Below are 57,671 nucleotides of genomic sequence, written 5' to 3' on the forward strand. Positions count from 1 at the left end.
GTCATTTTGGTCTAAGGGATACTATGTAAGCACGGTGGGATTAAATCAAAAGACGATTGAAAAATATATTCGAGAACAAGAAGCAGAGGATCGCATAAGAGATAGTATAAGTAAAAGAGAGTACGTGAACCCATTCAAAAGTAGGAAATAAATAAAGAGGCGAGCGATGAGCGGTTGGCAATCTTTGAAAAAGTTCCTTTTAAGGGGCAGCGAATGGCGACCTCTTCTAGAGGTGATAAAAAGCCACCCGTTTTCACGGGTGGATAATTACTTGCTAAAACCTTGAATTTCAGTACACTAAAAGAGAAGTATTTAAATGAGGTGAAAAAATGGCGATGAATTTTTACGGAATCAGTTATCTGGAGAATCGAGGAACGATCCATGACATCATCAAATACGTGATCATTTTTGTAGTCTTGATCTTTTTCGTATTTGTCTTTGTCCGTTATTTGCGTTTTAGAATTCAGACAAAATACCGTGATTTGAGTTTGATTTTATTTCTAAGTTTACTATTTTTGATCGGGACGCAGGTGTCGGAGTACCAACAGGCGGAAGCCCAAGATGAGAGCTATTCCCAGATGGTCGGTTTTTTACATATGGTGGCTGACCAGCTCGATGTGGCAGTGGGTCAGGTTTACATCAACAATTTAAGCTTGACAGATGAGACGCTGTTCTTGATCGATGAGAAGTATTACGTGCTTCACCTGAGCAACGACCGCAATTCGTTTCGTTTGGAACCTACGTACTTAGTCAATACGAATGTAACGATCGTGGAATAGAGGAGGGAAGAGATGAATTTATACAATCCAATCATTATCAAATTAGCCTTAGGTATTCTATGTTTGATTGCTCAGATCAATATTATGGGAAAAGGCAATCTGGCCCCTTCTTCAGCGATGGATCAGGTGCAAAACTATGTTCTAGGGGGCATTATCGGTGGAGTTATCTACAATGAAGCAATTACTGTCTTACAGTTTGTCTTGGTGCTGATCGTTTGGACGACCTTGGTTTTGATCGTTAAATTTGCCAAAGAACACAATCGGATCATCAAAGGTATCATTGACGGCAAGCCCACGACCTTGATCCACAATGGCAAGATCGATATCGCTACTTGTATGAGACATGGGATCTCTGCCAACGATTTGATGTTCAAGCTGAGAAGCAACGGTGTCTATGAGGTTTCCAAGGTCAAGCGCGCCGTCCTCGAGCAGAACGGACAGCTGACGATCATTGAGCAAGGGGATGAAAACATTCGCTACCCGATCATCGTCGATGGACAGATCAATGAAGACTTGCTGGATATTATTAACAAAGACGAGTCTTGGTTGATCGAAAGAGTACAGGAGCAGTCAGACAAAGAAATCTCAGAGATTTATTTAGGAGAATATATTTCCGGTGATATTAAACTCTATGAGTATTGATTGTTTTTTTAATTTTGATTCTGTATAATTGAAATTGAATCAACAACAAGGAGGAGGGACAACTGCAATGGGACGTTTGACTAATATAACAACAACTAATGATTATCAAAGATATCATATCAGCTTTAGTCATGCGATTGGTTTTACGAAGACTGTTCAGGGGACAAGTGTATCTAAAAACAGTCAAATAAAAACAAAATCAATGACCATTCAGTATGTTTAGCCTGTTTATGTGAGTAATTCAGATAAATAAAATAACAAAAGGTCATGGATGTCCATGGCCTTTTTGAGTGGTCTTAAAGGAGCAGAAATATGTATATTCAAGCCAATAAGATCCATAAAAATTTTAGCGGGACTCCGCTTTTTGAAGCATTAGACTTTGTGATCGATCCACAGGAAAAAATCGGTTTGATCGGACAAAATGGTACTGGAAAAACCACACTTCTTCAAATTTTATTGAGAAAAGAAGGAATCGATCAAGGAACAGTCAGTTATAAAAAAGGGTTGAGGATCGGTTGGGTTCCCCAAAAATTGCTTTTTAGTGAATACACGTCGTTTGAATACATTTACCAAAGTTTTGAGGAACTAGAAAACATTCGTCAGCAGCTGCATAGATATGAACAAAAAATGGCAGATCTTGAGGAAGAATTGGAACGGAATCTTTTTCTGTACGGCAATTTGCAACAGCAATTTGAAGAAAAGGGCGGTTATCAATTGGAGGACCGGATTCGTACAGTGATGAAAGGATTAGGGCTTGGACAGCAAGAACAGACGAGTCTGTATGATCTGAGTGGTGGTGAACGCGTGAGAGTCGAGTTAGCGAGAGTCCTGGTTGAAGACAACGATGTTCTACTGTTGGACGAACCAACCAATCATCTGGATCTGAAAGGGATTCAGTGGTTGGAGAATTTTTTGAAGACGACCAAAAAAGCCTTTGTTGTGATCTCCCATGATCGGACATTTTTGGATCAGGTCACCCAGCGCACCGTTGAGATCGAAGATGGGAAAATCATCAATTATGCCGGAAATTATACGTATTATTTGAAACAGAAAAAAGTTCGGATCGCTGAATTGAGTAAAAATTATGAGCTGCAGCAAAAAGAGATTCATCGATTGCGAGCGATGATTCGCCGTTATCGTCAGTGGGGCAATGAAGGAGACAATGAGGCGTTCTTTAAAAAAGCGAAGGAAATCGAACGTCGGATTGAAAAGATGACAGTTATCAAAGCACCCATTGAACCGAAAAAAAGGCTGCAAAAAATTCAACAGGCGCAGCGATCAGGGAAAGAAGTGATCTTGGCTGATCAGATAGGTAAAATACAAGGAGATAAACTATTATTTACAGACAGTTCCTTTGCTATTTATCGAGGCGAACGAGTAGCGATATTAGGAGAAAATGGTTCAGGAAAATCAACATTGCTGAAACTGATTTTAGGAGAACTGTCTTTGGATGAAGGAAAGATACGACTAGGTGCCAGTATCAAGATGGGCTATCTCCCACAACAATTAGTTTTTGAACAACCAACACAACGTTTGATCGAATACACGAGAGAAATTTTACCGGAAGAGCAAAAGGCTCGTCAAACATTAGCCCAGTTTGGTTTTTACAGTGAGGATGTTGCCAAACGCATACAAGATCTGTCGGGAGGAGAGCAGGTCCGCTTGTATTTATTGAAACTTTTGCAAGAAAAGATCAACCTACTGATCTTGGATGAACCGACTAATCATGTGGACATTTATGTTCGAGAAGAAATCGAGGACTTACTTGAAAAGTTTACAGGAACACTACTTACTGTTACCCATGATCGCTATTTTTTAGAGAAGCACTTTCAACAACAGTTGGTCATTGAGCATCAGATGATTCACAAAAAATAAGAAAAAGGAAGGAACGTCGACCGTTCCTTCCTTTATTCGATAGACATCGTTTTGTGTGCTTTCTGTCCTTCATACCATTCTAATTCGATTTCGAAAGAATGTTTTTCGCCTTTTTTCTCGTATTTGTACTCAGCAACGATTTGTTCGGTCGGGGTGACAGCAATGGTCTCGGTCCCTTGAACGAAGTTGAAGTGTCCTTCGTCTTTTAGTTTTTTGGCTATTGTTTCCAAGGTAGTAGCAAATGTGACAAGTGTTTGTTTTTCTTCGTGGTCGATCAAGACTTCTGTTACGGGTTTGTTTGAATCACGCATAGGAAAAACCTCCTTGTTCATTTATTAACTTAATTATAACTGACAACGTGTGTCATTTAAAGTTTAGAAAAAAGTGCAACTTTTTTTAAGTAGAAACGTCAGATAAAGAAAAAGGGGGAAATCAATCATGAGAAAAATCGGGTGTTTGATCGGTCTACTGGGGATTTTTGTATTCAGTGCGTGCTCGTCGAATCAAGTGACCTCCGCTGCGATCCAACAAATACTGTCAGCGCCAGACAGTCATCAATTTACTTCTTTGTATATTCTGGAGGACGGCGAATGGTTTGTTGATAAGCGCTACCGTTATCTGATCAATTGGAACAGGGAGCCAAGTAAACTAGCGGAGAAGCAGTCAGAGCAAGAAACAGCCATTCTTCAAGAGCTACAGCAGGAATTTCCCGAAGAAGCATTGACCGTGGAAGGAACCAATCTAGGATTGGAAAAAACAGTTTCGAAGGGGAAAATCACGATCGATGAATCGAAAAAAGAAGTCCGTCTGCAGGGAAAAGATTTCGAAAAGACCTTTCGAATGGACGAGCAAAATAGCAAACGTTTGATTGATGAAAGTGGCAATGAGTACGAATTACGAGTCAGTATCGATGAATAAAAAGCAGCCTCGAATTTTTTTCGAGGCTGCTTTCTTTTGCTATTACTCGGCACGAAGCGCGATGGCGGCATCTTTTTTAGCTGCCATTCGAGCAGGAATGTGTCCGCCAATCATCGTCAAGACGGTGCTGATCAGGATCAGTATTAAACCGTGAAGAGGATCAAGGGTAGCGACATTTTCCAGATCGGTCAGGTTATACAATAGCGCATTGATTGGGAAGGTCGCCAGATAAGCGATCAAGACACCCAATGCACCGGAAGCTACACCTAAGATCGCGGTTTCGGCATCAAAGACACGGGTAATGTCTTTTTTACGTGCACCCAGAGCTTTCAGGACACCGATTTCTTTGGTGCGTTCGAGAACGGAAGTATAGGTGATGATTCCAATCATGATCATGCTCGTAACAAGAGAGATTCCTGCAAAAGCAATCAATACATAGGTGATTGCATCCATCAGACCGCCTGTCAATTGAGTCATTGTACCTGCAAGGTCACTGTAAATGATTCGATCTTCTTTATCTTTGCCTTCATTGTATTTATCTAAATAATCCAAAACCAGATCTTTTGCCTTAAAATCATTTGGATAGATCATAATGCTGTAAGGAATTGGGCTGCCTCCTAGATAGTCAAGGAAATTTTCTTTCTCAGAACTATCTAGGATTTCGTTCGTCATCACATTTACTTCACTGTCTTCCTGCGCCTGAACAATGTCAGATTCAGCATTGGCATCTATTACTTGTTGAACTAAAGTGTCACTGTATGCAAATCCAGGAGACAATAAATCCATTGTTGAAGAGTCTTTGATTCGCAACACACCAGAGATGATTAATTCTTCATTGTCCAAATTGTTGTAGACTTCTTCCAGATCCTGATTTGGAATGAAGTTTCCTGTAGGCAATTCGGTATAATAGGCATTGTTGTAGGTCAGCGTAATTTTTGTCCCGACGATTTCAGAGAAAGGAATAGTGTCGCCGTCACTCACATCGAAACCTAAGTTTGTCAAAGCATTGATATTTGTTGTGTTATTATTGTCAACGATTAGGACAACGTCATGAATATCTTCAGGATAACTTCCTTCAAGAACGGTATAATTATCTTTCAAAAAATTCCCTTTGTTTTCATCTAATTGTTGGGGAAAAGAAGAAACGCCTACACCAGTTTGAGCAGCCATCATACTCATCATTGAGCCTGCCTGACTGCCCTCAGCCGAATCATTTGAAAATTTAACAGGTTCGATCGCGCCATCGATTTCCCGCAGCAGATTCATATTCACCAGCCGAGTATAACCGATATTGTTGCTCCATTCGGGATCGATATTTTGTACGTACTCAACAAAATCTTCATCGATATTATTGATATGCTGTGCCCGATCAGTGTCGCTGATTTTTGCCGTGACTTCTTTCGTGTCCGGGAAAGTACCTTTTATTGAACGATTCTCAAAATTTTCTGGATCCTGATCAGTAGTTACTTGCGAAATCGTGATCGGAAATTGTGCTAGAGTTTCTGATTGCGTGTTATCAATTTGCTTTTGGAAACCAGTAGACAGTGATAAGACGATGGCTATTCCAATGATCCCAATACTGGAGGCAAAGGAAGTTAAGAAAGTACGTCCTTTCTTTGTCCGAATATTATTGAAAGATAGACGCAAGGCAGTCGTGAATTTCATCTTTGTATGCTTCAAATCGAATTGGTCTTTCTTTTTTCCTTCGATATGAGGATGAGAGTCAGTCTGAATACGTCCATCTGAAAATTCAATGATGCGATCTGCATATTGATGTGCTAATTCTGGGTTATGAGTAACCATGATGACTAGCTTTTCTTTGGATAACTCTTGGATCAGTTCCATGATTTGGACACTTGTTTCGGAGTCTAAAGCACCGGTTGGTTCGTCACAAAGTAAAATATCCGGGTCATTAGCTAAAGCGCGAGCAATCGCTACCCGCTGCATTTGCCCGCCAGACAACTGATTGGGACGCTTGTTCATATGATCTTTCAATCCAACACGAATCAATGCGTCTTCAGCTTTTTGACGCCTTTCAGCTTTAGAGACACCACTGAGCGTCATACCTAGTTCAACATTGTCAATGATACCCTGATGACTGATCAGGTTATAACTTTGAAAAACAAAACCGATCGAATTGTTTCGGTAGGCATCCCAGTCACCATCTTTAAATGTTTTGGTGGACTTGCCGTTGATCACCATGTCTCCAGAATCGTAATTGTCCAAACCGCCAATCACATTCAACATCGTGGTTTTCCCAGAACCGCTGGGGCCTAAGATGGCAACAAATTCTTGTTTCCGAAAAGCAACAGAAACACCATCAAGGGCTTTGGTCGTTGTATTGCCGACCAGATAGTATTTTTTTATGTCTTTTATTTCTAACATGGATACACTCTTCTCTATTTTAAATTTACCAAATAAACTGTGAGATCCCTAACTTTCAAAGTCATTTTCAAACTTATCATAACAGTTAACAAAAATCAACAATCAACATTTGATAGTTTTGTGAATTTATTTTAAACTATACTTGAAATGGGGGAGACAGATGGACAAACAATCATCCGCATTAGATATCTCTGTTTTTACAGAAATTTATGCTTTTATGAGGCAGCTTATTTTTCAAGATCTGGATACAAATTTGGAAGATTTAAAATTAACTAAAATGGATGTTTTGATCGTTTTGATCGTTGCTACTCATGAAGGGATCACTATGACAGAATTAGCTAACCAGGTAGGAACGTCCAAAGTACAAATCAGTCGCTGGATCGCAGATCTTGAAAAACGGTACATTGTGAAACGTCAGAATAATGCCGCCAATCGCCGGATCGTCAATGTATTCACTACTGCAGAAGGCAAGGCATTGTTCAAGCAAAAAGAAGAACAAGTTAAAGAGAAATTAAAAGGAACACTTTCTGTTTTATCAGAGCAAGATTATGAAACGATTCGTCACCATTTGGCAGATGCGCTTGCTGTTTTATATAAATATAAAAGTTTAAAAGACTGACCTTGTGAAAAACAAGTTCTTTAAATGAGAACTTGTTTTTTATTTTTTTGCAGCAATCGGTTGCATCATCTAAAGCACTTCCTCGTATCTTGCAAATGAGGTTTTTCTCCTTTTTTTCAATTATTTTCTCTTTTTCAGTTGGAAAATCAGGCTGATTATCAATATTTAGGTGGAAGATTAAAAAAAATATATTTTCTTCTTGACTATTTTAGCAAACGGTTGCATAATTAGTTTTGAAGAAAGGTTATGCTTTAGAAACTCTTACTAAGCGTCCTTTCGAGTACGGGAGGAATTTCATGGAGAAACAAGCAATCTATCATAAATCAAAAAGTAATTTTGCCTATGCCTTTGATAATGAAACTTTACATTTTCGTTTAAGAAGCAAACGAGACGACTTAACAACCGTTACCTTGCAGATCAATCACGAAGATGGCTGGATTCCTAATGATGAAGGTGTCTATCTATGGCAAAAGAAAAATATCCCAATGAAAAAAGAATTTTCAACCGAACTTTACGACTATTGGTTTGTAGAGGCTAAGCCGCATGATTCAAAAGCGCGGTATGGTTTTTTATTGGAAGACGATCAAACAAAATCAATCTATACTGAACGAGGTTTTTTCTCACCGGAAGATCCATTTATTGCCAATGATATCAACAGTTATTTTGCATTTCCCTATATTCATGAAACGGACATTTTTTTGGCACCGCAATGGGTTGAACAAACAGTCTGGTATCAAATTTTTCCGGAGCGATATGCTAATGGAGAGGCAAGGAATGATCCTGAGAAGGTTCATCCATGGTCAAGCGACAGCAATTCTACTCTAGGAGAGCATGAATTTTATGGAGGAGATCTAAGAGGAATCATTAATAAACTTCCATATTTAGCTGATTTGGGGATCTCGGGCATTTACATGACACCGATTTTTAAATCACCGACTTCGCACAAATATGATACTGAAGATTATTTTGAGATAGATCCTTGTTTCGGTACCAAAGAAGAACTGCGCGAACTGGTGGATAAGGCACATAAATTAGGTATCCGCATCATGCTTGATGCTGTCTTCAATCATATTGGTTGGACTTCCTATCAGTTCAAAGACGCTATGGCTAAAAAAGAAAAATCGAAATACTATGACTGGTTCTATTTTGAAGGGGATTCCTACTTGAATTTTTCCTATCATATGCCAAAACTGAATACAAACAACCCAGAAGTGAAGAAATATCTGTTGTCTATTGCAAGATACTGGATTATGGAAGCAGATATTGATGGCTGGCGATTGGATGTTGCCAATGAGATCGATCATCAATTCTGGCGTGAATTTAGAAAAACAGTGAAAGCAGCCAAAGTAGACGCGTATATTTGTGGTGAAATTTGGCATGACAGTAGCGCATGGCTGAATGGCGATCAATTTGACGGCATCATGAATTATCAGTTAGCAAAACCGATTCAAGAATGGATTGCGACAGACCGAATCAACGGAAAAGATTTTGTAGAGCAGTTTGTCAATGCTTATACTCGTTATACAAAAAAACAAAATGCCGGCATGATGACACTGTTGGATAGTCATGATACTCCGCGAATCACTACACAAGCAGGTGGCAACCATCGAAAAGTGGACATGTGCTTTGCTTTACTGGCTAGTACACCAGGTTCTGTTTGCTACTATTACGGTAGTGAAATTTATTTGGAAGGTCATGATGATCCGGATAACCGACGATGTATGACATGGGATAAGACCTTGCCTATAAGTAATATCAAAAAATTAATTGAATTGAGAAAAAGATATCCTGGATTCGGATATGCAGGAGCATATGAATTTTTGCTAACAGAAGAACATGCAGTCATTTTTAAGAAAACATCTAAAAATGAGGACATTTACTTTATCTTTAACACGCATGGCAATAACGAGATTGTTCTACCAAATGAGATGGAAGGAGGGCAATTTACTGACTTGATCAGCGGTAAAACAGTCTCATTAAGAAAAATTATTGAAATGAAAGAATTTAGCTATCTGATTTTGAAAGAAATTTAGGGGGAATTAGAATGAAATCGAATTGGAAAAAAGCAGGTTTTATAGGTTTATCAGCAGTATCATTAATGGCTTTGGCGGCTTGTGGCAACGGAGGAACAGATTCATCTGATGCTGCAGGTGGAGGAAGCGATACAACGGTTCTGGATATTTCTGTCGGGCCAGACTATATTAACTATATCAATGAGGTAAAAGGTGCTTTTGAAGAAGAGCATGGAGTAGAAGTAAAAGTTACTGAAAAAGATATGTTTGAGCAAATGGATGCGTTATCTCTGGATGGTCCCGCTGGCTTAGGACCAGATGTAACAATGTCTCCATTTGACAGAGTAGGACAAGGCGGTGCACAAGGATATTTAGCTGAAATCGAACTACCAGATGATGATCGTTACAGTGAGATCAATCAACGTCAAGTGGTCGTAGACGATAAAGTTTATGGACAAGCTGCAACAGTGGAGACTTTGGTTCTATTTTACAATCAGGATTTGATCTCTGAAGCACCTGAAACATTTGCTGATTTAGAAACATTATCGCAAGATGCAGCCTATGATGAAGGAGACTACAATCTTGGCTTTTTGGCAAAATGGACTGACTTGTATTTCACTTATGGCTTATTAGCAGGCTATGGCGGATATATCTTCGGCGAAGATGGTACAAATCCACAAGATGTGGGCTTGAATAACGCAGGGGCAGTAGAAGGTATTGCTTATGCTACTGAATGGTTCCAAAATGTTTGGCCAGCCGGAATGTTAGACGTGACTGCCAATAATGACTTGATCACAGATTACTTCACTTCAGGCAAGACAGCAGCAGTTATCAGTGGACCTTGGGATGCAAATGCATATCAAGAAGCAGGTGTCAACTTTGGTGTTGCTAAAATCCCAACATTGAAAAATGGCAATGAATATACTTCATTCGGTGGCGGTAAAGCCTGGGTCGTAAGCAATTTTGCAAAAGACAAAGAGCTAGCTCAGGAATTTATTACCTACTTAACATCTGAAGAAAATCAAGACAAATTGTATGAAATGCGTTCTGAAGTTCCAGCGAACAGCGCTTCACAGGATAAAATCTTAGCTTCTGATGATGAAGTTTCAAAAGCAGTCGTTGAACAATATTTAGTTTCTGAACCAATGCCTAATATTCCAGAAATGGCTGAAGTTTGGGCTGGCGGACAAAACATGCTGTTTGACGCTGGTTCTGGAAACATGACACCGCAAGAAGCAGCAGATAATGCAGTAGCTACTATCGAAGAATCGATCGAACAGAAATATTAATTTTTATACAGAGTGAGTTGGGAATAATTGCTTATTCCCAATTTCCTCTATATGAGAAACTTTAAGAGAAAAGCAAGGTGAAAAAATGAAAACAACAGAAAAAAATCCTAAAGTAGCTATGCTTCTGTCAATTATTCCAGGACTTGGCCAAATCTATAACCGTCAGATTTGGAAAGGAATCGTCTTTTTAGCGATCACAGCTGGTTTTATTATTGAACTTTTACAATTTGGAATCAGAGCTTTTCAAGATTTTATTACACTTGGAACAACTCCTATGGTTGATCATTCGCTATTCTTACTGATCAACGGGACGCTGCAAATCATCGTTACAGTCATCTTTTTACTGTTTTGGGGACTGAATATTCGAGATGCAAACAAAATAGCAAAGGCTTGGCAAGAAGGTCAGAAAGTTAACATAACTATTAAAGAAACCGTGTCTAATATTTATGAGAATGGCTTTGCTTATTTATTAACTATTCCAGCATATTTTGTTATGACCGTTTCTATTATTTTTCCAGTGTTAGTGACATTATTTATGGCATTTACAAACTATGATTTTCGACATATTCCACCAGCAAGTTTGATCGACTGGGTAGGCTTTGATAATTTTAAAAACATCTTTACTTTAGCTTCTTACCGAGCAACTTTTGGAAAAGTATTTTCATGGACGATCATTTGGACAGTGTTGTCTACTACTTTGCAAGTATCTTTAGGTGTGTTTTTAGCCGTAATCGCGAACCAAAAATTTATTAAGTTCCGACGTGTTTTTGGAACGATTTTCTTACTACCATGGGCGGTACCAGCGTTTATCACGATTATGAGTTTCTCAAATATTTTTAACGATACAGCTGGGGCTATCAACACTCAGGTTATTCCGTTTTTAAATCATTTACCATTTGTCGATATTCCTGCACTCGCTTGGAAAACAGATCCATTTTGGACGAAAACAGCGATTATTATGATTCAAGGATGGCTAGGATTTCCGTATATTTATGTAATGGTCACAAGTATTCTACAGTCAATTCCGGAAGATTTGTACGAAGCAGCTAAAATGGATGGGGCCAATGCGATCCAACGCTTTAGAAATATCACATTGCCTTCTATTTTCTTAGTAGCAGCACCAACATTCATTACGCAATATACTGGAAACTTTAATAATTTCTCAATGATTTACCTGTTCAATGAAGGAGGGCCGGGCAGTCTAGGAAATAACGCCGGAAACTCAGATATCCTTATTTCTTGGATTTATAAGTTGACTACAGGCGGTTCACCTCAGTATTCGGTTGCCGCAGCCGTAACATTGATGATTTCAGCAATCGTTATTGGTATTTCAATGTTTGTGTTTAAACGTACCAATGCATTCAATATGGAGGATTAGGCTTATGAAGACAAAATACTCATCAGAAAAAAGAAAAAAACTGCTCGGTCAGATTGGAACATATGGATTCTTGATTCTAATGTCCATCATTGTTATCTATCCTCTTTTGATTACAGTCACTTCAGCGTTTAAACCAGGAAATATGATGGCTTTTCGTCTAGATTTTAGCTCAGGATGGACACTGGAAAATTTCCGTCGCTTATTCCAGGATACGTTGTATCCGCAATGGTATAAAAATACACTGATTGTTGCAGTGAGCACCATGATTATTCAAGTTATTATCGTAACATTGGCAGGGTATACATTTAGTCGCTATCGTTTTGCAGGTAGAAAGCAAAGTTTGGTCATGTTTTTAATCATCCAAATGGTGCCGACAATGGCAGCTTTGACAGCCTTCTTTGTTATGGCATTGCTATCGGGCGGATTGGATCGTTTCTGGTTCTTGACGCTGATCTATATCGGTGGAGCGATCCCAATGAATACCTGGTTGATGAAGGGATACTTTGATACTGTCCCGATCGACTTGGATGAATCAGCTAAATTAGATGGTGCAGGACACTTTAGAATTTTTGCTCAAATCGTAACGCCGCTTGTTCGACCAATGATCGCTGTTCAAGCATTGTGGGCGTTTATGGGACCGTTTGGGGACTTTATGTTGGCTCGTTTCTTATTGAGATCACCAGAAAAAATCACTGTAGCAGTTGGCTTGCAAACATTCATTAGTGATGCGCGTAATCAGCGTGTAGCGCTGTTCGCTGCAGGTGCGATATTAATTTCTTTTCCGATCGTGATTCTGTTCTTCTTCTTGCAAAAGAACTTTGTTTCAGGGTTGACATCCGGAGGTACGAAAGGTTAGATAGACAATGGACAAACATTTTCCAATAAATTTTTTTCGTTCGATTTTTTCAGTAGAAAAAATTTTTTCGATCAGGAGTAAAATCAACTGGGTACAGTTAGTGCTGGTCTTTGTTTTTATTCAATCATTACTGCTGATTCCTTTGTCATTGGGGATTTCTCAGCGTGGCGTAGAGTTGGCAGATGATATTCTCCCGCAAGAATTCTCAGTGAGTGAACCAGTAGCATCAAAAATCAATCAGTTGAACTTTTTGGAGGGGCGTTTGGTAACTGATGAAACAACTATTCTAACAGAAAGTGCGACTTTCTTTATAGGAATAAATGTATCTGATGGAAGATCAGATAACAAAATGGGAATGAATTTTGAACAGGATTTTGTTGATTTGACGATTGAAGGAACAGAAGGGTTTCATGGGATTCGTTTGATTTATACTGACACGTTTATTGAGGATTTAAGAGAGGAGCCTGTATACGAGGCATTGCAAACAGCAATCTATCAGCAAAATGCTGCTTCGATCTTTTTGTCGCGAGTCGTTAATATTGGGATGATCCTTCTTTCAATGAATGGAATGTTGATCATCGGTGTGTCCGTTTTGTTTTATTTAACTAAACGAACTTCAGCAATCAAAACATTTAAAGAAAGCTTGACGCTAGCTCTAGCATTGATGAGTGGGGGTGTTCTTCTGGCAACCTTGATTGGCTTTTTGACAACGGATATATTTATTCTCTTTGGCGTCCAATCTTTATGGTTAGTAGTGATGACCATTCTCTTGTTTGTAAAAACACGCTTTAAACAAGTACGTAGTCAGGCTGAAGTTGAAGAAAGCTTGCATTAATCTATATTCAGTAGGGAAATTCGAATGAAGTTCATCCTATACAAAAAGCAGAAAAAATATCGGTAGTCGGTATTTTTCTGCTTTTTTGTTTTTAGTATACATTGTATGTGTAACGCTTAAATTGTAAGGAAGCTTCTTAGCCAAATTTCAGTTGAAATAGAGCACTATCAGAGAAAGATAAATAGACTCTATTTTATAACTTTCTTACAATATTAAAACAAGGAAGAACATAGTTATTGTCTAACCAAGTGTTTTCTTTCATTAAATTTTCGCTTAGAACCTTACTAAGTATTATTTTTGTTTATATAAAAACAGGTTGCTGCACACAGTATTATAGAAATCAGGAAAATATAGATGCTTTCAACTAAAGGTGTTGAATTATCCATGAATGATTGTGATTTTGTTATAATTGAGTATGAATCCAGATAGCTTAAGGAGATATATTTTAAATAGAGTATAACTAGTAAGTGGGGTATTTTGTATTGAAATAAATCCATAATAAATAATTATAGGCCTGCTTATAGCGTCTATATTTTTTAAAATCACACTTAAAAAAGTGAACAAAACTGTAAGAAATATGGAAGTAATAAGACTATACGCTAACACTGGCAAAAGAACTTTATAACATAGGTAATATAGAAAATCCCATTCTCATATTACCTACTGCTACGGGGGAGAGGAATGAGCCCAATTGTTGATTGATCCCTGTGAGATAAAATTAATGGAAGGAAGAAACAGAAAATATAAACATGTCCAAAGTAGCTATAATTGATTAAGAATATCAAGATTTTTAGTGAAAATACAGCACGTACCTGTCGGATCCAGTAGAGTCAACGACAATAGAGGTCCAAAGGCTGAGAGTTAGGATAAAAATTTGAAAAAACCAAAAAGCAATCGATTGCCTTTGTTTTTAGTTTAACCCGAATAATCTGTTTAATAACGTTAAAATAACTTATGCAACCGATTGCTGTATAGTTCTTGAAAGTCTAATTTTTTTATGGGATAATAGTGAAGAGATAAAACAACAAAGGAGAGAATCAAACGTATGAACACAGCTGCAATTTATCATCGTCCTGAAAGTGAATTTGCTTATTTATATGATGCAAAAACAATGCATATTCGTCTAAGAACTGCACGAGGAGATGCACGGGCAATAGCCTTGCTTCACGGAGATCCTTATTTATTAGGGAAAGAAAAATGGTATACTAAACCACTGCAAATGGTTCAAACTCTAACGACTGACTTGTATGATTACTGGTTTGTGGAAGTTACTGCACCATTCAAACGTCTATCCTATGCATTTCAATTGGAGGGACACGATGGAATTTCCGTTTTTTATGGTGATCATGGTGTTTATCCAGCAACAGAAGAATATTTGGAAATGCCTAATAACTATTTCAGAATGCCTTTCTTCCAAGAAATCGATCGTTTCAAATCACCAGAATGGGTCAAAGAAACAGTCTGGTATCAAATTTTTCCTGAACGTTTTGCAAACGGTGATTCATCGAATGATCCAGAAGGTACTTTACCGTGGGGATCCCAAGATCCTAGCTATAAAGATTTTTTTGGTGGTGATTTGCAAGGTGTGATCGATCATTTGGATTACATTGAAGATCTGGGGATCAACGGGTTATATTTCTGTCCGATTTTTGAAGCATATTCCAATCACAAATACGATACAATCGATTATTTAAAAATCGATCCAGCTTTTGGTGATGCTGAGACATTTAAAAAATTAGTCGATGAATGCCACAAACGGGGCATTAAAGTCATGCTGGATGCTGTATTCAATCATATGGGAGATACGTCACCGCAATGGAAAGATGTTTTAGAGAATGGTGAAGATTCAAAATATGCTGACTGGTTTCATGTCAATGAGTTTCCAGCCAGCTATAAAGAGGGTTCCTTCTTTGAAGAAGCAACAAACATCACTTATGATGTCTTTGCATTTACGCCGCATATGCCGAAATTGAACACAGCCAATCCAGAAGTACAGGAATATTTATTGAATATAGCACGCTACTGGATCGAAGAATTTGATATCGATGCATGGCGTTTAGATGTGGCAAATGAAGTGGATCATGCCTTCTGGAAAAAATTCCGTCAAGTCTGTGACGAGGCCAAAGAAGATTTCTATATTTTAGGTGAAATCTGGCACTCTTCCCAAAGCTGGTTGCAGGGAGATGAATTTCACGCTGTCATGAACTATGCTTTTACAGATGCAATCATGGGCTATTTTGTAAAAAAAGAAATTACTATGAGTAAAATGGTTTCAGAAATGAATAATCAACTGATGCTGTATCGTGATCAGACAAATCAAATGCAATTCAATGTTCTGGACTCTCATGATACCCCGCGTCTATTGACAGAAACCAAAGAAGATAAAGACTTGATGAGACAAGTCATGGCGTTCACTTATATTCAATCAGGTGTACCATGCTTGTACTATGGAGACGAAATCGGGATGACTGGTGGGATGGATCCAGACTGCCGTAAGTGTATGGTGTGGGAAAAAGAAAAACAAGATCTTCAGCTGCATCAGTTTGTTAAAGAACTGATCCATGTGCGAAGAGCGAATCAAAAGATTTTGTCTGAAGGGGCTGTTCACTGGAAACAAGTGACAGAAGAATCAGGTGTTATTATTATAGAACGCTATTTGGATGGCGTTCTGTTGAGAGCTGTGTTCAATACCGGGGGTGCAGCAATTTCTGCTGATAAAGTTGGTGAAGTCATCTTTGCTAATTTAGCAACAGAAACAGAAACTGTTGTCGATGTAGCGCCGAAAGGTTTTGTCTTAATGGTTGAAAAATAACAATAGTTAAAAAAAGATAAAGGAAGCAAGGGCGCAATGTCCTTGTTTCCTTTATCTTTCATCACTAATAGGAATAAGTTCCTATACACGTTGCGAAGAATCTTCCCCAAAATTCTTCTTAACTTAATTATAGACATGAAAAGGGATTTTCACAAATAAAAACCTTGGATTTTTAAACATATTTTTAATTATCGTCCAAATATATTTGTGGAATCTTCATTTTAACTAAAAAAGCGTTGTTATAAAACTAAAAAATGAAAAGACTCTCATAAACGGATAAATGTTTTCAGAAAAGACTATAAGCGATTTTTGACAGGAAAATATGAGAAATAACACAGTTTTTATTTGAAAAAAACCGACAATATTGGTGGGTCGAAAAAAGAAATTGAGGAAGAATGCTAGAAATTTGGGGAAAATATGATAGAATGATGAAAATGTTTGAAATTATTGAAGGAGTTGTTTAGATGGATTCAGGATATCGTATTGCAGTTGTAGGAGCTACAGGTGCAGTCGGCACAAAAATGATCGAAATGTTAGAGCAGACGACACTACCCATTAAAGAGGTAAAATTATTAGCATCTAAGCGCTCAGCTGGTAAAAAAGCGACTTTTAACGGAGAAGAGCTAGTGATCGAGGAATTGGTTCCCGAATCATTTGAAAATGTAGATATCGCTTTGTTCAGTGCAGGTGGAGGGATCTCCAAGCAATTTGCACCAGAAGCAGTGAAGCGTGGGGCAGTGGTTGTAGATAATACCAGTCATTTCCGCATGGACCCAGCAGTACCCTTAGTTGTACCAGAAGTGAACAAGGAAGCCTTGAAACAACATCAAGGTATTATTGCCAATCCGAACTGTTCAACGATCCAAATGATGGTGGCTTTGGAGCCGATTCGTCAAAAAGCAGGCTTGGATCGTGTGATCGTTTCAACCTATCAGGCAGTCTCAGGTGCGGGAGCGAGTGCGATCCGCGAATTGGAAGAGCAAGCGCAAGCCTATTTGAATGGCACGCCGGTGGAAGAATTGACTGCAGAGATCTTGCCATGTGGCGGAGATAAAAAGCATTATCCATTGGCTTTCAATGCCTTACCACAAATCGACGTGTTTGCGGAAGAAGGCTACACCTATGAAGAATGGAAAATGATTCGCGAAACTAAGAAAATCATGGAAGACGATGCGATCAAAGTTTCAGCGACTTGTGTCCGGATTCCTGTAGCGAGCGGACATTCCGAGTCTGTTTATATTGAAACAAAAGCCGCTTTGACAGTAGCGGATATTCGAGAATTGATGGAACAAGCACCGGGCGTGGTTTTGGAGGATGATCCAAGTCAACAAATCTATCCACAAGCCTTGAATAGCATTGGCAAAAAAGAGACATTTGTCGGACGAATCCGTAAAGATGTGGATGTCGACAATGGTTTCCACCTATGGGTCGTTTCAGACAACTTGTTAAAAGGAGCGGCTTGGAATTCTGTACAAATCGCAGAAACCTTACACGCAATGGATCTAGTTCGAGTATAATAAATAAACAGTGTCCGACGATTGTCAGACACTGTTTATTTGATTATAACGGTTGACGTCTCTTTGCTTTATTGGCTATAATAGAATTGTAAAGAGGAGTTGCGCTAACAACCCCTCTTAGCAAGCACCGTTTAAGACGGTGACCGAGGTTTAATTATTTACTAGAAATAATCGTCGCCCTGGGTAAAGAGGACGGTTATTTCTTTTTTTTGTCATTTTTTACTGTGGATAGGATACCAAAGATAATCGTTGCGGTAAAAGAACCGAACGCAATCATTAGTCCTATCGCTTCAGCGACTGACAAAAAGGCGTCTCCTTTCTAAAGATTTCAGTACTTATTTTCATAAGCACCACAACCTCGAATAAGATTAGCCACCGTCACAAACTTTACTGCTAGTTACAGTATACCATGATTATTAGTAGAGATTGTGAATAAATTTCATTTCATGAAAACTTATTCAGAGAATGTTTCAGTAGGAATCTAAAAAAGAGCGGTACCCAGCCAAAAACCAGAAGCTAGGTGCTACTCTAAGTTGAAATTTGATTGCTTTCGCGAGAGATTTTTTATTCAAGCAACCCTCGGACAGTCATTTCTTTTCGATAAAGCTGATAAAGATCCTCTAAATAAACAAGATACGATTTATAGAAAAAGCAACCCATGACATACCAAGCAAGAAACTTATTCTTCCGATTTATCTCCGTATTTTTGTAACGTCTGGTCAGTGTTTTTTCTGATAGCTTAGTCAGTTTTTTGCTTCTCGCACCAAAGAAGATTGGCACCTTTTGAGGGTCAGAAAACGAACCCCGATTACAAATAAAAATCATCGCCGCAATAATTCTCAGACCAAGCGACACCTCATGATTCATTTGACTTCCTCTTTTGTTGACAAGCCGTTCCTATTGATGGTAATCATTAGTATAATCGAACAGGAAAAGAGGGTAAATCTTAATGCTCATCGATCAACCATCTTTGCAGCTGATGCAGTACCTTTTGGACTTGTTCATGTTCAGGTTGCTTTAGAAAATCGTGTGCCAGATCGTAGACAGGAACAAACTTGCTGTTGGGGATCATCCGCTTCAAGGATTTGCTGTACTTGAAGGGAATCTCTGTATCGGTTGTGCTGGCCGTACTGAAGGTAGGAGGAAACTGCTTCAGTATCGTCGGATCGATCGCAAAGCGCTCAGAATTGTCCTTGTCGAGCTGATAGTAATCAGCCAATTTTTGTTGCTGGACACCGTAAAGATACAGCAAGGAACGTTGCAGCAAAGGATCGTCATAGACAGGCTGTGTTTGATCGATGGTTTGGATCATCTCCTCTGTGATCACCCGATTTGAAACATTTCGACGGGTAGAAAGAAATTTTAGGTCGTAGTAGCCGTAAAAGCTGATTAGCTTCTCGGGTAGGGGGCCTTTTTTTTCCAGAAGCTGTTGCGTCAAGGAAAGGATCGCAAAGCCACCGGCAGAGCGTCCGCAAAAACTAAAGGGGGTATCTTGAATAACGTTCTCGTACAATTCTTGGAAGGTACGAAGGTTGGTGTCCAAAATCTCCTGTAAGGAGTGGTTGGGTGCCAGTGGATAATCGACGGCTAGAATCGTATAGCCGACTTCCAAAAAGACCTGTGCCAACGCCTGTGGCAGATCATTTTTACTGCCGTAGACAAAACCTCCGCCATGAAAATAAAGCATGTATTTTTTTGCCTCGGTTTCTGCTTCCATGACCGAAACAGTGAGGCCGGTAGATAAGGTAAGTAATTTAGTCATTTGCTTCTCTCCTTCTAGCTTTGAGTAAATAAGTCGCAATCTCGAAATTGACTAATTGTAAGGGATTGGTCTGCTCGATCATCAGCAATTGCTGGATCTTATTCAGTCGATAACGAATCGTTTTAGGATGCAGAAAAAGGGCTTCTGCTGTTTTTTTATAATTTCTGTTGTTTTGGAAGAAAGCGTACAGTGTTTGGAATAGCTCCGATTCGTCTTGCTGCAGTCTTTTTAAAGGCTCATGAATCAGTAGCTCTAGCTGTTCTGATTGATCTTCCTGCATAAAATATCGAAAAAGACCCAGCTCGTCGACAGAAAGAACGGTTCCCATCTGTAGTTGTTGGTTGAAACGAATCGTATCCAAACATTCCAGCAGGATATCTTTGAGTGCGGGTTTTTCTTTGACTCGACTGATCGAGATCATGGCTTTACTTTTCACGGACGCGTCGAGTTTGAGTATGTTTTGAATGTCTGTTTTTGAAATCCTTTCTCCGGGTTCTTTCAGATTGTAGAGAATCACAGTGTAGTGATAGTGTTCAAAAAAGATTTTGGGCGTTCTCAAAGAGGCTAGCTTTTGCAAAATATCAGCATTTTCGGCGTTGTTTTCGTCAACTGAAAAGGCTAGCCCTTGATAGTAGGGATAGCGATTCATCTGTGCTTCATCTAGCAGGCTGTTCAACTCGTCCATGCTGGCAGGTGTATTTTGCAAGAGGGAATCTGCTAAATGATTTAGCCGGGCGTAGCGGTCTTTTTTGATCAGGTATTCGGTTTGCAGACGGGCATAAAGAATATCGATCACATTCTCAAGGATCATCATGTGTGCTTCTTCAATACGATCGGCGTAAAAGACGGTTAGCGTACAGCTATTCTTGAAACGTGTAGGGATTTTGACTGACAGAGTGGAAATCTTGGTTTGCTCGTCGGGAGACAATAAAAGCTGCTGCTCATAATGATTCTTCGTAAATTCAGTCGTTGCAAGGTAATTGCTCTCTGAAAGGCGATAGTCTTCATAGCTTGGACCATACTGGGCAGTGATCTCTAGGTCAGGGATCTTCAACGAACAAGGCAAAGCGATCAATTCATAAAAAGTGTCCATGATCTGGCTAAACGAGTGCTGATTTCGTTCGAGCTTGGTAAAACGCTGGCGAACATCGTAATAGGTTCGCAGTAGATGCTCCTGATGGTTGAGTAGGGGTTCGTAGATCGTCAGCATGATCTTTTCATAGCTAACATCTTGTTCGACCTTGATCAAAGGGATGTTGTGCTGAAAGCATAAAGCGATCAGCCAATCGGGGATCATGGTGATCAGACGATCCATTTTAACGACAATACCACTGACTCCCAAGTTTTCCATTTTTTGAAAAAAAACTGTTAGCTCTGCTTCAGAAAGATCCTGAAAGGCGTAAAAGGAAGTCAAGATCAGTTGGTTTTTTCGACTCCAGTTTTCGATATCCAAAGCCTCGAGAACCATTGCGGAATCAACATCGTTCTCTAATCCGATGTCATTGGTCAGCAATTTACAGCTCTTAAAAAGTTCCAAGGACATTAATTCTCTAATTTTCATGGCGTACTCCTTTTTGCGCTTTTTGGATAAAAAATGTAAAATAATTTTAGACTTTTGTCCAGTGTAATCGGACTTGAAAAAAATTACAATAAAGAGGAAATAAAAGGAGGAAAATAAATGTTACATACCGTTGTTTTGAAAAATAACTATCAAGATTCTATCAATTTGATGCTACTGACGAATAAAATCAATGAATTTGAACAGGTGGCAATGAGTCAGATCATGATGGGGACGGACGCCAACAAAGATATCTTACGCAACACGAATTTATTGACCTCCGAAGCAGAAGGCGCATCTGCCAATGACTTGATGATCGTTGTTGACAGTCAAGTAGCAGAGATCATGGATGAAGTTTTGCCGGCAGTTGATGAATTTTTGAGTGATTTATCGGCCAAAAGCGATACCGAAGCCAAAGCAGCTTCGACTTCATGGTCTGGAGCGCTACAAGCCTTGCCAGATGCCAACGTAGCCTTATTTAGTATTCCAGGAGAATACGGGGCAGCAGAGATGGAAAAAGCCTTGAAAAACGATCTTCATGTTTTTTCTTTTACAGACAATATCCCGATCGAAGACGAAGTACGCCTAAAGAAACTTGCCCATGAAAAAGGTTTATTGATGATGGGGCCGGATTGTGGGACTGGCATTCTTTCTAGTATCCCGATTGCCTTTACCAATGTTGTTTCGCCAGGCAATATCGGCGTTGTTGGTGCTTCAGGAACGGGAATTCAGGAAGTGACGACGATCATCGACCGCTTGGGCGGAGGGGTCGTTCATGCGATCGGAACCGGTGGACGCGATCTTAGTAATGAAGTCGGTGCGATCACGATGAAGGATGCAATCGTCGCTCTGGAAAACCATGAGCCAACAGATGTGATCTGTGTTATCTCTAAGCCACCTGCAAAAGAAGTGCGCGATCAAGTAGTTCAATTGTTGCAAAGTATCTCTAAACCAGTCGTTGCGATTTTCTTGGGAGAAAAACCAACGGCACATGAAGGAAAAGTTTACTTGGCACATACGCTGGAAGAAACTGCACGGATCGCCGTGGATTTGGCCAACGAAGAAACAGTCAAAGCCAACTATCTGGAACCGATGGAAAAACCTGCTGTGCCAGTATTAGCGGCAGATAAAGTCGTTAAAGGTCTGTATTCTGGAGGGACTTTGGCTTCTGAGGCGGGGATGCTGATCTCTGAAGCACTAGGCTTAGAAGGCCTGGTCAAAAAAGAAGGATACATTTTAAAATCCAACGGTTACGAAGTGATGGACTTGGGGGATGATATTTATACGCAAGGGAAACCTCATCCGATGATCGATCCCGAAGTACGAATCAACAAGATTCGTGACTATGCGTCTGACGCAGCGACAGGTATTGTTTTGTTTGACGTTGTGATTGGCTACGGTGCACACGAAGATATGGCAAGTGCTTTGATCCCGTCAATCGAAGAAGCACGTCAAATCGCAAAAGCAGACGGACGTGAACTTTACTTTGTAGCGACTGTTTGTGGTACTACCAAAGATCCACAAGGTTATCAAGAGACCGTTCAACGCTTGAAAGACGCTGACGTGTTTGTTGAAGAAAGCAATGCCAAAGCTGTGCGTTTGGCACTGCTACTCAAAGGCATTGAGTTTACCGAAGAAGATAAAAGCGTGACTGCTTATGAAGGATCAACGATCGAGCTTCCAGAAGTAAGTGAAAAAGTCCTAGAATTATTGCACACAAAACCACGAGTTATCAATATTGGTTTGCAAAGTTTCAACGAATCGATCCTCGCTTATGGTGGGCAATCTGAGCAGTTCAATTGGCGACCACGGGCGAACGGCAACAAAAAAATGATTCGCATTTTAGATGCTTTGGAGGACTACGAAGAGCAGATCGCTGCCGACAATCAAAAAGTCCTTGATAACATTCAAAATGCACAGCCTTTCCTAGTGGATGTAGTCCCTGCCAAAACGGTGATCCCGGAATTAAATGAAGCGCAGAAAACCTTGCTTCATGCGGGTCCTCCAATCGAATGGGCAGAGATGACTCGTCCAATGCAAGGCGCTTGTCTTGGTGCCGCATTGTTTGAAGGTTGGGCAACAGACGAAGAAGCTGCCCGAGAATTGTTTGAAAAGGGCGAGGTTCTTTTTATTCCTTGTCACCATGTACAGGCCGTTGGTCCAATGGGCGGAATCTCTTCTGCAAACATGCCGATGAGTGTAGTAGAAAATCGATTGACCGGCAACCGTGCGTTTTGTATCTTGAATGAAGGCATCGGAAAAGTGCTGCGATTTGGTGCCTATTCTCAGGAAGTTGTGGATCGCTTAGCTTGGATGCAAAATGTTTTGGGTCCTACGTTAGCGAAGGCTTTGAAAAAAACGGACGAAGGGCTGAATCTTAATGTCTTGATCGCTCGTTCGATCACGATGGGGGATGAATTCCATCAACGAAACATTGCCGCATCATTGAATTTCTTGAAGGAAATGGCGCCATTGATCACCACGTTGGCGATTTCTGAGGACGAAAAGTATGAAGTCATCAAATTCTTGTCGGATACCGATCAATTCTTTTTGAATATTATGATGGCAGCGGGTAAAGCAATCATGGATGGGGCTCGAAAGGGAACCAAAGGAACCGTGGTCACAACCATGGCCCGGAATGGTGTAGATTTTGGTGTGCGGATCGCTGAAACGGGTGATCAGTGGCATCTTGCGCCCGTCAATACGCCGAAAGGTTTGTATTTCACAGGATTTTCTGAAGAAGACGGCAATCCGGACATCGGTGACAGTGCCATCACTGAAACGGTAGGAGTTGGTGGTATGGCGATGGTTGCCGCACCAGGCGTGACCCGTTTTGTTGGAGCAGGAGGCTTCCAAGATGCGCTAGACATCTCCAATGAAATGGCGCAGATCTGCTTGAGTCACAATCCGACCTTTACGATTCCAACCTGGGATTTTAAAGGAACCTGTTTGGGAATCGATATTCGTAAGGTCGTGGAGACGGGGATCACGCCATTGATCAATACTGGAATCGCGCACAAAGAGGCTGGTCGCGGGCAAGTAGGAGCTGGAACCGTTCGTGCACCGCTGGGATGCTTTGAAAATGCCCTAGAAGCGTATGCAAAAGCATTAGGAATCGATTTTGAATAAGATACGAATCAGCGAAGGTATTTTCCCTATCCACCGTTTTGGGCGGATGGGGAAAATCCATAGCGTGTTTGACCAGTCTTTTAACATAGAGATAGGCGAACGATTGTTGAATGTCGGTACCTACAAGGAATACTTGGCGAGCTTTGGCTTGTCCTTATCGCACTCTGCGTTTGAGCAATTGAAGCCTTATTTGCAGCAAGAAAATCTGGTGCGACTGGCAGAAAACAGTCTGGCGGTCTACAGCGCTGCAGGTGTTCAAAAAATCGATTGGCAAGAGGTAGAAATTCAGAGATTACAAATCAAAGATTTTCACTTGACTCAAAGCCAGCAGCAACGCTTAAGAAACTTGCTAGAGGAAGAGAATCTAGAAGTAGCAGTGGGTCTGTCTTTGACCGAAGCAAAGAGTTATCTTCAACAATTGAAACAAAAAGAGTTGTCACTAGAAAAATGGCGAAAAATTTTAGCCTATTTCATCGGTCGTGGTCAAGGGTTGACTCCGGCGGGCGATGATCTAGTAGTGGCTTATTTAGTGATGCTTCAAATTCTTCGTCCAGAGCAAGCACGACAACTCATCTCAGTGATTTCGCTGGCGGAGTTATCCACGACGGACATCAGCAAGGAGTATCTGTATTATTCGCTAAAAGGATATGGTCATTCTTTGCTATATCAACTTTTAGTAGATGTGCAAATGGAAAAAGAGGAGCAGGTCCTCCGACAAGGAATACAAAAAATAAGAAAAATAGGACACTCTTCGGGGAATGATCTGTGCTACGGCCTGTTAGTAGCACTTTGGTCGTCATGCGTTTCTTCCTGAAAGAGAAGCGGTAAAAGGAGGACATAGCATGGGCTTAAATGTGATTGCTTTAGGTGGAAATGCCATTTTAGATACAGATCCCACAGATATGGGTCAAAAAGAATTTATCAGAAAAGCTGCGACAAGGATCGTTGATTTTGTAGAAACCGGTGAAGAAGTGATTCTTTGTCACGGAAATGGTCCTCAGGTAGGAAATTTGCTATTGCAGCAACAAGCAGGCGATGTCAAAAATCCTCCCATGCACTTGGATTCTTGTGTGGCCATGACCCAAGGCAGTCTGGGCTATTGGTTACAGAATGCGTTGAACAATGAGTTTATGAAAAGACAGCGAAGTAAGCCGGTCGCTTCCGTGATCACTCAGATCGAGGTGTCTTTAGAAGATCCTTCATTTGAAAAGCCCAGCAAACCGATTGGTCCTTTTTTTACTGCGGAAGAAGCACAAATTGCAGCAGCAAAAGAAAAAACGGTTTTTATAGAAGATGCTGGTCGTGGCTATCGAAAAGTTGTCGCTTCGCCAATGCCCGTTCGAATCGTGGAAAAGGAAGCGATCCAGGCAATGATCCAAGCGAATGTTTTAACGATTTGTGCAGGTGGTGGTGGAATCCCTGTGGTCAAGCAGGGCGGTGATTATGTCGGTGTTGAAGCAGTGATCGACAAAGATTTTTCAGCGAAAACGATGGCGGAAGATTTGCAGGCTGATTGCTTGGTCCTGCTAACCGGAGTAGACAATATCTACATTCGCTACGGACAACCAGATCAGTTGGCTTTGGAAACGATCACGGTGTCACAAGCGGAGGAATATATAGAGGAAGGTCATTTCGCTGCGGGCAGTATGTTACCGAAGATCGAAGCAGCCGTTGCCTTTGTCAAGGGACGTGCCGGACGTAAAGCAGTGATCACATCGATTGAAAACTTAGAATGTATTCATGAGAATGTCGGAACGATCATTGTCAATAGCTAAAAGAAGAGTGTTAAGCGAAAGTGCTTAGCGCTCTTTTTATATATAATAAAACATAACGCTATTTCTGAGATTATGGCTTATTTAACTGAATAAAATCATTCCTTTAGTTATTTTGCCTAATGACTTTCTCTTTTTTTAGCTATATGATAGAAAACATAAATCTTATGTAAGGAAACATGACATATAACCTAGGAGTTCGATCGTCTATTTTGATTCATCGATGGAAAGTGAAACAGGAAGCTTCTTTCCATTTCGATCAAGCATCGAATAAGCAGCAGACAAATGATTTTAGTCAAACGAGTATGTTCTTACATTAAAACAAGGAGTGATTGGATGAGTATGTTGGAAATCAATCATCTATATAAATCTTACGACGGGTCAGAAAATTATGTGTTGGAAGATCTGAATTTAAAAATCGAAGAAAATGAATTTGTGGTTATCGTTGGGAAAAGTGGTGGCGGAAAGTCAACCTTATTAAATCTATTAGCTGGTTTTATCAAGCCGGATCGTGGAGATATCTTGCTGAACGGTCAAAGCAGTATAGGTCCTTCAGCAAACAAAGGAGTCGTCTTTCAGGAACATGGTTTGTTCCCTTGGTGTACAGTTCTAGAAAATGTGGCAATGGGCCCCAAATTGAATAAAAACAAAGACAAAAACAAAATCGCACAGGAACTAATCGAGCTAGTTGGTTTGAAAGGCTATGAAAATCTTTATCCAGCGAGTCTCTCTGGGGGGATGGCACAGCGTGTAGGGATTGCCAGAGCGTTGGCGACCAATCCTGATCTGTTGTTGATGGATGAGCCTTTAGGGGCGTTGGATCCTTTGACTCGTACGAAAATGCGTGACGAGATTCTGAAAATTTGGAAGGAGACGAAAAAAACAGTCGTCTTCATTACGCACAGTGTTAGTGAAGCTGTTTATTTGGCAGACCGAGTGATCGTTCTAAAGAAAGGACAGATCGTTAAGAATGAAGAGATTCATTTGCCAAAACCTAGAGATGCCCGTGATATTGAATTTCTATCAAAAGTAGAAGAGCTAGAGGATGTTTTGCTTGAACGACAGGACGATTATATAGAAGGAGAAGCTGTATGAATATGACAAAAGAAATCAAAGAAACCAAAAAAACGGCATTCTCAAAAAAGAAAACTTCTTTTAAATTAGATGAGAAAACCTTTCAAAGACTGAGACAATTTGCTGCCTTGTTAGTATTTTTCTTGATCTGGCAACTCTTCAGTGATTGGAATCAGTCAAAAGAGCTATTTAATCCGCGCTTTTTACCTTCCGTGACACAAGTTCTCGGAACAACAGTTGATGGGATTCGATCCGGAGTGCTGACCTCAGCGATCCTGGCTAGTCTCGGACGTGTTTTCGCCGGCTTTCTTTTAGGAACGCTTGTAGGAGTCGTCTTGGGTGTGATCATGAGTTCAGTGAAATTGATCAATGACATCATCTCGCCGATCTTGAATCTACTAGGACCGATTCCAGTTTACGCATTTTTACCGATTTTTATGATCTGGTTTGGGATCAGTGAACAATCCAAAGTGTTATTGATCGCCTATGCCACCTTTTTACCAGTATTGACTTATACAGTGGACGGCATCAAGAATGTCAATCCTGTTTGGATCCGCAGTGTAAGAAGTCTGGGAGCAACGAATTTTCAAGTGTATAAAGAAGTGTTGATCAAAGCAGCACTACCTAATGTATTTGTTGGGATGAAAATCAGTCTGGCACTGGCTTTCGGAGCGTTGATCGTTGCTGAGATGATGGGAGCCAGTAATGGCCTAGGATTCATCATCGTTAATGCCAGAAACTGGTTCAACCTAGATGATATGTTTATGGCTTGTATCATCATTGGTTTATTGTACTCTTTCTTTACTTGGGTTTTAACCACCATTGAGCGACTGTTGTTCAAATGGAAACGCGATGGTGTTCATTCTGCAATCGAAAAATAGGGGGAAAAGAAATGAAAAAAAGATGGTTATTATCGGGAGTTGCAGCAGCATTATTATTGAGCGCATGTGGTGGAGGTTCAACCGCAAGCTCCGGCTCAGAATCAGAAGAAGCTTCATCTGAAGCGATCACGATCAAAGCTTACGGAGAACTAGATCCGCAAGTATCTGCACAGCAGATCATTGCAGAAGATCAAGGTTTTTTTGAAGAACAAGGCTTGACTGTGGAAAACAATTTGATGACAGGACCTGACCAAAATGCTTCACTGGTTTCTAGTGGAGAAGCGGATGTTATCTTTGGTTCGATCTACAACAATATTTCTGTCGCAGCGAATGATGTCGATGCACCGATCTTCTTACCTTTAGCGAATGCCGGGAATACACAGGCAATCATTGCACGTGAAGGTTTGGAAGTGAACGAGCCGGCTGATCTTGAAGGCTTGAAAATCGGCGCAACATCTGGTTCAGGTGTTTTGATCGCTCTACAAAGCTTTGCTGAAGACACAGGGATCGACTATGATTCATTTGAATTTGTTAACTTGCAAGCAGCGGATCAAATGACGGCGCTTGAAAGAGGAGACGTTGATCTGATCGCTGTTTGGGAACCATGGGTTAGCAATGCAGAAAGCTCTGGTGGAACGGTACTCTTCACTGGGAAGAAAAGCTATCTTGGTGGTGGAGAAACCGATGTTGATTACTTGAACTTCTTCATGACAGCTTCGGTTGCTGGTAAATTTTACGAAGAGCACCCTGAAGCAGTCGTAGGCTTTGCGAAAGCCTTGGATCAAGCAACTGATTTTATCAATGAGAATATTGAAGAAGCAGCAGCGATCGTTGCTGAAAAAATCAATATTCCTGAGGATGAATGTTTGGCGATCATGCTGAAAAATGATTATTCAACCGAGTGGAGTGATGCCTTCATCAACTCTGCAGAATCTATGAGTGAATTCATGCTAGAAACAGACAGTATTGATGAGATTCCTGATTTCAGTTCATACACGATCGAAGATATTTTATCTAAATAAAAAGAAAAAGAGGACTCGAGATCAAACGAGTCTTCTTTTTCAAGTAAGTGAGGGAAAATAATGCGAGATTATGATTTGTTGATCTCTGGCGGCGAGGTTGTCGTAGGGGACAAAGTTTTGGCACAGGATATTTTTGTAAAGGATGGAAAAATCGTTCAGCTGTGTTCGTCTGGAGAGCAGGAGGAGTTTACAGTGAAAAGAAAGATCGACGCCAAAGGGAAGCTGATTCTTCCTGGGGCGATCGATGCCCATGTGCATTTCAATGATCCAGGATTTGAATGGCGCGAAGACTTTCTTCATGGTACCAAAGCAGCTGTCAAAGGTGGGACCACTACGATTTTGGACATGCCTTTGCAAAATACGCCAGCCTTGTCGACCGCGGAATTATTTGCCATCAAAGAAGAAAAAGTCAACCCGTCAGCTTATACAGATTATGGTTTTTGGGGAGCATTGTTGCATGACAACCGAGAAGCATTACCAGAGTTGAATGAAGCTGGGGTTTTTGCCTTTAAGAGTTTTATTTCACCGGTGGGCGATGATTTTGATTCATTGAGCTATGGTGAGATTCGGGACCGTATGCTGGTGTTGAAAGAATTTGATGGATTGTCAGGCTATCATTGTGAGGACTATTCGATCATCGATCAGTTGGAGAAAGCGGCATTGAAAAGCGCTGTAGACAGAGAGCGTTATTTGCCGGCACGTCCTGTCTCAGCCGAATTGATCGCCGTTGAGGCAGTCATCCATTTGGCGGAAGAAACCGGCACGCGTGTCCACATTGTACATGTCAGTCATCCGGAAGTTGCCGAAATCATCAAGCAGGCGAAGCAACGAGGCGTTCGTGTGACGGCAGAAACCTGTGTCCATTATTTGGTATTCTCGAATGAAGATTTAGTAGAGCAAGGACCGAAGTTCAAGTGTGCACCACCTTTGAGAGAAAAAGTGGCTTCTGAACAATTATGGTCGTATCTATTGGATGGTACGTTAGATCTGATCGTTAGTGATCATTCCCCTTGTCAGCTGGATGAAAAGCAGGAAAACGAAGAACAAGGCATTTTTTCACCATGGGGGGGCATCAGCGGTGTACAAAGTACTGTTCAAGTGATGTTCAATGAGTGGGTCGTCAAGCGTGGTTTACCAGTGGCTAAATTAGCAGCCTTGCTTTCCGGTAATGCAGCGACGGTGTTTGAATTGAAAGACAAAGGAATCTTGGCTGTGGGCAAAGATGCCGATCTTGTAGTGATCGATCCTAACAAGAAATGGACGATCGAGGCAGCTGATTTAGAGTATAAAAATAAATTTTCAGCTTTTGAAGGCCTGACTGGAACCGGTCTGCCTGTTCAATCGATCCTCAGAGGACAGACGGTCTACGAAGAAGCCACCGGATTTGCGCCGCAGGCTGAAGGACAATTATTGATCCACGATTGATTTTATTTTATGAGAAACTTAGAGCCAGCCTAGACAGCAGAAGATTGCTGTCTAGGCTGGCTCATTTGGTTTGTTGACAGCATCAAGGCTACAGATCGATGATTCCAGTTAAAATCAAAAGTGGAAAGAGGATCGTTGGCAATGTGGAAAGGAGATTTACAAGAAAATGTGCGACGATTACCGGAAAAAGTCTTTTTTGTAAGTGAACAATGATACCAGAACCAATGCCCCACACAGTGAATGCCATAAAATAGATCATTGCTCCATAAAAACTACTGGCAAAGAAAATATGCTGAAAACCAAAAGCCAATGAAGAAAGAAGAATCGCCAGTGAGACGGGAAATTTTTTTGCTAGTCGTGTTTGTACATAGCCACGAAAAATCAATTCTTCTGTAGGCGCATTGATGGGAGCGAAGGTAAAAACTGTGAAAATCCCTAAAAAAAGCATCATGATCGGTTTCAACAGAATTTCATTTTCTGGATTGTAAAAAATGGTTTCAAATGCTTGAAACATTTGGCTACCAAACAAGAACCAGGCACTTATCATGATAGTCGCTATAAAGGGGATAAATAAAAGGAACTGCCAACAAATTCCCTGTAAAAAATCTAGCCAGCGTTTGTTTTTACGAGGTTTTACCATTTAGGTCAGTGATTCTCCCTCTGACTCGATCATCCCTTTGACAACAGTGAAACAAATCAGATTCATTGGCAACAAGCTGATGGTGGCATAGAGCATTCCAGGAGGAAATTTGACAGAGTCATTGACGAGTATTTTCAAAAGGAACCAAGAAATAACTGAAAAAAGAAGAATTAAAACCAGTCTTAATAATAAAAGGAAGAGCGCTCTGTTCGCTAAGTTTTTGTCCGAGTATTTCGTCTCTTGAATCTTGTTCATAAAAACCTCTTCTCTCATTTTTATTAAGTGAGTATCTAGTCCTTGTGTACAATATATATCATTCAATTTTTTTCGCTACCACATTGTCTTTACAAGTCTGCTGACGGAAGATCGAGCTGTTCGTCGTTTCTTAAAAGTAAGACCGCCAACATCAAACGCATTCTGGTTTCGGGATCATCCAGCGAAGCAGCAAGAATCTGTTCGATTTTCTTCAGACGGTAGATGACTGTATTTCTATGAAGGAACAGAGCGCTTGCCACTTTGTTGATCGCTCGAGAATGGTAGAAATATTGATACAGTGTCTCGATCAGCTCTTCTCTTTCTGATTCATTTTCAAGGTTGCTGAGTTCAGCCAGATTATCCTCGATGTAACTGGCCTGTTCTGTCTCTGGAATCAGCTGTAAAAGCTCAGAAATAATCTTTGGACGGTATTCTACAGGGGCCGTTTTTGAATGGTCACGGATCAAGGTCAGCGCTTCACTGGCTTCTTTGAACAAGGTATATATCTGGGTCAAAGGCAGTGCGCTGTGGGAATAACCAATCAGAAAAATCAGTTGCTCTTGAAATTGTTTCTGAAGAAAATTTTGCAAGTCTTTCAATAAAACAACATCCATCTGGTCTTGTGCCAGCATGAAGACGAGTTCTTCCCCATTGATGAACAATTGATAATCCAGTTTTGTTTCATCGAGAAACCATTTGATGTAGTCATGAGTCATTCGGATCGTTTTGTAACTGATCAAGGTCTTCACTTCTGTTTGTTTGATCGAAACGATCGCACATTTTGACGGAAGCTCTGTATTGATATCTTGAAGATGTAGCTGTTCCGAAAGGACGGAAGGATCGATACTTTTTGAGACGATCGAGATCAGCAAATCATTCTTGATTTGACGTTTCGCCTCCTCGTTGATCAAACTGCGCAAGGTAGAAAAGCCCAAGAGATTAACAATCTGCTGCAAAAGTAGCTTTGCCTCATTGTTGCCTTCTTCATAATCCAATATGCCTAAAAAAAGACCTTCCGATTTGAAATCTGTATTGACTGGGAATAAAGCGACAACTTTTTCTTGGTCGCTGCCTAACAGCGTTTCAGAGACATTCAACAGATTCTCGGTAAAGGTATTTTTTAAAGCAAGTCCTAGAGTTTCTGTCTGTGACTGGATATTTTTGCTGGCATAGGTCACTTCATAATGAGAATTGATCAAAAAGAGCTCCTTGTTGATCAAGGTAGAGATCTTCTCTAGAAAGAGATTGGTGCGTCCTTCTTCCAATATAAAAGTAGACAATTCACTGGTCGCTTCGATGATTCGTGAAAGGGCGTTGGACTGAGATTCCAATATCCGATGAAGTAGATCATGTACAACTACAGAAAGTCCCGTATCTTTCGGTAGAAGTAGAACAGGGAATTGTAGTTGATCAGCAATCTGCAAGACTTCTATAGGGATCTCAAAGAAATAGCGTTGATCTTTGATCCCGATCGCCGCACATTTTTTTCGATCCATTTCCTTGATCAATTCGACAAGGGCAGGGATGTTTTGATAAAAATGAAAGCCTGTCGTTACCAGTAACTGTCCTTCAACCAAAAAATCGCTAATATCAGGGGCTTCCATCATTCCAACAGTGGTCACGTTTTTTGAAAGATCCGCCTGCTTGTTCGCCACTTGAATATAATGTGTTTCATCTGCGTTGAGTAATGAGTAAAGTTTCATAAGTCTCCTCCTTTATGCAGAATGCACTAAAAAAAAGTTTTTTTAGTATATAGATACAATGACTTCTTTTCTAGAGTTATACTACAGAATGACAGGATTGACAAGAAATAGTTGTTCAATAGATAGAAAATTTTGACAATTCGTTGCTCCGTGATTCTTTACTGAAATTTCAGGCTTAAATTGATCTGACAGCCGACGAAAGCAGGTGTTATGGATTCCTATTAAAAACCAATGGGAACAAATTCATTCCTACGATGATCCTTCCAAGAAATGCCTGGCTTTTTCAAGCAAATTTCTGGCTATTCTTTTGGCTGTCCGGCACAATGATGGATAGTTCGATCAGACCTGTTTTGAAGCGCTATTACTGTCGTTAGCAATCTTTATTCGACAGACCAATGGCAGGAACGATTGGTTAGATTGAATAAAAAAGAATGGAATATCATTCTCTGTGACTAATTCTTTCTTAGAAAAAAGTCAGTATAATAAAAACTAACAAAAAAGGAGTTGGAAAGATGAAAGTTTTAAAATTTCTGTCAAAATCAACCACCACACAGATGGTTATTGCGACAATCGGTGGGATGGTTTTTGGGGTACTAGCTGGCGCTTGGGCGGGAAACCTAAAGTTTATCGGGGACATTTTCATTCGATTGATTCAAATGTCGATCGTATTGTTGGTCATGACTTCCGTGATCTCTGCGATCGGTGAAATGGCTAGAGAGAAAGAAGCAAGTAAACTAGGCTTGAAAATGGGCATGAACACATTCAAATGGATCTTATTCTTTACATTTATTGCCGCAGGTCTAGGCTACTTCATGGCTGTTCTTATTCGTCCAGGTGAAGGGATGTCAACAGTGGAAACACTTGCAGTAGAAGCTCCGGAAGCATTGGGTTTCCAAGAGACGCTGACGAACTTTGTCTCAACGAATATTTTTCAAGCAATGGCTACTGCCGATATGATTCCGATCATTATATTCTCTGTTTTGTTCGGAGTAGGCTTGAATATTCTCGTTAAAAATACTGGAAGTACTCTTATTTTGGATGGGATCAAGGAAGTCAATGCGATTACCTTGAATGTGATCCAAGTGGTCATGAAAGTCGCGCCGATCGGTGTCTTTTGCTTATTGGCAAATGTGGCTGGAACGACGGGCTTGCAAATCATTTTCCCTATGATCCAGTATCTAGGTATTTTACTGGTAGGTGTGATTCTAATGATGGTCTTTATGGCGCTGGTCCTTGCGGCTCGTTGCCAGGTCAATCCACTTCTTTTACCTAAGAAATTTGTGGATATGTCAATCATGGCTTTAACAACAACCAGTTCAGCGATCACTTTCCCGACAGCTTTGAAGGATTGTATCGAAAAATTTGGCGTGCGCCGTGACGTGGCCAACTTTACTATGAGTGTTGGTATGACGATGGGGAGTGCAGGCGCAGCGATGTGTTATGTGGTCATGATCGTTTTCATGCAACAAAGTGCTGGCGTACAATTGGCACCACTTGAATTACTGATTGGTATCGGACTGGCTGTTATGTTGACGCTAGGAACGATCACTGTTCCCGGCAGTGCGGCAGTCGTGGCAACATTCTTAGGAACTTCATTGGGACTTCCATTGGAATCGATCGCGCTCTTGATTGGAGTAGACTGGTTTGCTGGAATGTTCAGAACCTTCTTGAATGTCAACAACGATGTCTTTGTCTCCGTCTTGGTTGCCAATAGTATCGATGCCTTTGACCGCGATATTTACAATGAGAAAAAAGCAGCATAAAGATTGAAGAAACTGTACCTGTTGAGGTGCAGTTTTTTTCGTCATTTGATTGCTCAGATAGTCTATAAGTACAAATATGCATTTGAATTTGTCTGATATAGACAATGCGAATCCTTTAGAAAACGGTTAGAATGAGAGAAGATAAAGGGAGAGTGACGGAATGGATCTAGAAAAAAACTTAGCAGAAGACATTGCATCTTTGTCACAAATCGGTAGTGACCCGACAGGCGGGATCACCAGATTGTTGTATACAGATGAGTGGATGGCAGCTCAAAAATTTGTAGAAAAAAGATTAACAGAAAACCAGATGGAGGTCTCCTTTGATGCAGTAGGCAATCTTTTTGGTCGCATTCAAGGATCGAAATATCCAGAAGAAACGATTCTCTCCGGTTCACACATCGATACGGTCGTCAATGGCGGACATTTGGACGGTCAATATGGGATCGTTGCGGCTTATGTGGCAATCAGCTACTTACTTGAAACTTATGGACAGCCTTTGCGTTCATTGGAAGTTATCTCGATGGCAGAAGAAGAAGGTAGCCGCTTTCCAACTGTTTTTTGGGGCAGTAAAAACTTCGTTCGAGAAGCGAAGCGTCAGGACGTAGAAGGTATTGCTGATTTTGCAGGGAAAGAATTTGTTTCTGAAATGCAACGTCAGGGATTTGATTTTCGTGACGAAAGTCAACCGAAACGAGAGGATATCAAGGCCTTTGTTGAGATCCATATCGAGCAAGGAAATGTTCTGGAAAATGAAGAGCTGTCAATCGGTGTGGTCAATAATATTGCTGGACAAAGACGCTATACGATCGTTCTAAAAGGCGAAGCCAACCATGCAGGAACGACACCAATGGGTTATCGAAAAGATGCCGTTTATGGCTTTTCCAAAATTTGTTCAGAGGTCATCGAGCGTGCCGTTGAGGCAGGAGATCCCTTAGTGGTGACTTTCGGTAAGGTAGAACCCAAACCAAATACGGTCAATGTTGTTCCCGGTGAGGTCTTGTTTACGATGGACTGTCGTCATACAGATGGAGAGCTGTTAAAAGCTTTTACGGAAGACGTGGAAAAATTGATTCATCAAGTAGCTGAGGATCACCAATTATCTGCAGAGATTGATCTATGGATGGATGAAGCACCAGTTCCAATGAATGAGTCGGTTGTTGCAGCCGTCGAAAAAGCAGCCCAAGCAGCCGAACTTCCTTATAAACTGATGCACAGTGGGGCCGGTCATGATTCTCAAATCATTGCGCCGCACTATCCGTCAGCGATGATTTTTGTGCCAAGTATCAAAGGAATCAGTCACAATCCAGCCGAAGCGACTGAGCAGGAGGATTTGATTGCAGGGGTCAAAGTATTGGCACATACTCTTTATGAATTGGCCTACAAAGAGTAGGTCGTCATAAGATAAGATCCTCTTCTGAAAAGCTGGCTTTGCCTCAACACGATGTCTAGTTGGACGCTTGGCAAAGTAGCAGCAACTGTCAAAAAATCGACAAAAGTATTTGAATAAAGAGTCTGAAAAGAATAAACTGAGAATAATTGAAAGAAATGAGGGACATGAGAGATGTTTTCAGAATTAGTGATACCAAACAGAACGATTATGACACCTGGACCGGTGGAAGCCAATCCGATTGCCTTGAAAGCAATGAGTTCCAGAGTTTTGGGTCAGTTTGATCCAGCCTTTCTAACGATCATGGATAATGTCAAAGAAATGATCAAACTGCCTTTTGGCACAAAAAACAAACATGCTTTTGCTGTAGACGGAACTTCTCGTTCAGGGCTTGAAGCAGCATTGATCGCTTTGATCGAACCAGGAGATAAAGTATTGATTCCGGCGTTTGGTCGGTTTGCTTACTTATTGGGAGAAATTTGTGAACGTGCAAAAGCAGAGATTATGTACTTGGAAAAAGACTGGACGTCAACCTTTGATCAACAAGAAGTGATCGAAGCGATCAAAGAATTTCAACCTAAAATCGTGGCAATGATCCACGGAGAAACAGCTAACGGACAAATGCAGCAATTGGATGAGATCGGTCCGTTTTGCCGAGCTAACGATATTTTCTTTGTCGTAGATATGGTTGCCACATACGGTGGTGTACCGATCGCTGTCGACGATTGGTGTGTCGATATTGCGATCGCCGGTACGCAAAAGTGTATCAGTGTTCCTTCTGGCTTGTCACTGATCACATACAATGATCGAGTAGAAGCCGTTTTAGACTCACGTTATCAAAAAGAGCTGGGCTTGAGTAAAGACGACCGTAACGAAAACCACATTTCCAGCAACTATCTGGATCTAAGTCAGCTTCAACGTTATTGGAGCGAGGAGCGTATCAACCATCACACTGAAGCAACAACGATGATCTACGGCGTGCATGAAGGCTTGCGTTCGATCATCAATGAAGGGTTGGAAAAAGTTTATGCTCGCCATCAGCAAAATGATCAGGCGATCGTGGCCGGGATCAAAGCGATGGGACTAGGATTTTACGGTGATTTGTCTACCAAAATGCCAACAGTGACACCAGTACTGATTCCTGAAGGGATCGACGGTGAAGCGGTACGTGAACTATTGTTGGATCAGTTTGGCGTGGAAATTGCTTCATCCTTTGGTGACTTAAAAGGGAAAGTTTGGCGTATCGGGAATATGGGTTACAGCAGCCGTCATGAGAACGTCTTGCATGTTCTCGCTGCCTTAGAAGGTGCCTTGTCTTTCTACGGTGCAGACATTAACCATGGACAAGCAATCAAAGCAGCCCTGGCTGTTTATCAAGCAAAATAACTTACTCGGGTGATCTAAACAGTCACCCGTATTATTTTAAACAAACGAGGTCAAAAGTAGTGGAAAAAAACAGAAACCAGTCAGGGATTCCTTACTGGAAACAAATTATTTTTATTTTAACAGCGGGCTGGGTCGTTATTTGGATCTATCGCGATACATTTCCGCCGATTTACCCTGTGATCAAAGCCTTTTTTGGCGGAGCGACAGATTCGCAGATTGGTAAAATCTCCAGCTCTTATTTTTTAGGTTATGCAGCTATGCAGATTCCTTCGGGGATTTTAGTGGATAAATTAGGAAGAAGAAAGATTCTGATTCCCGGTTTCATTCTATTTGGACTAGGCGCTTTGCTGGTTTCATCAGGCGAGACGCTGATGACGGTCTATCTGGGCAGTATCTTGGCGGGAATCGGCTGTGGGACCTATTATGGCGTCGCCTATTCTTTGACAACCGAATTTGTTCCACCAGAAAAACGCAGCATGGCGACCGCTATCGTGAATAGCGGGACGGCTTTAGGCTGCGGGATCGGTCTAATCTCCTCCAATTTACTGGTAGGTGGAGGGATTATTTCTTGGCAGACGATGTTCTATCTACCGATTGCTTTGATCCTTGTGATGCTAGTGGTCTTCTTCAAGTTTATTCGTCCAGAGGTGTTTAAAGGGGAGATCGATCCAGTCAAAGAAGTGACTCAAACAAAGATCAAAGATTTTTTCAAGCCACAGATGATTGCAGCTTATGTTCTTTATTTTGCTACGTTGTATACGTATTATTTGATTGATACTTGGCTGCCGAATTTTTTGGAAACAGAGAGAGGTATTCCTAGCAACACCGTTGGAACGATCTCTGCCTTAGTGTTCTTTGTGGCGATTCCTGGAGCCTTGATCTTTAGTCGTTTGGCAGATAAGATGCCTCACAGTAAGATTCGTCTGATCATTTTATTAGAACTTTTGGCAGCCGTGATCTTATTTGTGACTCTGAATGTGACGCATCCGGTTTTCTTGGTGGTTGGCTTTATCTCTTATGGTTTCTTCGGTAAACTGGCGGTGGAACCGATCATTATTTCTTGGTTGAGCCAATTCGCTCCAAGGCAAAACATTGCGACGACTTATGGAGTGTTCAATTTCTTTGGAATGTCCGCATCTGTGCTCGTTCCAACAGTGACAGGTTTCATTTCAGATAAGACCGGCTCAAAAGTCTATGGTTTCTATCTGGCGATCGCGATCATTCTTGTTGGAACACTAGTATTTTACCTAGTCAATCGTGCGATGGTGAAAAAAATCAAAATTGAAGAAATAGAAAAGTAGTGTGAGGAGCTTAAAAAGGTGATCCTGCACCCTCGCTTTTAGTAGAAGAGCTTCACTAAATATCAATCATCTCTTTCAGTCATTTTGTGCGAAAGCTACTTATGATTGAAAGAGATTATTTAGCGTAATGGAGAGCAGCGCTTACGTTGTCGTTGTGTCTAGAATCCAATATAAAGGATTCGTCAGATCAAAGGAGTCTTTCTATTTTTTAGAAATTTTTGTACATGAAAAGAAAACAGCAGTTGTCACGCGTTGAGTCTACAGAGGAGCTTAGGTAAAATCAACTGTAAGTTGTAACTAAAAAAGTTTTTCTCTGCTTTTTTAGAAGTAGAGAATGTTTTGCAACAATGCGGGATGTGTTATACTGTATAAGAATCTTTTTGTAAGGCTGAGGTCAGACTGCGATTTTTTGCCATTGTGTTGTATAATGGAAAAAGAGAACCAACAGTACAGTGGAACAGTGACAATACATACTTATAGAAGTAATGAATAGAATAGATTAGAGAGGTGAAAATTTTGAGTAAGATCAAAATTATCCCCCTAAGTGGTGTGCGTGAAAATGGAAAAAATATGTACATCGCTGAAGTGGGAGAGGATATATTTGTGCTAGACTGTGGTCTGCGCTATCCTGAAAATGAATTATTAGGAATCGATACAGTGATTCCTGACTTTACGTATCTAGAAGACAATGCAGACCGTGTGGCGGGAGTATTTTTAACTCATGGACATGCGGATGCGATCGGTGCACTGCCGTATTTTCTAGAAAAAATCCAAGTGCCTGTTTTTGGAACAGAATTGACGATTGAACTGGCTAAAATGGCTGTCCATCGTCACGAAGCAACCAAAAAATTCAAAGAATTCCATGTAATCGATGTGAAAACAGAAATTGAATTTGAATCGGCAACGGTCAGTTTCTTTGCAACAACGCATACCATTCCGGATTCTGTAGGGATCTGCTTGAAAACAACGGAAGGAAACATTGTTTATACCGGTGACTTCAAGTTTGACCAGGCAGCGATCCCCATGTATCAAACGGATTTTGGTCGTTTGGCTGAGATTGGAAAAGAGGGCGTGCTAGCCTTGTTGAGTACTTCCAGCAATGCGGAAAATCCTACAACAGTGGCATCAGAAGCCCAAATCGCTGAAGAAGTCTATGATACGATTCGTTATTGGGACGGGCGCATCATTGTGGCTTGTGTGGCAAGTAATCTACAGCGTGTTCAGCAAGTGATCAATGCGGCCTATCGTTCTAATCGTAAAATCGTTTTGACAGGTCAGGACTTTGGTCGCATCATTCGCACAGCAATGAAGCTAGGTAAATTGGAAATTCCCGATGAATCATTATTGATCACACAAAAAGAAATGAAAAATTGTGCAGATGAGGAACTGATCGTTTTAGAAACCGGACGCATGGGAGAACCTATCAAATCCTTGCAGCGCATGGCAAGTGGCGCCCATCGTACCCTTAAGATCAAAGAAGGGGATCTGGTTTATATCACTACCACGCCAACGATCGCTATGGAGACCTTTGTTGCGAAGACAGAGGACATCATTTATCGTGCAGGTGGAACGGTCAAAAATATTTCAGATAATCTGCGAGTTTCAGGACATGCAAGTCCCAATGATCTACAATTGATGCTCAACTTGATGAAGCCAAAATACTTTATCCCGATTCAAGGGGAATATCGTCTGATGGCTGCGCATGCGAACTTGGCACAGGAAGTTGGTTTGCCGTTGAATCACATCTTTATCCCGGCTCGCGGAGACATCTTGGAATATGATAAAGGTGAACTGACAGCAGCAGGCTCTGTCCCAGCAGACAATGTCATGGTTGATGGTATCGGCGTCGGTGACATTGGTAATATCGTATTGAAAGACCGCAAAGTATTGTCAGAGGATGGTATTTTTGTGGCGGTGGTGACGATTAATCGCCGAGAAAAGCGCATCGTTTCCAAAGCACAGATTACTTCTCGTGGTTTTGTCTATGTCAAAGCTAGCCGTGATTTGATTCGCGAAGGCGGCGAGATGGTCGAAAAAATTGTTGACAAGCATTTGCATCAAGACGATTTTGAGTGGAGTAAATTAAAACAGGATATTCGGGAACAATTGAGTCGCTATTTGTTTGAACAAACGAAGAGACGTCCGGTTATTTTACCTGTTATCATGGAATCCAGCAAAAGAAATAGAAGAAGATAAAGACATGGGAAGAGACTCTAACAAGTAGTTTCTTCCTATTTTTTTTCGAAGTTAAAAATTATGAAATCAGTAGCACTCGTGTTATTCAATCTCTCCAAATTTGGCACAAAGGATTGTGCCAAACCTCTATATAGAAATGTTTGAAAACCCTGTCAAATTGAACTACACTAAGGGTGTAAAAGAAAACGCATTTATTTATTTATTGGAAGGAGAGAAATGAAATGGCTACAGAGAAAAAAGGATTCAAAGCCAAAGTTCAGCGTTTGGGAAGCTATCTTAGTGGGATGGTTATGCCAAACATTGGCGCATTTATTGCGTGGGGTGTTATTACAGCGTTATTTATTGGAACAGGTTGGTTGCCAAACGAACAACTAGCGTCACTAGTTGACCCAATGATCAAGTACTTATTACCATTATTAATCGGTTATACAGGTGGACATATGGTTCACGGACAACGCGGAGCAGTTGTTGGGGCAATCGCAACAATGGGGGTTATCGTCGGAGCGGACGTACCAATGTTTATCGGTGCAATGATGATGGGTCCATTAGGTGGCTGGGTCATCAAGAAATTTGATGACATGTTTAGCGACAAGGTTCGTGCTGGATTTGAAATGTTGGTCAATAACTTTTCAGCTGGACTACTTGGATTTGCATTAGCTGTCTTAGGATTTTATGCGATCGGACCAGTTGTTGCCTCATTGACAACAATGATGGGAAATGGTGTAGAGGCGATCGTCAATGCGAACTTACTTCCACTGGCAAATGTCTTTATTGAACCAGCAAAAATCTTATTCTTGAACAATGCGATCAACCATGGTATTTTGACACCACTAGGAGCAGAACAGTCTCTAGCAACTGGTAAATCGATCTTGTTCTTACTAGAAGCAAACCCTGGACCAGGTTTGGGTGTCTTGTTAGCCTTCACTTTGTTCGGTAAAGGTTCAGCAAAATCTTCTGCACCAGGTGCAATCATTATCCAGTTTTTAGGTGGGATCCATGAAATTTACTTCCCATATGTTATGATGAAACCAGCTCTATTCTTAGCAGTTATCGGAGGCGGTATCTCAGGTACTTTCTTCTTCCAACTACTAGGCGCTGGTCTACAGGCAGCCGCTTCACCAGGTTCAATCATTGCTATCTTAGGAATGACACCTAGAGGAGCCTACCTACCAGTAATTGCTGGGGTCTTAGCCGGAGCAGTCGTTTCCTTCTTGATCGCGATGGTTATTTTGAAATCTGACCGTTCAGTAGAAGAAATCGATGAATTCGCTGAAACACAGGCAGCCGTTGCAGCAGACAAAGCAGCCAGCAAAGGACAAGCTACAGCAGTTTCTACAGACGAAGTTGCTTATGGAAAAATCAACAGCATCATCTTTGCTTGTGACGCAGGAATGGGTTCAAGTGCGATGGGTGCATCGGTTCTAAGAAATATGATCAAAAAAGCAGGGGTCGATGTTCCTGTGACAAACTCAGCGATCAACAACTTGAAAGACGATCCGAATACACTGGTCGTTACTCAGGTCGAATTGGTTGAACGTGCCCGACAAAAAGCACCATCTTCAGAGTTTGTGACAGTTGAAAACTTCATGAATAGCCCAAGCTATGATGAGATCGTTAAACGAATGAAAGAAGAAAACTAGCGTTCCGGGAACAACCTACTCGCTAATTGACTTGAAACGGGATAGCTAGAAAGCAGTGGGGGAGACTCACTGCTTTTACCCGTTTATATTGGAGGTGAAATCACTTGTATTTCTCCAATCGTGAGAAACAAATACTAAAACTCTTGATTGAGTATAAGGAGGGGGTCACGCAGTCCGAACTGCAGGATCTTCTGCAAATCAGTAAACGGACCTTGTATCGCGAGATGTCGAGTATCGAAAAAAGCTTAAAAACCTTTGAAGTCCAGCTAGTCAAACCGAGAGGGAAAGGCTATCGATTGATCGGTGAAGACGAGCAGTTGGCAGAAATCAAAAAACTTGTACAGGATAAAGAAAGTGTTCCTTTGGATAATATCCAAAGACAAAGTGCTCTTGCTGCCAGTTTGCTGTTGGCTGATGAAGAGCAAACGGTCGAAGGATTAGCGGTCGACTTCGAGGTCAGTTCCAGTACGATCCATGCAGACCTGCAAATCGTTGAAGAAAGCTTAAAAGAATACTCTCTGCAGTTAGAACGTCGCAAAGCACGAGGGATCATTATTATTGGCGGAGAATACGAGCGTCGTCAAATTTTGGGAAATATGATCTACAGCGGTGTTAGTGAGTACGAGTTTTTCAGTTACCTTTCACATTTGTCAGAAAGTCACCTGCAGCCGCCTAACAATTTTTTCTTAAACCTTATTACACCTAGTTCTTTCTATTTTGCTAAAAAAATTATTTTGGAAAAATTGAAAGAGTTGTTTTTGGAAGTGACTGACAATCAGGTACAGCAAGTAGTCACAGTCTTGGCGTTATCGATCGACCGCGTAAAATCTGGTTATTTTCTAGAGATGAAAGGGAGTCATCCTCGGGCATCTTCTGGAGAGCTAAAGCTATCTAGTCAGATCATGTCAGAGATCAAAAAAGAAACTGGATTGATGATGCCGAAAGAAGAGTATCTGTTTTTTGCACGTCAACTAGAGGGTGTCAATTACAAGAAGCCGCAAAACATTTTTCTGGAAAGTTTTGATGTGGAACTGTCTTATCAGGTCCGAGAGCTGATAAGAATGGTCTCGAAGAAAACCGAAGGAGATTTTCGGGTGGATGATACTCTTTACTACGATCTGCTGACACATCTTTCCGCGGCTTTCAAACGGATGGGAAATATGGTCCAGTTCTCCAATAATCCTTTGCTGGAAAAAGTGCTCACTGAATACCAGCAACTAACGAAAGCGATTCAGGAATCGTTACATACGCTGTTTCCCGAGGAGCATTTTTCTCATGATGAGTTGGCGTATATCGTGATCCATTTTGCTGCTTCACTTGAAAGAAATCCAGGTAAAAAAGCAGTCTCGACCTTGGTCTTGTGTTCAAGTGGAATCGGTACAGCACGGATTTTGGAAAGTCGTTTGAAAAAATACATTCCTGAGATCGATCATATCAAAATCGTTAAACTGTCTCAGATGAACCATTTGGATTTTAAAGAGTATGATTTGATTCTTTCTACGATTTTTCTGCCGGATTTTGCTTTGCCTTACAAATTGATCTCACCGCTGTTATTGGATGATGAGATCCGCAAGATCAAACAGGAAATTCGTGAAAAACGCTTCGAATCGAAAACAATTGTACCGAAACTGGTCGCTAAAGAATCAGAGGGCTCCTTTGAGCAAGTTTATGAGATCATGAAGGTGGGGAATGATCTGCTGACACAATTTGATGTCAAAGCTGTGCAAACGGGAAAGACACTGAAAGATACACTTGATACGGTCATCGATGAGCTAGAAGGGGTTATTGTCGAAGATGTGAAAGAAGTCAGCAGACTGGTACTAGAAAGACATCAAACAGCGCCGATTGGGATCCCCAATACGAATTTTGCCTTATTTCACAGTGCGAATTCCTATGTGAAACGACCTTATTTTGGGATTTTTGATCTTAGCCGTACGATGCCGATCATGGGAATGGATCGTAAACCGATGGCGTTGACGCGCATGTTGCTGATGCTGGCACCGGAACCGATGAATCTTGCAGAAGAACAACTGTTAGGATTGATCAGTGCGTCAGTCATTGAAAGTGATTTGAATATGGAAATTTATCAAAATGAGTCTAAGGAAATCATCTATGAATTGATCAGTGCTCTTTTTGTCAATAAAATAAGAGAGATCGAGGATGTTACTACTTAAGTAAAATGTAAATCAACGAAACATTTTTCATTTTTTATACGAATGAGGGGGAAGAATCATGGAACTACAAAAAAATATGATTTTATTGAATCAAACATTTGGAACGAAAGAAGAGGCGATACGTGAAAGCGGGCGTTTGCTTGTGGAGGCGGGCTGTGTAGACGAAGCCTATGTGGATGCGATGATTGAACGAAATGAAATGGTCTCAACCTATATGGGTAACTTCATTGCGATTCCTCACGGTACAGACGAAGCCAAAAAATTTGTGAAGAAGAGTGGGATCTCGATCATTCAGGTTCCTCAAGGGGTCGATTTCAGTACAGCAGGAGAAGACGAAGAAAAATTAGCGATGGTCGTTTTTGGGATCGCTGGAATTGATAATGAACATTTAGATATTCTGCAAAAAATCGCGATTTTCTGTTCAGATGTCGATAATGTAGTGAAATTAGTCGATGCCACTTCTGTAGAAGAAATCATTGCATCGCTTGAGGAGGCAGAATAAAGATGAAAGCAGTACATTTTGGTGCCGGAAATATCGGCCGTGGATTTATTGGTGAGATTTTGTTCAACAACGGTTTTTCGATTGATTTTGTAGATATTAATACCACGATCATTGATGCGTTAAAAGAAAGAAATGCCTATGAGATTGAGCTTGCCAGTGAAGGAAAAGAACGAATTGCGGTAAGTAATGTCAATGGTTTAAACAATCAAACAGAGCCAGAAGCAGTCATCGAAGCAATTATTGCAGCTGATGTAGTGACTACTGCAATCGGACCAAATATCTTACCTTTTATTGCCGAATTGATTGCCAAAGGTATTCAAAAACGCCGTGAAGCAAAGGTAGAACAACCTTTAGATGTGATTGCATGTGAGAATATGATTGGCGGTAGTCAGTTTTTACTTTCTAAAGTTCAGGGATTTCTAGCGGAAGAAGATACACCGTATGTAGAGAAGTACGTAGGCTTTCCAAATGCGGCAGTTGACCGAATTGTTCCGATCCAACATCATGATGATCCATTGTTTGTCTCTGTAGAGCCTTTCAGTGAGTGGTTGGTTGACGAAACCCAATGTAAAAATACAGATATTCGTCTAGATGGTGTCGGTTATGTAGCCGATTTAGAGCCTTATATCGAACGTAAGCTATTCTCGGTGAACACGGGTCATGCAACTACTGCCTATACTGGAAGTTTTTATGGGTATCAAACGATTGGCGAAGCGATCCAAGATGAGCGAGTGTTAAATCAGCTTCAGGAAGTTTTGCAAGAAACAGGCGCATTGTTGATTGCCAAATGGGATTTTGATGCAGAAGCTCATGATAAGTATATCCACAAAATCATTGATCGTTTTGCGAATTCTTATATTTCCGATGATATCTCACGTGTAGCGCGTACGCCAATCCGCAAACTAGGCTTTGATGAACGTTTTATCCGTCCGATTCGTGAAGCAAAAGAAAGAGACTTGTCTTACAAACATCTTTTAGAGGTTGTAGCAATGATTCTACAATACAATGATCCAGAAGATGCAGAAAGCGTAGAATTACAAAAACGTTTAGCAGAAGAGTCTTTAGAAACGGTGGTTCGAAGCGTAACTAGTTTAGAAGACGAAGAAATTTTAGCAGAAATCCAAGATTTATTGGCTTAAAATAGCATAGAAACAGGGAAGATTCTTCTCTTAAATTTTTGATATACTTAGGTATAGGAAATTTGAGAGAGAATCTTTTGTTTTGTAAGAGATTAATAAGAATCGAAAAGAGGCAATAGAGATGATTGTGGATTTCAAAAAATTTATAAAGAGCAATATCTTCCTAAAAAAGTACCTACAGTGATCGAGATGCCTGCTGTGAATTATTTGGCGGTTCGTGGCAAAGGCAATCCCAATCAAGTGGATGGAGAGTACCAACAGTCGATTGAATTATTGTATAGTGTGGCTTACAAGTTAAAAATGAGTTATAGAAGCGACTATCAAATAGAGGGCTTCTTTCAGTATGTTGTCCCGCCGCTAGAAGGCTTTTGGTGGATCGATGATTTGCATGGTATGGATGTTACACGCAAAGAAGAATTGAATTTTATTTCTCTCTTGCGCTTACCTGATTTTATTCATGAAAAAGATGTGCAATGGGTGAGAACAGAAGTGGAGAAAAAGAAGAAAAAAGACTACTCAAAAGTAGAATTTTATAGATATGATGAAGGTTTGTGTGTCCAGTGTATGCATATTGGTTCCTATGATAGCGAAGGTGAGACAACCGAAAAAATGGCGTTTTTTGCAGGGGAAATTGGTTATGATTTAGACATCAACGACATTCGTTTTCATCATGAAATCTATATTTCCGATCCGAGAAAAACCGCCTTGGACAAACTGAAAATTGTTTTACGGCATCCGATCAAGCTGAAAGATTCGACCGACAAACACTAAAAATAGGGTGAGATATGCAGGAGAGTAGTTATTTTCTATTTTCCTGCATTTGAACTTTCTAGTGCTGAATGGTAACTAGGAACCCCATTGTAGAATATATTTTAGTATACTCGCTCTGACAATCTTGCATTAGTCGAAAAAAGGTGTTAAAATTGGTGTATACCAAAAATCACCAAAGGGGAGAATTTTTCATGAAGATTATTCGTGTAAAAAATGCTGACGAAGGCGGAAAAAAAGCATTTGAGATTATTAAAGAAGATATTGAGAGTGGCGCAAAGACATTCGGCTTAGCAACCGGCAGTACGCCAGAAACCATGTATAGTTATATGGTGGCGAGTGATTTAGATTTTTCAGATAAAATCTCGATCAATTTAGATGAATACGTTGGACTAAGCGGGGAAGATGATCAAAGCTACCGTCACTTTATGAACGAACACCTATTCAATAAAAAACCATTCAAAGAAACTTTCGTACCAAACGGACAGGCAGAAGATCTGCAGGCTGAATGTAGACACTACGACGAGATCATTGCTGAAAATCCCATTGATATCCAAGTGTTAGGAATCGGTCAAAACGGTCATATTGGTTTTAACGAGCCGGGAACACCATTTGATGCAACCACACAAGTCGTGGGATTGACAGAATCAACGATCAATGCCAATAAGCGTTACTTTGAAAAAGCAGAGGATGTCCCAACTCATGCCTTGTCGATGGGGATTGCTTCGATCATGAAGAGTAAAAAAATCATTCTGATGGCTTTTGGAGAAGTCAAAGCAGCCGCGGTCAACGCAATGCTCAACGGTGAAGTGACCACAGATTTACCGGCAAGCATTCTGCAAAAACATGACGATGTTGTCGTTATCGTAGATGAAGCTGCAGCCAGCAAATTATAATCATTCACACGCATACAGTAACGGAGATTTCGTTACTGTATGTTTTTTTTATGTTCTGCTTCTTTGGATCAAATCATTTCTCAGTCGCTTTTAAATGAAAATCGCTACACTGCACAACGAAGTCTGCTTCTGTCGACCGTGAGACCAACTTGAGCCTGAAGTCTCAAGTTTGCCAAGCTTCAAACTAGGACTAATCGCTCAAGCGACCAGTCCCAGTAATTCACATTGGCTCTTTGACACGGTGACAACGCAGCCTTGTTGCTTCGTTGCGCTAAATATAAAGGGCATTGTACTCTTACTCTATTCATTAAAGAGCTCTTTTCTTGAGGGAGAGTACTTATAGTCATAATTGAAAGAACCTTAGCGTAACGAAGAGAAAGGCTTGCGTTGTCGCCGTGTTCAGAATTCAATGTGAATTAGTCTCAGTTGCCAATTTATTGGTTACTGAGATTTTGAAGCTTGAAAGTCGGGAGACGACAGGCTCACGATGGTTCCACGGCTGACTTGAAGCAAGACATTCTTGCAGTGAAGCGTTATTAGAGAATGTTGTCTTACTTATTTGAAAACTGCATCACGGGGGAAACAGTTCCCTCCTAAGAACAAGAAGGCTATAGAACTTTTTGCAACGTTTACTTCGTTCAGATCCTTGACCTAGTTTACGCAGCAAAAGCAAGACTTCCTTGTTTTTTTATCTGTTATTATCTGTTACAATGTATGTGTTATACTGTATCAACTTTTGGAAGGATAAATAAGCAGAAGTAAAGGAGAGGAGTATTTTTAAATGAAGGTTACGTATCATGGACATTCAGTTCTTTCTGTAGTATTGGAGGATGGTACGAGATTGTTGTTCGATCCGTTCATTTCTGAGAATCCTGTTGCTGATATCAAAGCGGAAGATGTTGAAACAGACTATATTTTAGTGACTCATGGACACAGTGACCACGTTGGAGACATGATCGAGATCGCAAAGAAGAACGAGGCGACGATCATCAGTATTGTAGAAATCTGTCAATATGCTGAAAAAAAGCAAGTGCAAAAAACCCATGGTCTAAATATTGGAGGCGTCTTCGATTTTCCTTTTGGTCGCGTAAAATTGACCCATGCGCAGCACAGCTCCGGCTATGAGGAGAATGGCGAGATGATCTACATGGGTGAACCTGCAGGTATTTTGTTGCAGGCAGAAGGAAAAACGATCTACCATGCAGGTGATACAGCAGATTTCAGCGATTTGGCTTTATTGGGGGAAGATTATCAAATTGATCTTGCTTTCCTACCAATAGGAGATAATTTTACGATGGGACCGAAAGAGGCGGCTCGAGCAGCTAAGCGCTTGAAGCCTAAGCAAGCAATACCGATCCATTACAATACTTTTGAATTGATACAACAGGATCCCACTGATTTTACCCGTGAATTACCAGGTGTCGGAAGGATCATGGAAATTGGAGAGACGATTGAGGTGTAAAAGAGAATGGCAACAAAACATGATTTGATATTAGCCCATATTGAGAGTTTGCCGGTTGGCGAGCGGATCTCTGTTCGAGGAATCGCAAAAGATTTAGAAGTCAGTGAAGGAACGGCTTATCGAGCGATCAAAGACGCCGAGAATATTGGGTTAGTATCGACGATCCAGCGTGTAGGAACGATTAGGATCGAACGAAAATTAAAGAAACACATCGAAAAACTAACCTTTGGTGAAGTGGTTCAGATCATCGAAGGAGACGTTCTAGGTGGTTCCTCCGGTTTGGAAAAGGATTTGAATAAGTTTGTTATCGGGGCGATGAAGGAAAATGCGATCGAGCGTTACATCACACCGGGTTCTTTGATGATCGTCGGAAACCGTGAAAATGTGCAAAAATTGGCTCTTCAGCAGGGAGCGGCGGTACTGATCACAGGAGGTTTTGATACTTCTGTTGAGATCCAGGAACTGGCAGATGAACTTTCTTTACCGATCTTGCGAACCACCTACGACACATTTACAGTAGCGACAATGATCAACCGTGCCTTGAGTGATCAGCTAATCAAAAAAGATATTCTTTTAGTTAGTGATATCTATATGCCGTTAGAAAAAACGAAATATTTGTCTATTGCAGAGACGGTCAAGGATTACAATCGCTTGTCTGAGGATACGGAGCATTCTCGTTTCCCTGTGGTAAACCGTAACATGCGTGTCGTGGGAATCGTTACAGCCAAAGATATTTTGGAAAAAACGAGTAATCAGCTGATCGAACGAGTGATGACGAAAGACCCTCGGATGGTCAAAAGAGAGATGAGTGTCGCTTCGGTTAGTCATCAGATGATCTGGGACGGTTTGGAAGTGATGCCAGTAGTCGCAGATGATTTGTCGCTTTTAGGTATTGTGACTCGTCAAGATGTGATGAAGGCGATGCAGCTGGTACAAAGACAGCCTCAAGTCTCAGACACGATTTCTGATCAGATTACCGGGCAAGTCCAGCTGATTGATCAGGATTTTGAAGGAAACAAATTGGAACAGCCACATTTCCGATTCACGGTCTCGCCACAAATGGTCGATGAGTTGGGGACGATTTCTTTTGGTGCGCTCAATGAAGTGATCGCCAATACGACAAAGCGAACGATGATCGCCAATCAAAGACGAAATACTTGGATCGAACAAGTCAATCTGCATTATTTCCGTTTGATCCAGTTGGAAAGCGAGATCATCTTACAGCCCAAAATCTTAGAACTTGGGCGACGTTCAGCTAAACTGGATATTGAGATTTTTATTGAGAATTCTCTTGTCGGTAAAGCGATCGTTGTGTGTCAAGTAATGGAGAGACCTTGATAAGAAAGGGAATTATATGAGTGTACAAGCAGATATTTTAACAGCAATCAAACACTATGAAACAATTATTATCCACCGACATTTACGTCCAGATCCGGATGCTATCGGTTCACAGGTCGGTTTAGCCGAGCTGTTGCGTAAAAGTTTTCCTGAAAAAACGATTTATCAAGTCGGTGGACCAGTGGAAGGTCTGGATTATTTGGCAGAGATGCAGGAGATTCCAACAGAGACCTATCAGGGAGCGTTGGTGATCGTGACCGATACGGCCAACTCACCAAGAATCAGTGATTCTCGCTACGATCAAGGAGACAAATTGATCAAGATCGATCATCACCCCAACGATGAACCTTATGGGGATCTGGTTTGGGTAGAGACGAAGGCTAGTAGTTGCAGTGAGATGATTGCCGATTTTTGGCAGATGTTTCCTGAAGAATTGAAGATGCACGAAGAAGCTGCTCGCTTATTATATGGTGGAATTGTCGGCGATACGGGACGTTTCCTGTATCCTGCAACAAGCGCCCATACATTGGAAATCGCTGCTAAATTGTTGGATTTTGGCTTTGATGCAGCAAAATTGAATCGACAGATTGATCAAATTTCAAGGAAAGTGGCGCTTTTGTCAGGCTATCTTTTCCAAAATTTGGAGATCGATGAAAACGGTGCGGCACGAATTATTTTGACAAGTGAACGTATGGCTGAATTTGGTTTGAAGGACTCTGAGACAGCAGGGATCGTTTCGGTTCCTGGCGTGATCGAGGATGTGCTGGCGTGGGCGATTTTTGTTCAGCAGCCAGAAGGTTATTATCGAGTACGCCTACGTTCTAAAGGTCCAGTGATCAATGAGTTGGCGAAACAGCACCATGGAGGCGGTCATCCACTAGCCAGCGGTGCAAATGCTAAAGATTTGGCAGAAGTAGAAGAAATTTATGATCAGATCAAACGATTGTGCAAGGAATTCGAATAATACAAGAAACAGAGCTGTCGAAATTTTATGGTCTTCGGTGAGAAGTCTATAATATAGTATAGTAAAACCCCCTCTGAACGTCTTCTGACGATCAGAGGGGGTTTTACTGTGAATTTCTACTATTCGCTAAACGAAGTAAGCGCAGCTCTTCTTTGTTTAGCCGTAGAGAACTGTACCAGAATAGATCATGGAGCTAATAAAAAGCAGCAATGCAATCAGTCCACCAATTCTGCGAATATGCTGATTCATCAGAGGTGTCCGATATTTATTGACGATATGGACGGGCGCCCATAAAAAGCTCAAGAAAAGAACAGCTCCTGTAATGAAAATCAAAAATTGAGTATCCATTAATTCAGCAGTGACAATTGTTTGTGTGGTTGTCCCAATGAATTGGATTCGATCGATAAAGAGTAAAAGGAACCATCCAATCAAAAAGACCAAAGAATCCATGCTCAACCAAAACATTTCTTTTTTTGTACGTGGTGCACTACAGATCTTCAAATGAGCAGAATGACGGATAAAGTATTTGATAAACAGATAACTTAGTCCGATGACTAACCCAAACAATAGATATTTTATACTGTAGAAAAACGTGTAGGTCTCATGAAGAAACAACTGATTCTTTTGTAAAAGAAAACGAAGTAGAAAAAGAGCAAAGAGATTGACGAACAACGTATTTAATAAAAAAATCACCCATTTGTTTTGTCCATGTGGCTTATTTGAACAACGAACCTCTAAGCCCGTTATCATCGAACCAACAAGAAAAAAATTCAAAAACATCATGTTTATCCTTCCTATCCAATCCTGTAAATCATTTATCAGTGATACTGTTTTATGCAAATAGAAGTTGATTATATCAATTTTTTTCGAATTGTACAGAAAACATTTTTAAAATGAGAAGAGAATAAGAAAAAACAAAAAAATGATGAGGAATAGTCTGGAGGTAAATTTGTCATTTTTTAAATCTGAAAAATGATAAGAAAATCAGAATTCTATGATCGAGTCTACAAGGAGTCGGTTTAGTTAAAGAGAACGATCGGTTAAGTCAATCTTTTTTGAAAAAAGATTCAAAATATGGCAACAATTCAGAGAAAATCTGTTAAGATAGATGAAATGAAAAAAAGGAGAGAAACCGATGAGTTTTAAAGCACTAAGTCAGCATATCAACTTAGAGACAGTAAAATCGATCTCTAAACTGACCGAAGAAGAAGCTGCACAAAAAGCAGCACGCGACAAGGAATTAAAAGCAGTGATGGAGGGACAAGATTCTCGCTTCTTATTGGTTATTGGACCTTGTTCAGCTGACAATGAGGCAGCTGTTTTAGAATATGCACACAGATTGGCCAAGCTACAAGAAGAAGTAAAAGACAAAATTTTTATCGTTCAACGGGTCTACACGAACAAACCTCGTACCAATGGTGATGGCTACAAAGGCTTGCTACATCAGCAGGATCCTTCTGGAGAAATCAATCTTGTTCGTGGCATGGTGGCAGTCCGTAAGCTCCATAAACGAGTGTTGACTGAAACTGGATTGACCACAGCGGATGAAATGCTGTATCCAGAGAATTTGGAGTTTATCGAAGATCTGGTAAGCTATCACGCAGTAGGTGCCCGCTCTGTTGAAGATCAACAGCATCGATTTGTTGCCAGTGGGATCGATCATCCAGCCGGATTGAAAAATCCGACAAGCGGGAATCTGAATGTCTTGTTCAACGCATTGTACGCAGCGCAGCAAAAACAAGAATTGATGTACAATGGTGTCGAGGTAGAAACCAGTTCAAATCCGTTGGCCCATGTGATCCTACGAGGTGCACTGACTGAGACGGGTGGTGTCGTCCCAAATTATCATTATGAAGATCTATTGCGGACGATAGCTGCATATCAAAAAGGCAATTATAAAAATCCATTCATCATGGTTGATACCAACCATGACAATTCAGGTAAGAAATACAATGAACAGATCCGTATCGTACAAGAAGTACTGACAAACCGTAAGTGGAATGAAGAAATCAGAAAATATGTCCGTGGCTTTATGATTGAAAGCTATTTGGAAGATGGCCGTCAAGAACCAGGAGGAGAAGTGTTTGGTCAATCGATCACGGATCCTTGTATCGGCTGGGAAAAAACGGAAGAATTGGTTCGCTATATCGCAGAGAATGTTTAATAATCACAAAACTGTCCTTTTACTAACGAAGGGACAGTTTTTTTGAAATGGATTTTCCTAATAATTCCTAATAGGTGTAACTATTTTCAATGTTTATCCTCTTTGTTGTGGAAATTAATTGAAAATAGTTACCTTTCGTATATAATTGTATATGAAAAAAAAGGAAAAGAGGGGTTCTATGAAAGAATTGATTAGGAAAAACAAGGAATTTGTCGGTTTGGTGGGAATCACGGCAATTGTCTCGACGGTGACAGCACTTATTGCGCCAGTGATGATCCAGCAAATGAACCAAAGAGAAGAGTTGTCTTTTGATTTTCTACCCTATATTTTTGCGGCCATGCTGCTGTCTCTCGTGATTCAAATTGCTATCACCGTCTATAAAGAAAATTATGCTGCTAAATTCAATACCCAGTATTTGTTTTCACTGATTCAAAAAATGACGAAAATGACCTACGATTCCTATGTGCAGTTAGAACCGACGTATTTGATCAATCGTATTTTTACGGCTGTCGATGCACTGTATTTGTTTTTAATCACAAGTTTTAGTACAGTCGTCAAGGCGATCTTCATCCTTATTTTTGGATTAGGGATTGTCCTGACGATCTCAAAAAGTCTTGTGTGGTTCATGCTTGTGTTGATTCCGCTGAATCTTCTTGGGTTTCGCTACATCAACAAAAGCTTACATACTCGTATGGAAGCTATGCAGAAGAGCTCTGCCGTGGCGAATAAAAATTTGATCGTGACCCTCACCAATAGTGAGGCGGTCAAAGCAGGGATGTCCGATGATGTATTGGAGTATCTATTACAGAAAGAAATTGGTTTGAAATTTGATGCTTTGGCGGCGACCAATAAATTTGCACAAAGTACCAGCAGTGTTATCGCTTTTGTCAATCAAAGCTTTCAAACCTTTGTATATATATGGACAAGCATCCAAATTGCCAATGGTGAACTACCTATCGCTCATTTGGTTCTCTTAAGTATCATCCTGCCTTTGTTTTTTGCTTCTTTGAGTGAATTGTCAAAGGTCAACATCGACATGAATGCTCTGACGATCGCTAATCAGTTTATCCGTAGTGAGCTAGATGGCAATCGGGAACATGAGGGAAAACAGCAACTTTCTTCGATCGATACGATCACTCTGGAGCAACCGACTTTTCAAAGAGGGGAACAGACTTATGGCTATAGCATCAGTGAAACATTGTCGAAAAACGACATTGTCTATCTTTCTGGAAAATCAGGAAGTGGCAAATCTTCACTTTTGAAACTCCTGCTAAAGTTTTATCCTGGAACTGGCATTGAGATCAACGGCTTGCCGATCGCAGAGTTGCAAAATAGCAGCCTGAGAAATAAAATTGCCTATCTGTCTCAGGACGCAACCATTTTAACCACGACCATCGAAAAAAATATCACTCATGGCAAGTCATTGTCAGTTGAACAGAAAAAACGGATCGAGGATTCAGGTATTCTGGATCCGGTTCTTGAAACTAAAAGCTGGGACACCTTACTGATCGAAAACGGCAATAATTTGTCTGGCGGTGAGAGGCAGCGGATCGCGGTTGCTCGGCTCTTCGTATCAGAAGCGGAGGTCTATTTACTGGATGAAAGTACGAGTAGTATTGATGAGGAATCTGCCAAAGCAATTTTTGAAACCGTACTGAAATTGGCAGAAAATAAAATTCTGATCTTCACTTCTCACGACAAGCGAAATCAGCAATATGCCAACAAACAAATCACTGTTTAAGTTATCTGAATTTTCTGATTCTAAAAAGCTTATTGATTTCTTTTTTAGGCACTTTCCTTTACACTAAAAGTAACGATAAAGGAGGAGTGTCTGATGAGATGGGCCATCAAACAAGAGAATTTGGATAAATTCAAAGCACAGCATGGCGCTCCTGATAGCGTAGTTGGATATGCAGATGAGCACAAGCTACTTGCGATACCGATGCCTAAAATGTATGTTGTTTTGATCGATGAGACGGATGTCTTACTTGTTCAGCTGACAATGAATATGGAAGAGAAAGCACTAATGAAAATTCCGATCAAAAGTATTCAGTCAGTCAAAATAAGTGGTGTAGCAGTCAAAAAAGTGGGGATTACGACTGATTCGGGTAAAGTTAGTTTAGCAGTTAAGCCCCTTGCAGTCGGAATTCAACCGGCGCAAAAACAATTATTGAATAAATTGAAGGAATTAGGCACAGCCTAATGTTTGAAAAGTGAGACAATTCTAAGGGAAACAGTGGATTTATAACAATTTAGTAAGAATTTTAAAGAAAGATAGTTCTTTTCTGCACAAATGAGTACAATGGTCTCGAAAACAAAAATACCTTTTTTATCAGAAGGAAATGGAGCGAGAACAGTGCAAAAAATGGATTTGAAGATGCAGATTGCTTTAGGATTTTTAGGAATGTTGACGATTTATTCACTGCCATTATTTTCCCTATTTTTAGGAGCGATTTTTGTCGGATATTTGAATTTCAAACAAGAAAGAGTTTAAAAAAGCTGAAAGAATTTGTTGAACAGACATCTTCTTTCAGTTTTTTGTCTGTTATACTATAGAAAAAAGGAGGCAAAGAGATGAAATTTGCATTGATCTCTTCCTGGCATGTCCATACCAAAGGCTTTGTAAAAAGATTATTGGCGAAAGAAGCGGAATGTGTCTATGTCTGGGATTTTGATGAAGAACGTGGAGAGGAAGCAGCTCGTACATACGGGGGAACTTTTGAATCAGATTACCGCAGAATCTTGGCGGATGAGCAAGTAGAAGCGGTGATTATTGAAGCACCGACGACGATGCACAAAGAATTGATCGTTTTGGCAGCAAAAGCCAAAAAACACATTTTTAGTGACAAGGCATTGGCATTGAGTACTGCCGACTGTTTGGAGATCGAACAGGCAGTCTTGGAAAACGGCGTGAAATTCATGCTTTCACTGGAGTCTTTAGCGGTCAATACCTATCAGTATGCCTTGAACTGGGTCAAAGAAGGTCATGCAGGGGAAATCACGACCGCTTATTTCCGTCGTTCGCATGGGGCTGTATTGTTGCAGAACCTGCCAGATTACTGGTTTGATAAAAGCCAATCTGGTGGCGGAGTCACGCTTGATTTAGGTTGTCACGGTTTTGCTTTATTGCCATTGTTTTGTGGAAAACCTAAAAAAGTCAGCTGCTTGATGAATGAAGCTTACGGTAGTGGTGTAGATGAACGTTCAACAACGATCATTGAATTTGAATCCGGTTGTATTGGTACAGCAACGACGGCATTCATTGGACCAACCTTAGATAATTATCTGGAGATCGTTGGTACGCAGGGCTCCATTCAGGTTGTCGGTAATGAACATGAACATCAGGCGATTTTTGTCCAAAGCAATCTAAAGGAAGAGTACCGCTTTAAAACACAGATCCCTTCTGAAGAGATCTCTAAAGTCAATCCTTTTCCGATCGAAGAGTTCGTGGAT

49 protein-coding genes and 1 pseudogene (1 of these 50 running past the window's edge) are annotated in these 57,671 nt (G+C 40.7%); 40 read left to right on the forward strand and 10 right to left on the reverse strand.

All coding sequences use genetic code 11. From position 1 onward, the window contains the following. From ACWODM_RS09400 to abc-f, 5 genes and pseudogenes are all read left to right on the forward strand, one after another. Positions 1 to 151: pseudogene (locus ACWODM_RS09400) on the forward strand (IS200/IS605 family transposase); the annotation flags it as partial. A gap of 178 nt (positions 152 to 329) precedes the next feature. Beyond that, positions 330 to 779 carry a DUF3290 family protein gene (locus ACWODM_RS09405; protein ID WP_455321127.1) on the forward strand — a complete coding sequence of 150 codons (450 nt, stop codon included), beginning with the start codon at positions 330 to 332 and terminating at the stop codon, positions 777 to 779. Positions 780 to 791: 12 nt separating this feature from the next. Beyond that, positions 792 to 1,421: a DUF421 domain-containing protein gene (locus tag ACWODM_RS09410; RefSeq protein WP_455321128.1), complete on the forward strand. Its 630-nt coding sequence runs from the start codon at positions 792 to 794 to the stop codon at positions 1,419 to 1,421. A gap of 67 nt (positions 1,422 to 1,488) precedes the next feature. Further along, positions 1,489 to 1,644 (forward strand): hypothetical protein, encoded by a 156-nt coding sequence (locus ACWODM_RS09415; protein ID WP_455321129.1) that lies wholly within the window; start codon positions 1,489 to 1,491, stop codon positions 1,642 to 1,644. 89 nt (positions 1,645 to 1,733) lie between these two features. Continuing rightward, positions 1,734 to 3,296, forward strand: a complete 1,563-nt coding sequence (gene abc-f, locus ACWODM_RS09420; protein WP_455321130.1) for a ribosomal protection-like ABC-F family protein — start codon at positions 1,734 to 1,736, stop codon at positions 3,294 to 3,296. 32 nt (positions 3,297 to 3,328) lie between these two features. On the opposite strand, the gene ACWODM_RS09425 is transcribed toward abc-f, so the two are convergent. Continuing rightward, on the reverse strand, positions 3,329 to 3,607 hold the full coding sequence (locus tag ACWODM_RS09425) for an amphi-Trp domain-containing protein (protein ID WP_455321131.1): 279 nt from the start codon (positions 3,605 to 3,607) through the stop codon (positions 3,329 to 3,331). Positions 3,608 to 3,734: 127 nt separating this feature from the next. Here ACWODM_RS09425 and ACWODM_RS09430 point away from each other — a divergent pair, with 127 nt between their 5' ends. Continuing rightward, positions 3,735 to 4,214, forward strand: a complete 480-nt coding sequence (locus ACWODM_RS09430; protein ID WP_455321132.1) for a hypothetical protein — start codon at positions 3,735 to 3,737, stop codon at positions 4,212 to 4,214. A gap of 42 nt (positions 4,215 to 4,256) precedes the next feature. Here ACWODM_RS09430 and ACWODM_RS09435 read toward each other — a convergent pair whose 3' ends face one another. Next, on the reverse strand, positions 4,257 to 6,599 hold the full coding sequence (locus tag ACWODM_RS09435) for an ABC transporter ATP-binding protein/permease (protein ID WP_455321133.1): 2,343 nt from the start codon (positions 6,597 to 6,599) through the stop codon (positions 4,257 to 4,259). 160 nt (positions 6,600 to 6,759) lie between these two features. Between ACWODM_RS09435 and ACWODM_RS09440 the strand changes: the two genes are divergently transcribed. The 8 genes from ACWODM_RS09440 to ACWODM_RS09475 all read left to right on the forward strand — a co-directional run bounded on the left by ACWODM_RS09440 (position 6,760) and on the right by ACWODM_RS09475 (position 17,917). After that, positions 6,760 to 7,218 carry a MarR family winged helix-turn-helix transcriptional regulator gene (locus ACWODM_RS09440; protein WP_455321134.1) on the forward strand — a complete coding sequence of 153 codons (459 nt, stop codon included), beginning with the start codon at positions 6,760 to 6,762 and terminating at the stop codon, positions 7,216 to 7,218. A gap of 296 nt (positions 7,219 to 7,514) precedes the next feature. After that, positions 7,515 to 9,251, forward strand: a complete 1,737-nt coding sequence (locus tag ACWODM_RS09445; protein WP_455321135.1) for a glycoside hydrolase family 13 protein — start codon at positions 7,515 to 7,517, stop codon at positions 9,249 to 9,251. Positions 9,252 to 9,262: 11 nt separating this feature from the next. Continuing rightward, on the forward strand, positions 9,263 to 10,519 hold the full coding sequence (locus ACWODM_RS09450) for an extracellular solute-binding protein (protein ID WP_455321136.1): 1,257 nt from the start codon (positions 9,263 to 9,265) through the stop codon (positions 10,517 to 10,519). Between the two features lie 85 nt (positions 10,520 to 10,604). Then, the gene (locus tag ACWODM_RS09455) at positions 10,605 to 11,897 is read left to right on the forward strand and encodes an ABC transporter permease subunit (RefSeq protein ID WP_455321137.1); all 1,293 of its coding nucleotides are present in this window, start codon (positions 10,605 to 10,607) and stop codon (positions 11,895 to 11,897) included. 4 nt (positions 11,898 to 11,901) lie between these two features. Further along, complete coding sequence (locus ACWODM_RS09460) at positions 11,902 to 12,753, forward strand: sugar ABC transporter permease (protein ID WP_455321138.1); 852 nt, start codon at positions 11,902 to 11,904, stop codon at positions 12,751 to 12,753. A gap of 7 nt (positions 12,754 to 12,760) precedes the next feature. Continuing rightward, positions 12,761 to 13,588 (forward strand): hypothetical protein, encoded by an 828-nt coding sequence (locus ACWODM_RS09465; protein ID WP_455321139.1) that lies wholly within the window; start codon positions 12,761 to 12,763, stop codon positions 13,586 to 13,588. Positions 13,589 to 14,633: 1,045 nt separating this feature from the next. After that, entirely contained in the window at positions 14,634 to 16,400 is a 1,767-nt protein-coding gene (locus tag ACWODM_RS09470) for a glycoside hydrolase family 13 protein (RefSeq protein WP_455321140.1), read from the forward strand. A gap of 464 nt (positions 16,401 to 16,864) precedes the next feature. After that, on the forward strand, positions 16,865 to 17,917 hold the full coding sequence (locus ACWODM_RS09475; RefSeq protein WP_455321141.1) for an aspartate-semialdehyde dehydrogenase: 1,053 nt from the start codon (positions 16,865 to 16,867) through the stop codon (positions 17,915 to 17,917). A gap of 196 nt (positions 17,918 to 18,113) precedes the next feature. Here the strand turns inward: ACWODM_RS09475 and ACWODM_RS09480 are convergent, their stop codons facing one another. The 4 genes from ACWODM_RS09480 to ACWODM_RS09495 form a co-directional block, all read right to left on the reverse strand. Further along, positions 18,114 to 18,221 carry a putative holin-like toxin gene (locus ACWODM_RS09480; RefSeq protein ID WP_455321142.1) on the reverse strand — a complete coding sequence of 36 codons (108 nt, stop codon included), beginning with the start codon at positions 18,219 to 18,221 and terminating at the stop codon, positions 18,114 to 18,116. Positions 18,222 to 18,481: 260 nt separating this feature from the next. Next, complete coding sequence (locus tag ACWODM_RS09485) at positions 18,482 to 18,784, reverse strand: hypothetical protein (RefSeq protein WP_455321143.1); 303 nt, start codon at positions 18,782 to 18,784, stop codon at positions 18,482 to 18,484. Between the two features lie 79 nt (positions 18,785 to 18,863). After that, the gene (locus tag ACWODM_RS09490; RefSeq protein WP_455321144.1) at positions 18,864 to 19,679 is read right to left on the reverse strand and encodes an alpha/beta hydrolase; all 816 of its coding nucleotides are present in this window, start codon (positions 19,677 to 19,679) and stop codon (positions 18,864 to 18,866) included. Further along, positions 19,672 to 21,240: a PucR family transcriptional regulator gene (locus ACWODM_RS09495; RefSeq protein ID WP_455321145.1), complete on the reverse strand. Its 1,569-nt coding sequence runs from the start codon at positions 21,238 to 21,240 to the stop codon at positions 19,672 to 19,674. Before ACWODM_RS09495 ends, ACWODM_RS09490 begins: the two co-directional genes overlap by 8 nt. Positions 21,241 to 21,357: 117 nt before the next feature. Here ACWODM_RS09495 and fdrA point away from each other — a divergent pair, with 117 nt between their 5' ends. The 7 genes from fdrA to allB all read left to right on the forward strand — a co-directional run bounded on the left by fdrA (position 21,358) and on the right by allB (position 30,540). Further along, positions 21,358 to 24,366 (forward strand): acyl-CoA synthetase FdrA, encoded by a 3,009-nt coding sequence (gene fdrA / locus ACWODM_RS09500; RefSeq protein WP_455321146.1) that lies wholly within the window; start codon positions 21,358 to 21,360, stop codon positions 24,364 to 24,366. Then, positions 24,359 to 25,180 (forward strand): DUF2877 domain-containing protein, encoded by an 822-nt coding sequence (locus tag ACWODM_RS09505; RefSeq protein ID WP_455321147.1) that lies wholly within the window; start codon positions 24,359 to 24,361, stop codon positions 25,178 to 25,180. Before fdrA ends, ACWODM_RS09505 begins: the two co-directional genes overlap by 8 nt. A 28-nt stretch (positions 25,181 to 25,208) precedes the next feature. Further along, positions 25,209 to 26,141 (forward strand): carbamate kinase, encoded by a 933-nt coding sequence (gene arcC / locus ACWODM_RS09510; protein WP_455321148.1) that lies wholly within the window; start codon positions 25,209 to 25,211, stop codon positions 26,139 to 26,141. A gap of 333 nt (positions 26,142 to 26,474) precedes the next feature. Beyond that, a complete protein-coding gene (locus tag ACWODM_RS09515; RefSeq protein WP_455321149.1) occupies positions 26,475 to 27,233 on the forward strand; it encodes an ABC transporter ATP-binding protein in 759 nt (252 codons plus the stop codon). Then, a complete protein-coding gene (locus tag ACWODM_RS09520) occupies positions 27,230 to 28,093 on the forward strand; it encodes an ABC transporter permease (RefSeq protein WP_455321150.1) in 864 nt (287 codons plus the stop codon). The genes ACWODM_RS09515 and ACWODM_RS09520 overlap by 4 nt, the downstream gene beginning before the upstream one ends. 11 nt (positions 28,094 to 28,104) lie before the next feature. Beyond that, positions 28,105 to 29,115 carry an ABC transporter substrate-binding protein gene (locus tag ACWODM_RS09525; RefSeq protein ID WP_455321151.1) on the forward strand — a complete coding sequence of 337 codons (1,011 nt, stop codon included), beginning with the start codon at positions 28,105 to 28,107 and terminating at the stop codon, positions 29,113 to 29,115. A gap of 60 nt (positions 29,116 to 29,175) precedes the next feature. After that, the gene (gene allB / locus ACWODM_RS09530) at positions 29,176 to 30,540 is read left to right on the forward strand and encodes an allantoinase AllB (protein WP_455321152.1); all 1,365 of its coding nucleotides are present in this window, start codon (positions 29,176 to 29,178) and stop codon (positions 30,538 to 30,540) included. An 88-nt stretch (positions 30,541 to 30,628) separates the two neighbouring features. Here the strand turns inward: allB and ACWODM_RS09535 are convergent, their stop codons facing one another. The 3 genes from ACWODM_RS09535 to ACWODM_RS09545 all read right to left on the reverse strand — a co-directional run bounded on the left by ACWODM_RS09535 (position 30,629) and on the right by ACWODM_RS09545 (position 33,138). Next, complete coding sequence (locus ACWODM_RS09535) at positions 30,629 to 31,180, reverse strand: CPBP family intramembrane glutamic endopeptidase (protein ID WP_455321153.1); 552 nt, start codon at positions 31,178 to 31,180, stop codon at positions 30,629 to 30,631. Continuing rightward, entirely contained in the window at positions 31,181 to 31,435 is a 255-nt protein-coding gene (locus ACWODM_RS09540; RefSeq protein WP_455321154.1) for a hypothetical protein, read from the reverse strand. It abuts the gene before it with no gap. A gap of 89 nt (positions 31,436 to 31,524) precedes the next feature. Further along, complete coding sequence (locus ACWODM_RS09545) at positions 31,525 to 33,138, reverse strand: PucR family transcriptional regulator (RefSeq protein ID WP_455321155.1); 1,614 nt, start codon at positions 33,136 to 33,138, stop codon at positions 31,525 to 31,527. A 512-nt stretch (positions 33,139 to 33,650) separates the two neighbouring features. Between ACWODM_RS09545 and ACWODM_RS09550 the strand changes: the two genes are divergently transcribed. The 14 genes from ACWODM_RS09550 to ACWODM_RS09615 all read left to right on the forward strand — a co-directional run bounded on the left by ACWODM_RS09550 (position 33,651) and on the right by ACWODM_RS09615 (position 52,054). Then, positions 33,651 to 34,901: a dicarboxylate/amino acid:cation symporter gene (locus tag ACWODM_RS09550; RefSeq protein WP_455321156.1), complete on the forward strand. Its 1,251-nt coding sequence runs from the start codon at positions 33,651 to 33,653 to the stop codon at positions 34,899 to 34,901. Between the two features lie 160 nt (positions 34,902 to 35,061). Then, the gene (allC, locus tag ACWODM_RS09555) at positions 35,062 to 36,291 is read left to right on the forward strand and encodes an allantoate deiminase (protein ID WP_455321157.1); all 1,230 of its coding nucleotides are present in this window, start codon (positions 35,062 to 35,064) and stop codon (positions 36,289 to 36,291) included. A 171-nt stretch (positions 36,292 to 36,462) separates the two neighbouring features. After that, positions 36,463 to 37,674, forward strand: coding sequence for a pyridoxal-phosphate-dependent aminotransferase family protein (locus ACWODM_RS09560; RefSeq protein WP_455321158.1), 1,212 nt, complete (start codon positions 36,463 to 36,465; stop codon positions 37,672 to 37,674). A 59-nt stretch (positions 37,675 to 37,733) separates the two neighbouring features. Further along, positions 37,734 to 38,975 carry an MFS transporter gene (locus ACWODM_RS09565; RefSeq protein ID WP_455321159.1) on the forward strand — a complete coding sequence of 414 codons (1,242 nt, stop codon included), beginning with the start codon at positions 37,734 to 37,736 and terminating at the stop codon, positions 38,973 to 38,975. A gap of 516 nt (positions 38,976 to 39,491) precedes the next feature. After that, positions 39,492 to 41,171 carry a ribonuclease J gene (locus ACWODM_RS09570; RefSeq protein ID WP_455321160.1) on the forward strand — a complete coding sequence of 560 codons (1,680 nt, stop codon included), beginning with the start codon at positions 39,492 to 39,494 and terminating at the stop codon, positions 41,169 to 41,171. 221 nt (positions 41,172 to 41,392) lie between these two features. Further along, complete coding sequence (locus tag ACWODM_RS09575) at positions 41,393 to 42,811, forward strand: PTS mannitol transporter subunit IICB (RefSeq protein WP_455321161.1); 1,419 nt, start codon at positions 41,393 to 41,395, stop codon at positions 42,809 to 42,811. Positions 42,812 to 42,915: 104 nt separating this feature from the next. Next, positions 42,916 to 44,985 (forward strand): BglG family transcription antiterminator, encoded by a 2,070-nt coding sequence (locus tag ACWODM_RS09580; protein WP_455321162.1) that lies wholly within the window; start codon positions 42,916 to 42,918, stop codon positions 44,983 to 44,985. 58 nt (positions 44,986 to 45,043) lie between these two features. Further along, positions 45,044 to 45,487: a PTS sugar transporter subunit IIA gene (locus ACWODM_RS09585; protein ID WP_455321163.1), complete on the forward strand. Its 444-nt coding sequence runs from the start codon at positions 45,044 to 45,046 to the stop codon at positions 45,485 to 45,487. 2 nt (positions 45,488 to 45,489) lie between these two features. Then, positions 45,490 to 46,626 (forward strand): mannitol-1-phosphate 5-dehydrogenase, encoded by a 1,137-nt coding sequence (locus tag ACWODM_RS09590; RefSeq protein WP_455321164.1) that lies wholly within the window; start codon positions 45,490 to 45,492, stop codon positions 46,624 to 46,626. A 189-nt stretch (positions 46,627 to 46,815) separates the two neighbouring features. After that, positions 46,816 to 47,397, forward strand: a complete 582-nt coding sequence (locus ACWODM_RS09595) for a GyrI-like domain-containing protein (protein WP_455321196.1) — start codon at positions 46,816 to 46,818, stop codon at positions 47,395 to 47,397. A 191-nt stretch (positions 47,398 to 47,588) separates the two neighbouring features. Continuing rightward, positions 47,589 to 48,290 carry a glucosamine-6-phosphate deaminase gene (gene nagB, locus ACWODM_RS09600; protein WP_455321165.1) on the forward strand — a complete coding sequence of 234 codons (702 nt, stop codon included), beginning with the start codon at positions 47,589 to 47,591 and terminating at the stop codon, positions 48,288 to 48,290. Between the two features lie 781 nt (positions 48,291 to 49,071). Continuing rightward, a complete protein-coding gene (locus ACWODM_RS09605) occupies positions 49,072 to 49,752 on the forward strand; it encodes a metal-dependent hydrolase (RefSeq protein ID WP_455321166.1) in 681 nt (226 codons plus the stop codon). A 6-nt stretch (positions 49,753 to 49,758) separates the two neighbouring features. After that, on the forward strand, positions 49,759 to 51,090 hold the full coding sequence (locus ACWODM_RS09610) for a DRTGG domain-containing protein (protein ID WP_455321167.1): 1,332 nt from the start codon (positions 49,759 to 49,761) through the stop codon (positions 51,088 to 51,090). Between the two features lie 16 nt (positions 51,091 to 51,106). Next, positions 51,107 to 52,054, forward strand: coding sequence for a DHH family phosphoesterase (locus ACWODM_RS09615; RefSeq protein WP_455321168.1), 948 nt, complete (start codon positions 51,107 to 51,109; stop codon positions 52,052 to 52,054). A gap of 156 nt (positions 52,055 to 52,210) precedes the next feature. Here ACWODM_RS09615 and ACWODM_RS09620 read toward each other — a convergent pair whose 3' ends face one another. Continuing rightward, positions 52,211 to 52,837, reverse strand: coding sequence for a hypothetical protein (locus ACWODM_RS09620; protein WP_455321169.1), 627 nt, complete (start codon positions 52,835 to 52,837; stop codon positions 52,211 to 52,213). Positions 52,838 to 53,189: 352 nt separating this feature from the next. Between ACWODM_RS09620 and ACWODM_RS09625 the strand changes: the two genes are divergently transcribed. The 5 genes from ACWODM_RS09625 to ACWODM_RS09645 all read left to right on the forward strand — a co-directional run. After that, complete coding sequence (locus ACWODM_RS09625) at positions 53,190 to 54,218, forward strand: 3-deoxy-7-phosphoheptulonate synthase (RefSeq protein ID WP_455321170.1); 1,029 nt, start codon at positions 53,190 to 53,192, stop codon at positions 54,216 to 54,218. 178 nt (positions 54,219 to 54,396) lie between these two features. After that, positions 54,397 to 55,959: an ATP-binding cassette domain-containing protein gene (locus tag ACWODM_RS09630; protein ID WP_455321171.1), complete on the forward strand. Its 1,563-nt coding sequence runs from the start codon at positions 54,397 to 54,399 to the stop codon at positions 55,957 to 55,959. A 93-nt stretch (positions 55,960 to 56,052) separates the two neighbouring features. Continuing rightward, complete coding sequence (locus ACWODM_RS09635) at positions 56,053 to 56,421, forward strand: hypothetical protein (protein WP_455321172.1); 369 nt, start codon at positions 56,053 to 56,055, stop codon at positions 56,419 to 56,421. Positions 56,422 to 56,574: 153 nt separating this feature from the next. Continuing rightward, a complete protein-coding gene (locus ACWODM_RS09640; protein WP_455321173.1) occupies positions 56,575 to 56,712 on the forward strand; it encodes a hypothetical protein in 138 nt (45 codons plus the stop codon). An 80-nt stretch (positions 56,713 to 56,792) separates the two neighbouring features. Next, positions 56,793 to 57,671: the 5' portion of a Gfo/Idh/MocA family protein gene (locus ACWODM_RS09645; protein WP_455321174.1), read on the forward strand. Its footprint extends 123 nt past the window's final position; the window shows 879 of its 1,002 coding nt (coding positions 1–879); the start codon lies at positions 56,793 to 56,795; its stop codon lies beyond the right edge, outside the window.

It is taken from the genome of Enterococcus olivae (assembly GCF_053760925.1).

What these genes read in the sequence shown, in the direction of transcription:
- allC (WP_455321157.1), top strand. Translation starts at nt 35,062, where the DNA reads ATGGATCTAGAAAAAAACTTAGCAGAAGACATTGCATCTTTGTCACAA.
- ACWODM_RS09560 (WP_455321158.1), top strand. Translation starts at nt 36,463, where the DNA reads ATGTTTTCAGAATTAGTGATACCAAACAGAACGATTATGACACCTGGA.
- ACWODM_RS09435 (WP_455321133.1), bottom strand. Translation starts at nt 6,599, where the DNA reads ATGTTAGAAATAAAAGACATAAAAAAATACTATCTGGTCGGCAATACA.
- ACWODM_RS09440 (WP_455321134.1), top strand. Translation starts at nt 6,760, where the DNA reads ATGGACAAACAATCATCCGCATTAGATATCTCTGTTTTTACAGAAATT.
- ACWODM_RS09450 (WP_455321136.1), top strand. Translation starts at nt 9,263, where the DNA reads ATGAAATCGAATTGGAAAAAAGCAGGTTTTATAGGTTTATCAGCAGTA.
- ACWODM_RS09405 (WP_455321127.1), top strand. Translation starts at nt 330, where the DNA reads ATGGCGATGAATTTTTACGGAATCAGTTATCTGGAGAATCGAGGAACG.
- ACWODM_RS09625 (WP_455321170.1), top strand. Translation starts at nt 53,190, where the DNA reads ATGAGTTTTAAAGCACTAAGTCAGCATATCAACTTAGAGACAGTAAAA.
- ACWODM_RS09425 (WP_455321131.1), bottom strand. Translation starts at nt 3,607, where the DNA reads ATGCGTGATTCAAACAAACCCGTAACAGAAGTCTTGATCGACCACGAA.
- ACWODM_RS09535 (WP_455321153.1), bottom strand. Translation starts at nt 31,180, where the DNA reads ATGGTAAAACCTCGTAAAAACAAACGCTGGCTAGATTTTTTACAGGGA.
- ACWODM_RS09445 (WP_455321135.1), top strand. Translation starts at nt 7,515, where the DNA reads ATGGAGAAACAAGCAATCTATCATAAATCAAAAAGTAATTTTGCCTAT.
- ACWODM_RS09525 (WP_455321151.1), top strand. Translation starts at nt 28,105, where the DNA reads ATGAAAAAAAGATGGTTATTATCGGGAGTTGCAGCAGCATTATTATTG.
- ACWODM_RS09545 (WP_455321155.1), bottom strand. Translation starts at nt 33,138, where the DNA reads ATGAAACTTTACTCATTACTCAACGCAGATGAAACACATTATATTCAA.
- ACWODM_RS09490 (WP_455321144.1), bottom strand. Translation starts at nt 19,679, where the DNA reads ATGACTAAATTACTTACCTTATCTACCGGCCTCACTGTTTCGGTCATG.
- ACWODM_RS09485 (WP_455321143.1), bottom strand. Translation starts at nt 18,784, where the DNA reads ATGAATCATGAGGTGTCGCTTGGTCTGAGAATTATTGCGGCGATGATT.
- abc-f (WP_455321130.1), top strand. Translation starts at nt 1,734, where the DNA reads ATGTATATTCAAGCCAATAAGATCCATAAAAATTTTAGCGGGACTCCG.
- ACWODM_RS09540 (WP_455321154.1), bottom strand. Translation starts at nt 31,435, where the DNA reads ATGAACAAGATTCAAGAGACGAAATACTCGGACAAAAACTTAGCGAAC.
- ACWODM_RS09585 (WP_455321163.1), top strand. Translation starts at nt 45,044, where the DNA reads ATGGAACTACAAAAAAATATGATTTTATTGAATCAAACATTTGGAACG.
- ACWODM_RS09410 (WP_455321128.1), top strand. Translation starts at nt 792, where the DNA reads ATGAATTTATACAATCCAATCATTATCAAATTAGCCTTAGGTATTCTA.
- ACWODM_RS09550 (WP_455321156.1), top strand. Translation starts at nt 33,651, where the DNA reads ATGAAAGTTTTAAAATTTCTGTCAAAATCAACCACCACACAGATGGTT.
- ACWODM_RS09605 (WP_455321166.1), top strand. Translation starts at nt 49,072, where the DNA reads ATGAAGGTTACGTATCATGGACATTCAGTTCTTTCTGTAGTATTGGAG.
- ACWODM_RS09495 (WP_455321145.1), bottom strand. Translation starts at nt 21,240, where the DNA reads ATGAAAATTAGAGAATTAATGTCCTTGGAACTTTTTAAGAGCTGTAAA.
- ACWODM_RS09575 (WP_455321161.1), top strand. Translation starts at nt 41,393, where the DNA reads ATGGCTACAGAGAAAAAAGGATTCAAAGCCAAAGTTCAGCGTTTGGGA.
- ACWODM_RS09460 (WP_455321138.1), top strand. Translation starts at nt 11,902, where the DNA reads ATGAAGACAAAATACTCATCAGAAAAAAGAAAAAAACTGCTCGGTCAG.
- ACWODM_RS09470 (WP_455321140.1), top strand. Translation starts at nt 14,634, where the DNA reads ATGAACACAGCTGCAATTTATCATCGTCCTGAAAGTGAATTTGCTTAT.
- ACWODM_RS09465 (WP_455321139.1), top strand. Translation starts at nt 12,761, where the DNA reads ATGGACAAACATTTTCCAATAAATTTTTTTCGTTCGATTTTTTCAGTA.
- ACWODM_RS09590 (WP_455321164.1), top strand. Translation starts at nt 45,490, where the DNA reads ATGAAAGCAGTACATTTTGGTGCCGGAAATATCGGCCGTGGATTTATT.
- ACWODM_RS09635 (WP_455321172.1), top strand. Translation starts at nt 56,053, where the DNA reads ATGAGATGGGCCATCAAACAAGAGAATTTGGATAAATTCAAAGCACAG.
- arcC (WP_455321148.1), top strand. Translation starts at nt 25,209, where the DNA reads ATGGGCTTAAATGTGATTGCTTTAGGTGGAAATGCCATTTTAGATACA.
- ACWODM_RS09520 (WP_455321150.1), top strand. Translation starts at nt 27,230, where the DNA reads ATGAATATGACAAAAGAAATCAAAGAAACCAAAAAAACGGCATTCTCA.
- ACWODM_RS09475 (WP_455321141.1), top strand. Translation starts at nt 16,865, where the DNA reads ATGGATTCAGGATATCGTATTGCAGTTGTAGGAGCTACAGGTGCAGTC.
- ACWODM_RS09610 (WP_455321167.1), top strand. Translation starts at nt 49,759, where the DNA reads ATGGCAACAAAACATGATTTGATATTAGCCCATATTGAGAGTTTGCCG.
- allB (WP_455321152.1), top strand. Translation starts at nt 29,176, where the DNA reads ATGCGAGATTATGATTTGTTGATCTCTGGCGGCGAGGTTGTCGTAGGG.
- ACWODM_RS09415 (WP_455321129.1), top strand. Translation starts at nt 1,489, where the DNA reads ATGGGACGTTTGACTAATATAACAACAACTAATGATTATCAAAGATAT.
- nagB (WP_455321165.1), top strand. Translation starts at nt 47,589, where the DNA reads ATGAAGATTATTCGTGTAAAAAATGCTGACGAAGGCGGAAAAAAAGCA.
- ACWODM_RS09595 (WP_455321196.1), top strand. Translation starts at nt 46,816, where the DNA reads ATGCCTGCTGTGAATTATTTGGCGGTTCGTGGCAAAGGCAATCCCAAT.
- fdrA (WP_455321146.1), top strand. Translation starts at nt 21,358, where the DNA reads ATGTTACATACCGTTGTTTTGAAAAATAACTATCAAGATTCTATCAAT.
- ACWODM_RS09430 (WP_455321132.1), top strand. Translation starts at nt 3,735, where the DNA reads ATGAGAAAAATCGGGTGTTTGATCGGTCTACTGGGGATTTTTGTATTC.
- ACWODM_RS09515 (WP_455321149.1), top strand. Translation starts at nt 26,475, where the DNA reads ATGAGTATGTTGGAAATCAATCATCTATATAAATCTTACGACGGGTCA.
- ACWODM_RS09630 (WP_455321171.1), top strand. Translation starts at nt 54,397, where the DNA reads ATGAAAGAATTGATTAGGAAAAACAAGGAATTTGTCGGTTTGGTGGGA.
- ACWODM_RS09620 (WP_455321169.1), bottom strand. Translation starts at nt 52,837, where the DNA reads ATGATGTTTTTGAATTTTTTTCTTGTTGGTTCGATGATAACGGGCTTA.
- ACWODM_RS09615 (WP_455321168.1), top strand. Translation starts at nt 51,107, where the DNA reads ATGAGTGTACAAGCAGATATTTTAACAGCAATCAAACACTATGAAACA.
- ACWODM_RS09455 (WP_455321137.1), top strand. Translation starts at nt 10,605, where the DNA reads ATGAAAACAACAGAAAAAAATCCTAAAGTAGCTATGCTTCTGTCAATT.